This is a genomic window from Streptomyces sp. H27-C3, assembly GCF_030063415.1.
In the GTDB taxonomy this organism is placed as follows: Bacteria; Actinomycetota; Actinomycetes; order Streptomycetales; family Streptomycetaceae; genus Streptomyces.
In genome coordinates this window covers 1-57671 of the sequence record NZ_JASITA010000017.1, presented here as the reverse complement: position 1 = coordinate 57671, position 57671 = coordinate 1, and the positions used below count along the sequence as shown (strand labels likewise).

Genomic DNA, 57671 nt, shown 5'->3' with positions numbered 1-57671 from the left:
GTGGTGGACTTGCCGCAGCCGGACGGCCCGAGGAGGCCCAGGAGTTCCCCGGAGCGCAGCTCCAGATCGATGCCGCGTACGGCGTGCACCTGGTCCCGCGTCCGCGAGCCGTAGGTCTTGCGCAGCTCACGCAGTGCCAGTTCGGTCATCGCCGGGGCCTCCGCTTCCGCACACCTCGTAGGGGACCTTGTGTTCGTCGAGATCGCGCAGCATCTCCACGGACGCCCCGTCGTCGACCAGCACCAGGTCGAAACGGGAGAGCGGGGCGAGGCGGTGCAGGGCGACGCGGCCGAGCTTGGAGTGGTCGAGCAGCAGCACGTTCTTGGCGGCGGAGTCGAGCATCGCCCGCTTCACGGACACGATGTGCTGCTCCTGGTGGTAGGCGAAGCCGCCCGAGGCCGCGGACGTCGAGGTGAAGCAGATGTCGACCTGGAGGAGCTGCACGGCCTCCATGCAGGAGACACCCAGGAAGGAGGAGTGCAAGGGGTCGTAGTCGCCGCCCAGCGCCATCAGGTGGATGCCGCGCTCGGTGGACAGCAGGGTCATCGCTTCGAGGAAGTTGGTGACGACGGTGAGCGGGGTGATGGAGCCGAGCCTGCGGGCGATCTCCAGGGTGGAGGTGGAGTCGTCGAGCATCACGGCCATGCCGGGCTCGATGAGCTTCAGCGCGTGCTCGGCGACGGCGGCCTTCTGCGCCCGCATGGTCTTCAGCCGGTATACGACGTTGGACTCAAAGACCCCGGACGGCTGCGCGGTGACACCGCCCCTGAACTTCCTTACGATGCCCTGCCGTTCGAGCTCGTCGAGGTCCCGGTGGATGGTCATCAGGCTGACGTCGAAGCGTTCGGCCAGCTCGGCGGCGCTCGCTGAGCCCGCCGCGAGCACCCGCTCGGCGATCGCCGCCTGCCGGGGCGCGGGCCCGCGCTGCTGGTCGCCGCTCACCGGAAGATCCTCCGCCCCGGCCGCTCGGGCCCGCCTTCGGGTCCGTCGGCCTCGAAGAACAGCAGGCTCTCCGGGTGCACGGACACCCGCACCGGTGCGTCGGGCCGCAGCCCCGCGGCGTCCGCGCGCGGTACGACGCACGACAGGTGCTGCTCGCCGAGCCGGACGGTGACCTCGGTGGCCCGGCCGAGTACCTCGGTGATGTAGACGCTGCCCGCCAGTTCGAGGCAGCCGGAGCCGAGGTGGCCGGAGCCGAGGGACAGGTCGCGCGGCCTGACCCCGAGCTGGACGGCGGTGCCGGGCGGTGCGGGGACCGGGTTCGCCAGCTCGAAGAAGCCGTCCACCGACCGGTAGTGCCCGTCGCGCGTGACGGTGCCGGGCAGCAGGTTGATGCGCGGCCTGCCGAAGGAGCGGGCGACGAAGGTGTCGTACGGCCGGTGCCAGATGTCCTCGCGGGCGCCGGTCTGCACGATGCGGCCCTCGCGGATGACGCCGATGCGGTCGCCGAGCGCCAGGGCCTCCACCGAGTCGTGGGTGACATAGAGGGTGGTGGTGCGCCGGACCGCGCCGATGGCCTTGAGCTCCGCGCGCATCGCCTGGCGTAGCTTGGCGTCGAGGTGGGAAAGCGGCTCGTCGAGGAGGAAGGCGCGGGCCGGGCGCACCAGGACCCGGCCGAGCGCGACGCGCTGGCGCTGCCCGTTGGACAGCTGGCCGACCCGGCGCTCCAGCAGGGCGCCGATGCCGAGCAGGTCGGCGATGGCCCCGATCCGCTCACGGGCCTCGGCGGCCGGCAGCCTGTACTTGGGGGAGCGCAGCGGCGACGCGAGGTTGTCGTAGGCGCTGCGGTGCGGGTAGAGGGCGTACGACTCGAAGCACATGGCGACGCCCCGGTCATACGGTTCGACGCCCGTCATGTCGGTGCCGTCGAGCAGGACCGTCCCCGACTGGGGTTCCTCCAGGCCCGCGACGGTCTTGAGCGTGGTGGTCTTCCCGGCGCCCGAGGGTCCGAGGAGGCAGAAGAACTCCCCCTGCTCGACGTCGAGTTCGAGCCCGTCGAGCGCCTTGTTCCTCCCGTACGCCTTGTGGACGGCGCGCAGCGAGATGGCGGCGGTCATCAGGATTTCACCGCCCCGAAGGAGAGACCGCGCACCAAGTAGCGCTGGATGGTGAGGGCGAGGAGCAGCGGCGGGATCACCGAGACCAGGGCCGCGGCGGCGGTCAGGTTGTACTTGGGCCGGTCGCCGCCGAGGAAGGACAGCGCGCCGACCGTCACCGTCTGCGCCTCGGAGGAGGTCAGGATCAGCGGGAAGACGAAGTTGTTCCAGGCGAAGATGAAGGCGAGCAGCGACACCGCGGCGATGCCCGGCTTGACCAGCGGCAGGGCGACCTTGAAGAACGCCTGTTTGCGGGTGTAGCCGTCGAGCAGCGCGGCCTGTTCCAGCTCGGGGGAGAGGTCGGAGAAGTACGAGCGCATGATCCACACGATCAGCGGCAGCGTGACCAGCTGGAGCACCCAGATCATGCCGACGTACGTGTCGAAGAGTCCGAGCTTCTGGTAGAGCACGAACAGCGGGATGATCACGGTGAGTTCGGGTGCGAACCGGAACGACAGCAGGGTGAACATCAGGTTCTCCGAGCCCCGGAAGCGCCACCTGGCCGCCGCGTAGGCGGCGGGCAGACCGATCACCAGGGACAGGCCGACGGCCCCCAGTGACACCACCAGGCTGTTGACGAAGAACCGCGGGAACGGCACGCCCGCGTCGTCGCCCGCGCCCAGGACCGTCTTGTACGAGTCGAGGGTCGGCGCGAAGGAGAAGTACGTACTGAACAGCTCGTTCGCGGGCTTCAGCGACAGGATGATCATCCAGGCGATCGGGAAGAGCGCGAACAGGAAGTACAGGATGAGAGCGCCGTCGGCGGCGATCGAGAGCAGCCTGCGTTTAAGACCGCCCGGCGCCCGGGGGGTGGCGTCGCGGCGGTTGGCACGCACATCTGCCGCGTTGTCGTCGGTCACCATGGCTCCGCCATGCCTCTCTCCTCCGCCTTGCGGCTGCACGCACCGACCGCCGCTCCTTGACCCGCCCCCCGGGCGCCGGGCAGTCTCACTTCTGAGGCACCTCCGCCGCCCGGTTCTGGATCTTCCCGAGGTAGCGGACCAGCACCATCGTGACCAGGTAGACCACCGCCCACAGCACGATCATGTAGCTGATCCCGAACGAGTACCGCTGGAAGCGGATCGCCTCCAGGTACGCGCGGATCTGGAGCACCACGGTCGAGTCGCCAGGGCCGCCCTCGGTGAGTGCGTAGATGATGTCGAAGACCTTCAGCGAGTCCATGAACCGGAAGATCACCGCGACCAGGACGTACGGCCAGAGCATCGGCAGGGTCAACTTACGGAAGGTGAACCACCAGTTGGCCCCGTCCACCGCCGCCGCCTCGAAAGGGGAGGCCGGTAGGGAGCGCAGTCCGGCCAGCGCCAGGATCGCCACGAACGGCGTATAGACCCACACATCGACGGCGATCGAGGAGAGCAGCGCGCCGGTCGGCGTGTCCGTCCACTGGACGCCCCCCAACCCGAAGGGTTCAAGCAGGTAGTTGATGACGCCGACGCTCGGCTGGAGCATCAGCTTCCACATGATCGCGGCGATCACCGGCGCGATCATCAACGGCAGAATGAGGATCTTCTCCAGCACCCGCCCGATGAGCGTCGAGCGGTGCAGCAGCAGCGCCACCGCCACCCCGAGCACCGTCTCGACGGCCGCCGCCCCCACCGCGTACAGCACCGTCACCCACGCCGAGTCCCAGAACGACGACTGGGTGAAGATCCGCCGATAGTTGTCCAGGCCGACGAAGTCGGGCTGCGGCTTGCTCGCCGCGAAGTCGAAGACCGTGTAGTACAGCCCGAGTCCGAAGGGATACAGGATCCCACCGGTCAGCAGCAGGGCCGGCACGATCAGCAGATAGGGCCGCAGCGAACGTCGCCAGCGCGGCACCGCCCGCGCCGGCGGCCCACCCCCCTCGCGTGAGACCGCCCCGTGGTCGGTCTCGGTGAGGGACGACATGCGGCGTCACCCGACCTTCGACGCCAGGTCGCTCGCCAGCCCGTTCAGCACGGACTTGGCGTTCTTGCCGCCGTAGATCTCCTGGAGCGAGGCCGCCCAGCTCGTCGTCGCGTCGAAGAACTGCTCCTGCGGCGTGAACTGGATCTTCGTCTGGTCCACGACCGTCTCGAAGGTCTCGATGAAGCCGGGAATGTCCTTCATCTTGTCCTTGTACGCGCCGTCCTGGCTGACGGACTTGCGCACCGGGTCGATGTGGTTGCCCTCGATCGCCGCCTTGCGCAGATGCTCCTTGCCGGTCGCCCACTGGAGGAACAGCCACGCCGCGTGCTTGTTCTTGCTCTTGGCGTTCATGCCGAGCGACCAGATCCACATGTTCGTGGCGAGCGACCCGTCGGGACCCTTGGGCCCCGGGTGGAAGGCGATCTTCCCGGAGGCGGGCGACGCGCCCGCCACCGCCTGGAAGTACGCGGCGGTATCGGCGTCGAAGAGCATCCCGGCCTTCTTCGCGCCGAGGTCGCTGGAACACTGGTACCAGGTGTACGACGTCCAGGACGGCGGGCCGCCCTTCTTGATCATCTCGGCCCAGTCCTGAGTGAAGGCGACGGCCTTGGGGGAGTTCATGGCGGGCTTGACCTTGCCTCCGTCGACGGTGAAGTCCTTGAGCCCGTACCGCGAGTACATCGTCATGAAGCCGGGGTGGATCGTCGCCCAGCTGCGCGACCCGCGCACCGCGACCCCGTACATCCCGTCGAAGCCGGCGCCCGGCGCCCGGCGCTTGATGGCGCCGGAGATCTCCCGCAGCTCGTCGAAGGTCTCGGCGGGCTTGAGCCCGAGCTTCTTGAACACCTCGGTGTTGTACGCGACAACATTGGTCTCCCAGCCCCACGGCAGCGCGTACTGCCCGCCCTGCCCCAACGGGGCGCCCGCCTTCAGGGACCACTGGTCGGCCTGCAGGAGGTTGGGGAAGAAGTCGGCCTGGTCCCATTCGGAGCCGGTCGCCGAGGAATTGCGCATCCACGGGCCCAGATCCTCCAGCCAGCCCGGCGGCCCGTACTGCCAGACCATGTAGGCGCCGAGCATGAAGACGTCGTAGGACGCCCGGCCGCTGGACAGGTCGACGGTGAGCTTGTCGAAGTAGTTGTCCTCGGGGAAGACGTCGTACTCGACCTTGATGCCCGTCTTCGAGGTGAACGCCTTCAGATCGGCGATCAGGGCGTCGGTGTACGGGTGCTTGTTGAGCAGCGCCTTGACCGTCTTGCCCTTGGCCTTCTTCCAGTCGAAGGACCCGGTGACGTCGTCGGCCGCCGAGCCGTCGCTCTTCTTCTCGTCGCCGCCGAACCCCGCACCGCAGGCGGTGAGCAGCGGTGTGGCGGAAGCGGCCGCCGTCAGGGCGAGGAACCGCCGCCTGTCCTGTCCGCGCATGTCCATCCCGACCTCCGCTGCTCGTGTCCGTCCCGGGCCCCCGGGGCCCCCTAACAAGTGCAGTCGACTAGTTAACAGAGCTTGGAACAGGGGCAGTTGGGCGTCAATCCCTCGCGCAACGGGAAATCTCGGTGCACAGTGAGAAGTTCACACATGGCGCCGATACGCGCGGGAGGATCGTGTGCGGTCCGACGACACGGCATGGCTGGGCATCGATCTCGGGACACAGGGCGTGCGCGCGGTCCTCGCCACCACCCGGGGGCACCTCATCGGCAGCGGCTCGGCCCCGCTGACCGGCCAACGCGACGGGGTGCGCCACGAGCAGGACCCGGCCGACTGGTGGGCCGCCGTCCGCACGGCAACACGGGCCGCACTCAACGGCGTTGCCGCCCGCCGGGTCCGCGCGCTCGCCGTCTGCTCCACCTCGGGCACCGTGCTGCTCACCGACGCGCACGGCCACCCCCTCACCCCCGGCCTGATGTACGACGACGGGCGCGCCGGGCCGGAGGCCGCCGAGGCGGGGCTGCCGCCGAGCTGGGGCCTGCCCAAGGTGCTGTGGCTGGCCAGGCGGCGCAACGGGCAGGCCGGGGCGGTGCGCCTCGCCCACCAGGCCGACACCGTCAACGCCCGGCTCACCGGCGGGCCGGTCGCCACCGACTCCAGCCACGCCCTGAAGACCGGCTACGACCTGGAACACGACGCCTGGCCCGGCGGCGCCCTGGACCGGATCGGCCTGCCCGCGAGCCTGTTCCCCGAGGTCGTACGCCCCGGAGCCACCCTCGGCAAGGTCGGCGACGCGGCTTCGGCCGAGACCGGCATCCCGGCCGGCACCCTGGTCGTCGCCGGCATGACCGACGGGTGCGCGGCGCAGATCGCGTCCGGCGCCCTGCGCATCGGCTCATGGAACTCGGTCCTCGGCACCACCCTCGTCCTCAAGGGCGTCACCGCGGCCCCCGTCCACGACAGCACCGGAATCGTCTACAACCACCGTTCCCCGGACGGCAATTGGCTGCCCGGCGGCGCGTCCAGTGTCGGGGCCGGCGCACTGAACGCGGCCTTCCCCGGCGCCGACCCGGCCCGCCTCGACCGCCTCGCCGCCCACCACGAACCGGCCGTCGCCCTCGCCTACCCGCTCGCCTCGCGCGGCGAGCGTTTCCCGTTCAGTGCCCCGGACGCCACCGCGTTCGTACTCGGCGGCGGTACCTCGGAGGGCGACCACTGGGCCGCGCTGCTCCAGGGCATCGGCTACGCGGAGCGCCTGTGCCTGGACTATCTGCACTTCCTGGGAGCCCCGGTCGACGGCCCGCTGACCTTCACCGGCGGCGCGGCGCGCAGCGCGTACTTCAACGGGCTGCGCGCCGACATCCTGGGCCGCCCGGCCCGCATCCCCGAACAGACGGAGCCTGCCCTGGGCATGGCGGTACTGGCCGCGCACGGTGCGGGGGAGGCGGGGGACCTGGCGGAGGCGGCGGAGGCGATGGTGCGCGTCCGGGAGGTGGTCCACCCGCGCCCCGGACGCACGGAGGCCTTCGCGGAGCCGTACGCCCGGCTGGTGGGGGAGCTGGAGGCGCGGGGGTGGCTGCCGCCGGAGGTGGCGGCGCACGCGGTGACGCGCACGCGGTGACGCGCACGCGGTGACGCGCACGCGGTTGCGCTGAGCGGCAGCCGTTTTAGGCGGCGTTCGTGCGCGTACCCGCCTTCTCGCGGGACTTCTGCGTCCCGAAGCCGATCCCCGCCAGCACCAGCGTGAGCGCCCCCGTCGCGAGCAGCTGGTCGCGGGTGCCGGGCTGGCGCAGCATCAGGACGAAGATGCCGACCATGCCGATCAGCGCGACCCAGGTCAGCACCGGGTACGCCCACATCTTCACGACCAGCGTATGCGGAGCCTCCCGCTCCGTGCGCCGACGCAGCAGCAACTGCGAGACGGCGATGAAGATCCAGACGACCAGGATGACCGCGCCGATCATGTTGAGCAGCCACGGGAAGACGTCGTCCGGGCGCCAGTAGCTGAGCAGCACGCACAGAAAACCGAAGACGGAGGAGGCCAGCACCGAGATCCGCGGGACACCGCCGGAGATCTTTCCCAGCGCCTTGGGGCCCTGGCCGCGCGCGACCAGCGAGTAGCCCATGCGCGAGGCGCCGTAGATGTTGGCGTTCATCGCCGAGAGCAGCGCCACCAGTACCACGATCTGCATGACCGTGCCCGCACCCGGGATGTCGAGCTGGTCGAGGGTGGTGACGTACGGGCCCTTGTCGGGGTTGGCGACATCCGGGTTGTCCCACGGGACCAGCGTGACGATGACCGCCATCGAGCCGATGTAGAAGATCGCGATGCGCCACATCGCCGTCCTCACGGCCTTGGCGACACCCTCGACGGGCTTCTCCGACTCGGCCGCGGCGATGGTGACCGTCTCCAGGCCGCCGTACGCGAAGACCGAGGCGAGCAGGCCGATCACCAGGCCCTCGGAGCCCTGGGGCATGAACCCGCCGTCGCCGGTGAGATTGCTGGTGCCCGGGGCGTCCGTGCCAGGCAGCACGCCGAAGATCGCCAGCAGGCCGATGATCAGGAAGAGCGCGATCGCGCCGACCTTGAGCGCGGCGAACCAGAACTCGAACTCGCCGAAGTTCTTCACGGATGCCAGGTTCGTGCCGAGGAAGACCAGCATGAACAGCGCCACCCACGCCCACTCGGGCGTCCCGGGCAGCCAGCCGCTCATGATCTTCGCGGCGCCGATGCCCTCAAGACCGACTGCCACGCACAGCAGCACCCAGAACGCCCAGCCCGCGGTGAAGCCCGCCCACGGGCCGATCGCCCGTTCCGCGTGCACCGAGAAGGAGCCGGAGGCCGGGTTCGCCGCGGACATCTCGCCGAGCATGCGCATCACGAGCATGACGAGGAGGCCGGATATCGCGTACGCGACGACGATCGAGGGGCCCGCGGCGGCGATGCCCGCGCCGGATCCGACGAAGAGGCCCGCGCCGATGACACCGCCGAGGGCGATCATCGACAGATGACGCTGCTTGAGTCCGTGCGTGAGCGGCGAATCCACCGTGGGGCCGGCGCTGGCGCCGGCCTGGGTGTCGGCCGGCGGGGGCGCGGAGGTCCGAGACATGGGCGAGCCCTGTTCAGTAGCTGAGACGGGGAAACTGAGCCCACAGTCTGGGCAGCGCCCCGCTCACAGGGAACAGTTGACCGCTATACGGACACCACGCTCACGCTTCGTGAACGCTCATGCACGTGGCGCCCGCAACTCCCTCACGGCCGCCACCAGTAGCACTCCCGCGGTCGCCGCTCCCGACCACAGCAGCTGCGGTCGCGCCGTGTCGTCGGTCAGCATCAGCAGCAGTACGGCGGCAAGGCCGGCCAGTGTGGCCCAGGTAAGCCAGGGGAAGCACCACATCCGCAGTGTCAGCAGCTCGGGCGCCTCGCGCTCGATGCGGCGGCGCAGCCGCAGCTGGGACGCGGCGATCAGACCCCAGACGAACAGGAGCACGGCGCCGACCGCGTTGAGCATGTAGAGGAAGACGGTGTCGGGCCACTGGAGATTGAGCAGTACGGAGACGAAGCCGAAGGCCACCGAGGCGAGGACGGCCCGGCGCGGGACGCCACCGCCGGAGACGTTGAGCAGGCCGCGCGGCGCCTCACCCCGCTCGGCGAGCGAGAAGATCATGCGGGACGAGCCGTAGAGGTTGGCGTTGAGCGCGGACAGCAGCGCCACGAACACCACGATGTTCATGATCGTCCCGGCGGACGGCACCCCGATCGAGTCGAGCACGGTGACATACGGGCTGAGCCCCGCCTGCTGCGCGGTCCACGGCAGCACGGTCACGATGACCAGCATCGACCCGACGTAGAAGAAAAGGATGCGCCACAGCGCGCTGCGCACCGCGCGGCCGACCGCGCGCGCCGGGTCGTCGGTCTCGGCGGCGGCGATCGTGACGACCTCCAGGCCGCCGAAGGCGAAGACCACGGTCAGTACGCCGGAGACCACGCCCTCCCAGCCGTGCGGGAGGAACCCGCCCCGGCCGGTCAGATTGCTCATGCCGACCGGGTCGGTGTCGGGCAGCACGCCGAAGATCGCCAGCAGTCCGAGACCCAGGAAGAGCACGATCGCGCCGACCTTGAGCGCGGCGAACCAGAACTCGAACTCCCCGAAGTTCTTCACGGCGGCGAGGTTGGCGCAGGTGAACACGACCATGAAGATCAGCACCCAGGCCCACTGCGGCACCGATGACACCCAGCCGTTCGCGATCTGCGCCGCGGCCGTCGCCTCCACCGCCAGCACCACGACCAGCAGGAACCAGTACAGCCAGCCCACGCTGAAGCCCGCCCAGCGCCCGAGCGCCCGCTCCGCGTGCACCGAGAAGGACCCGGAGGCGGGGATCGCCGCGGACATCTCGCCGAGCATCCGCATCACCATCATCGCGAGCGTGCCCGCGAGGAGATACGAGATCACGATGCCGGGGCCCGCGACCGCGATCCCGGCGCCCGAGCCGACGAACAGCCCGGCGCCGATCACCCCGCCGAGACCGAGCATGGTCAGATGCCGCTGTTTGAGTCCGTGCGCGAGGGGCTCGGCCTCGGTGGCCAAGGGGGCGGCAGTGGAGGACGGGGAGCCGGGCGGGGCGTCGTGCATGGCGCTCGTCACTCTCATGATTCTCGGAATGTTCCGCGACGTTTATGGGGAACCTACAGTCTCGCCGAGCACTGCCCTTCTCCGCAAAAGAGCCACTGTGCACTTGTCGCTCCGTGACGCGTGTCACGCATGCGCGGAGATTGTCGACCGCTCTTTGTGTGAATCCCACCAAGAGGCCAACCCCCGCTTTGTCGGCGGCTGATGGTGATCGCCCGTTAACCCCTGGGCTAACGTCACGGTGTCCCTTCCTGCCTTCCCCTTTCCTGCCCTAGCCCGCGGAGCCCCGATGAGCACTGCTGCCGTCCCCACCCGCCCCGGAGCGGTCCTCGCGGACCTGCTGCCGTCCGCCACCAACGCGTCGCGCGCCTTCGCCCGCGACGCGGTCCTGGTGCTCGGCGGCGCCGCCCTCACAGGCGCCGCGGCCCAGATATTCCTCCCGGTGCCCGGCTCGCCCGTCCCGGTCTCGGGCCAGACGTTCGCCGCGCTCCTGGTCGGCACGGCGCTCGGCGCCCGCCGCGGCTTCCTCTCCCTCGCGCTGTACGCGCTCGTCGGGATGGCGGGAGTGCCGTGGTTCGCGGAAGGCGCGTCGGGCATGGCCATGCCGACCTTCGGCTACATCCTCGGCATGCTGCTCGCGGCCACGGTCGTCGGCGCACTCGCGCGCCGCGGCGGCGACCGCTCGGTGCTGCGCACCGCGGGCACGATGGTGCTCGGCTCGGCGCTCATCTACGCGATCGGCGTGCCGTACCTGGCCCTGTCCACCGGCATGTCACTGAGCGCCGCGATCGCCGCGGGCCTGGTGCCGTTCCTCATCGGTGACGCGCTCAAGGCGGCCCTGGCGATGGGCGCGCTGCCCGCGACCTGGAAGCTGATGGGACGCCGCGACTGAGTCCGCGCGTACGAAGTCGGTGAGGGCCCGCACCAGTTGGTGCGGGCCCTCACCCGTTTCTGTGCCCTTGCGTCACCGGGCCCGGCGGGTCGTCCACCGGAACCCGGCGCCACCCGCCGCGATCAGCAGCGCACCGGCCAGGCCGAGTGCCAGGGTGCGGTCCCCGATGCCCGTGGACGGCAGGTCCGCGGGCCTGCCGGGCTTCGCGCTCTTGCCGGGCTTCGACGGCTCGGCGGGCTTGTCGCCCTGCGCCGCAGGGGTGTTGTCGGTGCCGAGCGGCAACGGGGTGTCGGGCGCGTTCGGCGTCGGCTTCGGCGTACCGAAGGCGACCGGACCCTGCTGCCACAGCAGCTTCTTGCCGGTGCCCTCCGTCACCGGCAGACAGATCTTGCCGGTCTTCTGGAGGTCGTACGTCGCGGTGACGGCGTACGAACGGTCCTCGCCCGCCGCCACGTTGTCGATGACACAGGCGAAGCCGCTGTTGGACCCGTCGGGCAGCTGGCCCCCGCCGGCGACCCGGGCGGCGATACCGGGGGCGGTCCCTCGTCCAGTCCGACCGTCGCCGGCACCTCCCGCCCGCCGAGTGACGCCGGCAGCACCGGGCCCACCGCCACGCCGCCCCCCGGCAGCCGCAACGAGACCGGGTTCGCCTGGGCGCCGCCCAAGGGCTGGACGCGCAGCGCCAAGAGCCCGTCCAACGTCCACTACCACTCGCCCGACGGACAGCAAGAAATCGCCGCCTCGTACGCACTCGCACGCGGCGGCGATCTTCTCGCCCGGTGGCAACAGGCCGAGCAGGGGTCCCAGGACGTTCCCGGCTACCGGAAGGAGCGCCTGGAGCGCACCGCCTTCCAGGACAGGCCCGCCATCATCTGGGAGTACTTCTTCACGCAGGACGGCCGGCCCTGGCGCGCCCGCCAGCTCGGCTTCAACGTCGGCGCCAAGTCGTACCAGGTCAATATCTGGTACGCGGCCGACACCAGGACCGAAGCCCCGCGCACCTACGAGCGGGTGACGGACTCCTTCACACCGCTCTGATCCGCCGGACCGGCCGAGTCGCCGGAGGCGTTCTTCCGCCGCTTCTCGCGGATCAGCGCGATACCGACCACCAGCGCCGCGACCAGCAGCGACAGCAGCACCTGCTTGCGCGGCTCACCGTCGTCGTAGATCATGTAGCCGATCACGAACACGATCATCGCGGCGGTCGCGTACGTCAGGTACGGGAAGAGCCACATCTTCACGACGAGCTTCTCCGGCGCCTCGCGCAGGATGATCCCGCGCATCTTGAGCTGCGTGAGGCAGATGACCAGCCACACGAACAGCGCCACCGCGCCCGACGAGTTCAACAGGAACGCGAAGACCGTGTCCGGCCACATGTAGTTGAAGAAGACGGCGATGAAGCCGAAGGCGACCGACGCGAGGATCGCCGTGCGAGGAACGCCGCGGCCGACCGTCTTGGCGAAGGACCTCGGCGCGTCCCCGCGCTTGCCCAGCGAGAACGCCATGCGCGAGGCCGTGTAGAGCCCGGAGTTCAGGCAGGAGAGCACCGCGGTGAGCACGATGACGTTCATGATCTGACCCGCGTGCGGGATACCGATCGAGTTCAGCGCGGCGACGTACGAACCGTCCTTGAGGATCGACTTGTCGTTCCACGGCAGCAGCGTGAGCACGACGAAGATCGAGCCGAGGTAGAAGATGCCGATACGCCAGATCACGCTGTTGGTGGCCTTGGTGACGGCGCGCTGCGGGTCCTCCGACTCACCGGCGGCCAGCGTGACGATCTCGCTGCCCATGAAGGAGAAGACGACCATCAGGACGCCGGTCAGGATCGCGCCGGGCCCGTTGGGGAAGAATCCGCCGCTGTCCGTGAGGTGGGCGAAGCCCGCCCCCGGGTTGTCCGATCCCGGCAGTACGCCGAAGACCGCGAGCAGGCCGATGATCACGAAGCCGCCGATCGCGACGACCTTGATCCCCGCGAACCAGAACTCGAATTCGCCGTACGACGCCACCGAGGCCAGGTTCGTGGCGGTCAGCACGACCATCACGATCAGCGCCCAGCCCCACTGCGGGATGGCCGGTATCCAGCCTTCGAGGATCAACGCGCCCGCGGTCGCCTCGACGGCGAGCACCACGACCCAGAAGAACCAGTAGAGCCAGCCGATCGAGAAGCCCGCCCAGCGCCCGAGGGCGCGGTCCGCGTAGGCCGAGAACGACCCGGAGGTCGGGTTCGCCGCGGCCATCTCACCGAGCATCCGCATCACGAAGACGACGAGCGTGCCCACGAGTGCGTACGACAGGAGGATCGCCGGACCCGCCGCGGCGATGCCGCCGCTCGACCCGACGAAGAGGCCGGCGCCGATGACGCCGCCGATGGCGATCATGGACAGATGGCGGTTCTTCAGACCGGCCTGGAGACCATCGGTAGGCTGCGAATTCCCGGGTTCCTCCGGGTTTTCGCCTGCCTTCGTAAGGGTCGGCTGCGTGCTCATGCACAATCCTTAACTTCTCGGTTCACTCGGGTGACGAGCCCCCGCATTGAAACCCGATGTTCATCCAGGACGGAAGAGCCGAATCCGGATCGTTGTACGGGGAGCGGGGTCCCGACCCCGGCGACTGCTACCCGGCTCGGCTCGTGCCACACTCGACCCATGCGCGTGTACCTCGGTTCCGACCATGCCGGATACGAACTCAAGAACCACCTCGTCGAGTGGCTCAAGGCCCACGGCCACGAGCCCGTGGACTGCGGTCCCCACATCTACGACGCCCTGGACGACTACCCGCCGTTCTGCCTGCGCGCCGCCGAAAAGGCCGCCGCGGACCCCGACGGGCTCGGCATCGTGATCGGTGGCTCGGGCAACGGCGAGCAGATCGCCGCGAACAAGGTCAAGGGTGTACGGGCCGTACTGGCCTGGAGCGAGCAGACCGCTGCCCTCGGCCGCGAGCACAACAACGCCAATGTGATCTCGGTCGGCGGCCGGATGCACACCCAGGAAGAGGCGACGAAGTTCGTCGAGATCTTCCTGTCCACGCCCTATACGGGTGAGGAGCGCCACCAGCGCCGCATCGACATGCTCGCCGCGTACGAGACGACCGGTGTCCTTCCCCCGGTCCCGGCGCACCACCCGCGGCAGGACTGACCGAGCCGACCGTTCTCCCTGTGCCGCCGGGGCATCGCCCCCCGGCGGCACGGCCATGTCCCCGAGGAGCGACGCCGTGCCCGAAGGGCATACGATCCACCGCCTCGCCGATGACCACCGCGGCCGTTTCGCGGGCCGGCCGGTCCGGGTCACCAGCCCGCAGGGCAGGTTCTCCGACAGCGCGGCGCTCCTCGACGGCCATGTCCTCGACGACACGGACGCCCACGGCAAGCACCTCTTCCTCGGCTTCGGCGGCCCCGGCTGGGTCCACATCCACCTCGGCCTCTTCGGCAAGCTCGGCTTCGGCGCGGCCCCGGCCCCGCCCCCGACCGACACGGTCAGGCTGCGACTCGTCAACGCCGACGCGTACGCCGACCTGCGCGGCCCCACCACCTGCGCCCTGATCACGGACGCCGAGAAGCAGGCGATACACGAGCGGCTCGGTCCCGACCCGCTGCGCGGCGGCCAGGACGCGGAGAAGGCCTGGCGGCGGATCTCGCGCAGCCGGGTCACCGTCGCGGCCCTGCTCATGGACCAGAAGGTGGTCGCGGGCGTCGGCAACGTCTACCGCGCCGAGGTCCTCTTCCGGCACGGCATCGACCCGTACCGCGCGGGCAAGGACCTCACCCGGCGCGAGTGGGACGCGATCTGGGCGGACCTCGCCGCCCTCATGCGTGAGGGCGTACGCAACAACCGCATCGACACCGTCCGCCCCGAGCACACGCCGGACGAGATGGGCCGCCCGCCGCGCGTCGACGACCACGGTGGCGAGGTCTACGTCTACCGCAGGGCCCACCTGCCCTGCCACATCTGCGGCGCGGAGATCCGTATCGCCCCACTCGCCGCCCGCAATCTCTTCTGGTGCCCCGGCTGTCAGCAGCGCTGAGGGACCAGGGCTAGTGGCAATACCAGTGACTTAAGTGGGGTGGATTCGAGTTTCGGCCGCACCACGTCAGGCGCGTGCAGTATCAACCGCCTGGTCAGCCGGGGCGCCGATCTTGAAATCGGCGATGCCGGATCTCGAAACCAGGACACTAGAAGCCGTGCGGCAGCCACGGTGTGACGTCCGAGCCGAACGCCACCGAGGCCTCCGTGAGCGCCCCGTGCCGCCACTCCAGCACCCGGCCCGCGCCCGCCAGTGAGGTCAGGCTCGTGCCGCCGAGATACGCGGCGCCCAACTCCCTTACGGACAGGGCCAGATCGGCGGGCTCGTCGGTCCGCTTGCAGGACGCGCCGCCCTTGGCGTCACCCGTCAGCCGCCAACGCCCCTCGTTCCATGGGCAGAAGGCGTCGGTGACCTCGAACACCACGTCCACGGGCGCCTGGTAGGTCCGGGCCTCCAGGGCCGCGCCGACATGCACCAGCCGCACATGGAGCGAGTCGCGCACCCGTACTTCGCACCGGCGGATGTCGGACACCAGCTGCTGCCAGGCGTCGTCCACCGGCCTGTTGCGCGTCCGGAGCCTCGACGTCAGGTCGATGTCGAAGAGGAAACGCCACAGCGCCGCGTACGCCGCCGGGTCGAGCGCCTCGCAGTCCCGCAGCAGGACGATCCCTTCGGGCCCCGACCACTCCCAGTCCGGCTTCACCTGGTAGCGGGCGTACCCCACGATCTCCCCGTCCCGCTCCGCCAGTACGCACTGCAGCGGTGAGGCGCCCTCGCGGTCGCTCTCCGGGTCGACCAGGGGCAGGCCGTCCCAGCCGGGCGCGCGCGCCACCATGCCGGGCCGACCCGTCACCAGCTGCGCGTACACCGCCTCGCACGCGTCCCGGGCGTCGGCGGGCTTCGCGAACCGCACCCGCACCTCGTCCGTCCCGGCCGGCACCGCAAGCTGCACCCGCGAGGTGTTGATCTCTGCGGACAGCTGCTGGGTGGCGCAGCCGTACCCGAACCGGCCGTAGATCGCGGGCTCGGACGCGGTCAGCACGGCGAGCGGCTCACCGGCCGCCCGTACATCGTCCAACTGGCGCCGCATCATCGACCTGAGGATCCCGCGCCGCCGATGTGTCGCCGCCACGCTCACCATGGTCACGCCCGCCGAAGGCACGAGCGCGCCGCCCGGCACCGACAGGCGGAAGCTGAACGCTCCGGCCGTGCCCACGCACTCCTCGCCGTCCCAGACGCCGATCGACCGGTCGAGTTCCGTCAGCTCGCGCCAGAGCTTCCGCTCCTCCGGGGCTTCCGCGACACCACCGAAGGCGAGCTCCAACTTGCCGTACCACTCGTCCCACTCGTCCGGCCGCAGGACCCGAAGTTCTGTAGTCATATGCCATGAGTACCAGCGCTCCGGCATTCGAGCGATCCGATTTCGAACACAATGTCACGGGGGTCCCCCTGCGGAGGAGTGCCCGAGATGGATAGGGTCCACCGCAATGGCACGTGGAGTAGGAGCAGAATCGTTCTCGGCCCGGACGCGCAAGTCGGCGCACCGGGTCCGGATAGCGCTGCGCAAGTCCGGCGTCGACTATTTCCGCGGCGACGGCTCCGACTGGATCGCGCTGGCCGGTCTCCTGCTGACCGTCCCCGCCATCGCGCTGGGCACGATGGCCATGCCGATCTGGTGCGCGCCTTCCGCGCTGGTCCTGCCGATCGTCGCCGGCGGCCTGCTGCTCCGGCCCGCGAGCCTGCTCAGCCTGTACGCGGCGGCCGCCGCCGCGCTCATCGTCGAGTCGATCGTGCTGGGCCCGTACACGCAGGGGCCGGCACGCGTCACCCCGGGCACTGTCTTGACCGTGGCCGCGTGCGGCTTCTTCGGGCTGGTCATCGCGCAGTTCAGGGCCAGGGTCGGCGTCCCGTGGCGGCGCGGCGGCACCATGCTCTTCGACCTGCGTGAGCGCATCCGTGTGCAGAGCGCGCTGCCGCGCCTCCCGCAGAAGTGGCACCGCGAGATGGCGCTGCGGCCGGCCGGCGGGCAGTCGTTCTCCGGTGACTTCGTGGTCGCGGCCCGCACGAACGGGGGGCGCACGCTGGAAGTCGTCCTCACCGATGTGTCGGGCAAGGGCATGGACGCGGCGTCCAGGGCGCTGCTGCTGTCGGGCGCGTTCGGCGGGCTCCTCGGGCAGCTCCCGCCGCACGGCTTCCTCCCTGCCGCGAACGCGTATCTGCTCCGCCAGGACTGGGACGAGGGCTTCGCCACCTCCATTCATTTGGTGCTCGATCTGGACTCCGGCGAATACGAGCTGTTGTCGGCGGGCCACCTGCCGGCCCTCCAGCTCCACGCGGGCAGCGGGCGTTGGGAGGAGAAGACCGGCGTCGGGCCGTTGCTCGGGGTCTACGACGGTGCCCAGTTCGATCCGGTGAAGGGCTCGCTGTGCCCCGGCGATGTCTTGATGATGTTCACGGATGGTTTGGTCGAGGCGTCGGGGCGGGACATCACGGAAGGCATCGACCGGCTTACGGGGGAGGCCGACCGTTACGTCGCCTCTGGTTTTGAGGGCGCGGCCTGGCATCTCATCGAGGCTGTTGCCAAGGACGTCAATGATGATCGGGCCCTGCTTCTCATTTGCCATGAGGCGTGAGGTGGGTGCGGTGGGGTGGTGCCGGGGGGCGCGGCCTCCGGGAGCGGCGTCCGGGACTGCATGATTCAGGCGTACTGCGGGGCGTTGGGTCGTGGGCCGGGGAAGAGGCCAACACCTCGCGCTTGACGTCCCGAACACCACTCCCTGCGGCCCCGACCCCCTCCCGCCGGTGTCGCGTGCGGGCGGGTGTGGACCCCGGCTTGTTGGAAGCGCTGACAGTGGTTCCTCACGTCAGGTGGCGGCCGGCGTCCAGGTCGATTGCCGACTTTGCCCGGTCTACTGTTTCTTGGGTCGCGGGGCCGCCCGGATTTTCCAGGGCGATGAACGGCCGCATGCGGTCCTCTGTGCGGGCGTACGCGGTGTGATGGGCGTCCGGATTCCGGCCGAGCTCTTCGGCCAGTACGTACGCGCCCACCAGGGCCAGGCTTGTGCCCTGGCCGGACAGGGGCGAGGCGCAGTAACCGGCGTCGCCCAGCAGCGTGACGCGGCCCTTCGACCAGCTGTCCATGCGGATCTGCGCCATCGAGTCGAAGTAGAAGTCGGGGGCTGCGTGCATGGCCTCGAGCAGCCGGGGGGTTTCCCAGCCCAGGTCGTCGAGCGCGTCGGCGACCAGTGCCTTCTGCCGGTCGGTGTCGCGGTAGTCGTAGCCGTCGGCGAGCGGCGGTGCCTCGAAGCCCGCCGCGATCCTGAGCTCGGTGTTGTCGCGCACCGGGTAGATGCCGTAGCCCGCGCTGCCCTCGCGCAGCCACATCTGCCAGTTGTCCAGGCCCAGGAAGTTCTCGGCGCTGAAGATCGCCAGGTGGGTGCCCAGGTGGTGGATGAAATCGTCTTCCGGGCCGAAGGTCAGGGCGCGGGTGTGGGAGTGCAGGCCGTCCGCGCCGACGACCAGGTCGAAGGTGCGGGGTGGGGCGTGCTCGAAGTCCGTTCGTATGCCGCTCTCGCTCTCCGTGAGCGCGGTGATGGAGTCGTTGAAGACGTATTCCGTGTCGGTGCGCGTTCGTTCGTACAGCAGGTGTGTGAGGTCCTCGCGCAGCAACTCCACGTCCTCATTGTCCAGTTGGCCGCTGCTGAAGGTCGAATCCGTGGAGCGGTGGATCTCGTTGCCTTCGCCGTCGAGCATCGACATACCCCGCATCCTGGTGCGGGCCGCGCGCAGTTGCGTCCCGATGCCCATGCGGTCGACCACGTCCAGCGCCACGCCGCGCACGTCGATCGCCTGGCCGCCCGCGCGCAGATCGGGGGAGCGCTCGACGATGGTCGGGGCGAACCCGTGGTGGTGCAGCCAGTAGGCGAGCGCGGGACCGGCGATGCTCGCGCCGGAGATCAGGACGGTCTTCATGGTGCCTCCTCGGTACGGTGTACGCCGCTGAATGTACGTCGTACGCGCAGGGTCGGCAACGGCGATAAATAGGGCGCTGAGCTAGGACAGTTGACGGTATTCCGGATGTCTCCGCTGGTAATGTCTGTCCTAGTACAGGTGCGAGGAGGCGGCCATGGCCGTGAAAAATGATCCGCCCTATCTCCGGATCGTTGCCGAGATCCGGCGGCGTGTCGCGGAGGGCGAGCTGGCGCCCGGTGACCGGGTGCCTTCGACCCGGCAGATCGCCAGGGATTGGGAGGTCGCGCTCGCTACCGCCACCAAGGCGCTGGCTACCCTGCGCCAGGAGGGGCTGGTCGAGGCCGAGCCCCGGGTGGGTACCGTGGTGGCCGCCGCCCGCACGGCTCGGCGCCGGGTGGCGGCCGAGCCCGACCACGAGCTGACCCGCGACCGAATCGTGCGCGCCGCCGTCGCTCTCGCCGACACCGAGGGGCTGGCCGCGCTGTCGATGCGCGGGGTCGCCGCGCGGCTCGGGGTCGCCGCGATGTCGCCGTACCGCTATGTGACCAGCAAGGACGACCTGGTGCTGCTCATGGCCGATGCCGTGTACGGGGAGTCGGCCTACCCGTCGGCCGTTGACGCGCCCGAGGGCTGGCGGGCCCGGCTTGAGTTGGGTGCGCACACCCTGTGGGTGCTGCACCGACGGCACCCGTGGCTCGCGCACATCGGCTCGCTCGGCCGCCCGCTGATGCTGCCCAACCTGATGGTGCACGCCGAGTGGGCGCTGAGCGCGCTCGACGGCCACGGGCTCGGCGCGGAGACTCTGATGAATCTGCATGTGCTGGTGTACGCGCATGTCCAGGGCCTCGCGGTCCATCTGGAGCGCGAGGCGCAGGCCGAGGCGGCGACCGGGCTTTCGGAGGACGACTGGATGGAGCGGCAGACGCCTGCGCTGGAGGCGCTTGCCTCCTCCGGCGCCTTCCCGACCTTCGCGAAGGTCCACGGGTCCCTCGGGGACGGGTACGACCTCAAGCTGGACGCGCTGTTCGAGCTGGGGCTCACCGCGATGCTCGACGGTCTCGCCCGCGTTGTCGAGGACCCTGCTCGGGGCTGAGGGCGGGGTCCTCGCGGGGTCAGCTCACCAACTCGCCTTCGTGTGCGGCCCGTTTGTCCGGAAGGATCCGGGCGAGCCAGTGCGACTGACCGGCCGCCAGCGGGCCCAGTACCGCCAGGAGCAGCGCGTATCCCGCGATGAACGGCGACAGCCGCTCGTCGAGGCCCGCGCCCGCCGCCATCGTGGCGAGGACCAGCGCGAACTCGCCGCGGGCCAGCAGGGTGGTGGAGATGTTCGCCGCGGGGCCCGCGCCGAAGTAGTAGACGCGGGCGGCGGACAGCCCCGCCAGCACGTTCATCACCAGCGTCAGCGCGACGGCGATCAGCACCGGCCACAGCAGGCTCGCCGAAGTCCTCGGCCTGCTGCGGGACGCGGTGGACCGGCTCGGCGCGACCGTCGTGATGGTCACCCACGACCCGGCCGCCGCGACCTACGCCGACCGCGTCCTCTTCCTCGCCGACGGCGAGATCGCTGACAGCCTGCCGCGCGCCTCTGCCGAGCAGATCGTCGCCCGCATGACCGCGCTGACCACCCCGGCCTACGCGGGTGCGGCAGCCTGATGTTCATCCCGAACGGCCTTGCCAGGGCCGCCGTCCGCTTCCGCCCCGCCGCCTTCGTGGGCACGTTCGTCGCGCTCGCCGGGATCGCCGCGACCAATACGGGTGACCACGCGGCCCAGGCCTCCCTCGGTGTCGTCATGCTCTTCATGCTCGCGGTGGGTCTGCTGGGTCCGCTGATCGCCCGGGCCTGCGCGGCCCTCTTCGGCCTGCCGCTGCGCGCGGCGGGTGCGGCCGGCTCCCTCGCCGCCGCCAACTCCCGTACCGAGGCCCGCCGACTGGCCTCCGCGATCCCCCCCATCGTGCTCGCGATCGCGTTCTCCTCCACGCTTGTTTTCATGCACGCGAGCGAGAACCAGGTGAGCGAGCAGCGCCGTGAGGCGGGCATCACCGCCGACCACATCGTCACCGATCCGGTGGGTCTGCCCTCCGACGCCGCCGCCCGCGCCGCCGATATCCCCGGCGTCACCTCGGCCGTCGGCATCAGCCACACCGCGGTCCTGGTCGAGGTCGGCCCGCTCGGGGACAGCTGGTACCAGTCGATGACCACCCAGGGCATCACGGGCAGCGGCCGGGACCTCGCCGCTGTGCAGGACCTCGACGTCACCCCCGGCTCGCTCGCCGGGCTCGGCAAGGGCACCGTCGCCATCGACGATTCGCTCGCCGAGCCGAAGAAGGTGAAGACCGGCGACCGTCTCGAACTGCGCCTGCCCGACGGCACGAAGGCGGCGCCCCGGATGATCGCCACGTACAGCCGCGGCCTGGGTCTGTCGCAGGTCACCCTGGATCAGGGCGCGTTGGCGACCCACACTTCGTCCCCGTTCGCCACGGACCTCTTCGTCCGGGGCGCCCCAGGGGCGGCGACCGCGCCGGGGCGGCTGGGCGCGGTGACCGACAAGGACGGCTACACCACCGCGGTCGGCCTCGACCGTGAAATCAACGTCTGGGCCAACACCCTGGTGATGACGGTCCTCGCCCGCCGCCACGAAATGGGCGCCCTCAGGCTGATCGGCTCCACCCGCCGTCAGGTGATGGGCATGGTGCGCTGGGAGGCGCTGCTGGTCACGCTGGCGGGCATCACACTGGGCTCGGGCATCGCCCTGGCCACGCTCATTCCGATGATGAACGCCCTGACGGGTGAGGCCCCGTACATCCCGCCGGTCGTCTACGGCTCGTTCGTGGCCGCGACACTCCTGCTGGGTTGGGCGTCCACCTCACTGCCGGCCCGCGCGGCCATGCGGTAAGTGTGGGGGCATGACCTATCTGACGCTGGCCGAGGTGGAGGCCGTCGCGCGTGACGCGCACGCCACACAGACCGACAAGGCGGGACGCCCGTACGTGGAGCACCTTCAGGCCGTCGCCGAGGGGGTTCGCACCGGGGGCGGCACCCAGCAACAGATCGCGGCGGCCTGGCTGCACGACGCGGTGGAGGACGACGCGCTGTCCCGCGAATGGCTGGAGAACGCCGAACTGCCGCGCTCCGTCAAGGACATGGTGCTGGCCGTCACCAAGCGCCCGGGGGAGGACAGGGCGGCGTACACCGCCCGCATCCTGGCGACGCCGGGCGCACTGCTGGTCAAGGAGGCGGACCTCGCACACAACGCGGACCCCGGTCGCCTCGCCGAACTCGACGAGGTGACCAGGGCCCGGCTCACGCTCAAATACACGGAGGTACGCCGCCTCCTCGGCCTCTCCCAGGCTGTTTCCGGACCTAGGAGGAGCTGCTGACGAGCTGCCACTCCCGCTCGGGCTGCTGCTCGCTCTCCCGCTTGCGCGCGGCCTCGGCCGCGTCGCGGCGGAACGCCCAGTCCATCGTGGGCTCCAGCGCGAACCGGAAGAACCGCCGCACCGGCGGGGTGCAGAACAGGGTGACCGCGACGGCGAACACCACCGTCACGAAGATCTCGCCGAGCGGCGTCGACAGCCAGGTGTACGTCTCGAACCAGCCCGCGTAACCGGCGCCCTTCACCAGGAAGCCGTGCAGCAGATAGCCGCCGAGGGTGCCGGCGCCCAGCACCGTGAACCACATCGTGCGGCCGGGCACCCACGCCAGGAAGCAGACGGTGAGGACCAGCGAGCAGCCGAAGAGCGCGAAGGTCATGACGACCCCGGCCCACCACGGAGCGCCCGCCTCCTGGGCGGAACTGCTGTGGTAGAACCACCCGAGCTGCAGGCGCGGGGCGACCCAGTACGCGAAGTGCAGGGCGCCGAGGACGACCGGCAGGGCCAGCAGCCTGACCTCGCGGCACCGCACCATCTGCCAGTGCTCGGGCTTCAGCATCAGCCCCAGCACGAAGAACGGCAGGAACTGCAGTACGCGCTGGAGGTTGAGGGCGTCGCCGATGTTGGGGGTGACGGAGGCGAGGACGGCCAGGCCGAGGGCGACCGGCATCGGGTGGCGCAGCGCCTGCCACAGCGGGGTGGTCAGCCGCCAGATGAACAGCGCGACCAGGAACCAGGTCAGATACCAGGGGTCGAGCAGGCTGATCGGGTGACCGGGGTCGTTGTCGGCCCACCGCTTGAAGAACGCGTAGGCGGTCTCGAAGAGCACATAGGGGACGGCGACGCCCGTGACGAGTCTCTGGAGTTTCTTGCGGCTCATGTCGAAGCTGCGCGAGAAGTAGCCGGAGATGATGATGAAGGCCGGCATGTGGAAGCTGTAGACCACCAAGTAGACCGCCCTGGTGGCGCGGCTGCCGTCCATCACCGGCTCCCAGGCGTGCGCCACCGCGACGAACACGATGGCCAGGTACTTGGCGTTGTCGAAGAACGCGTCGCGGTGCTTCGCGGCGGGGGCACCCTTGGGGGAGGGCGTGGGTACTGCTTCGGCCCCGGACCGCGAGGTGGACATGGCGGTCCGTGCAAGGGGGGCTTCGGGCTCCAACTCCCGGGCCGGGGGGAGCGGGGCCCTCTGATATCCGTGCGGAGCGTGAAACATCTGAGGCACCCTAGCCTTGGCGGATCGATTTCGTAAAACCCCGTTCTCACCCTTCTGGTATTTGTGCGCGTACCCCATTGGGGAAGAAGTCGACATGCCCATGCCGGATGATGGTGCAGGTCACATTTTCGCCCTGTTATGACCTAACTCATCCCACTTAAATGGTGCATACCGCCGACGGGTGACTCGGGTGAAATGTCCGGCTCATTACGCCTTTGTCGACCACCCCGGTCGCGCGCGTCCATTATTCGAATTTCCTGCGAACGTCATGTGTGGGTAATGAAACGATCAAGCTCAATAAACTTCCGCGCAGGACCGTTCAATTCGACGGTGTGCGCGTACGACGCCCGCGCCGGGGTACCCGCGGGGCGCGCCGGTGGCGCCAAGCGGTTTCCCACGTTCCGTCACCCGGCAGCCATCAGTGCTGAGTTGGTGGCACGATGGAGGCTTGCGGGTGTGTGCTGGGTCGTGCGCTCCCGGGCCGGCAAGGCGGACCGACCAAGGGTGTGATCAGTTGTGGCCATCTCACTGTCTGTGGTGCTTCTGTTGGCGATCGTGCTGGTGGTGCTGATCCGCGGGGGCTCGCTCAAGGCGGGGCCGGCGGTGGTGGCCGTGCTCTTCGGCTTCTTCCTCGCGTCCACCGGCATGGCGCCGTCCATCAATCGATTTCTCGACTCGATAGCGGACACCATCAACCAGATCAGCTTCTGAGTGCGGACCTGGCAAATCACGTAGCCCAAACTCCGGCCGGAACGGGCACGCAGGGGGCGCGGGCGGCTGATCTCGCCCGGGGGACGACAAAGGCCCAGGAAGCGGATTTACGCCGCTGACCTGGGCCTTCGTCATGTGGAGCGGGCGACGGGAATCGAACCCGCGTAGCTAGTTTGGAAGACTAGGGCTCTACCATTGAGCTACGCCCGCACATGTCGCGCCGCAGGTCGGTGACTGCGGCACGGAGAGCATCGTAGCGGGTTCCGGCCGTTCGGCGCACACCCGCTAATGCGGTGGGCGGGGCGGCGGGCCGGGTCGCGAACAATGCGGCGGACGCGCCGTCCGCGGGCATGTACCCTACGTGTCGCACCGACGGGGTGTGGCGCAGCTTGGTAGCGCGTCCGCTTTGGGAGCGGAAGGTCGTCGGTTCGAATCCGGCCACCCCGACCATCACCACCTTTACCGGCAGGGTTGCCGGCAGGGTCCCCGTGCGATCACGCTTCAAGATCGCATTGTGGGACTCCTCCTGCTTGCCGTTACTATGCAAGCTGCGTGCCCGTGTGTCTGATGTACCGGGCCCGATCGGCGAAGCCGCCACCGTGCGGCCCAGCAGAACCCCAGAAGTCAGCCCCAAGGAGACCGAACCGTGAAGAGCGCCGTGGAGACCCTGAACCCGACCCGGGTTCGGCTCAGCATTGAGGTGCCCTTCGAGGAGCTCAAGGACAGCCTCGACGCGGCGTACAAGAAGATCAACCAGCAGGTCACGGTGAAGGGCTTCCGCAAGGGAAAGATCCCTAACCGAGTCATCGACCAGCGGTTCGGCCGTGGAGCTGTGCTGGAGGAGGCCGTCAACGACGCTCTCCCGAAGTTCTACACCGAGGCTGTCAACGAGGGTGAGCTGAACGTTCTCGGCCAGCCCGACGTCGACATCACCGAGCTGAAGGACGGCGAGCTGCTGTCCTTCACCGCCGAGGTCGACATCCGCCCGACGATCGAGATTCCGGACTACTCCGGCATCGAGGTCGAGGTGGATGCCATCGAGGTCAAGGACGAGGACGTCGACAAGGCCGTGGAGGAGCTGCGCGAGCGCTTCGCCTCCACCAACCCGGTCGAGCGCGCCGCCGCCGAAGGCGACGTCGTGACGCTCGACCTGGAGGCCAAGGTCGACGGCGAGGTCCTTGAGGACGGCGTCGCCGAGGGTGTCTCGTACACCATCGGTTCCGGCGAACTCCTCGAAGGCATTGACAAGGCCGTGACCGGCCTGGAGGCGGGTGGCGAGGCCACCTTCACCTCCGAGCTCAAGGGCGGCACCGCCGAGGGCAAGGAGGCCGAGGTCGCCGTAAAGGTCACCGCGGTCGCCGCTCGCGAGCTGCCCGAGCTGGATGACGACTTTGCGCAGATGGCGAGCGAGTTCGACACACTGGACGAGCTCAAGGCCGACAGCCGCAAGCGCCTCGAGAGCACCAAGCAGTACGACCAGGCCACGCAGGCCCAGGAGCGCGTCCTCGACGAGCTGCTGAAGCTGGCGGAGGTCCCGATCCCCGAGAAGCTTCTCGCGGACGAGGTCAACACCCGTAAGCACAACCTGGAGAACCACCAGCTCGGCCAGATGGGCCTGGACCTCGAGAAGTACCTCGAGATTCAGGGCAAGACGGCCGAGGAGTTCGAAGCCGAGCTCTCCGAGCAGGCCGTCAAGGGCATCAAGACCCAGTTCATCCTTGACGAGCTCGTCAACAAGGAGAAGCTGAACGTCAACCAGGAGGAGCTCACCGAGCACCTCATGCGGCGTGCGGCCACCTCCGGCATGAGCCCCGACCAGTTCGCCCAGGCCGTCGTCGAAGGCGGCCAGGTTCCGATGCTCGTCGGCGAGGTCGCCCGCGGCAAGGCGCTGGCCGTGGTGGTCGAGGCCGCCAAGGTCACCGACACCAACGGTGAGCTCGTCGAGCTCGACGACGAAGACGAGGACGACGAGACCGCGGAAGCGGTCGAGGCGGCCTCCGACGCCGACCAGGCCGACGCGTCGGCCGAGGCCGGCGACGCCGAGCCCAAGGACAAGACCGAGGCCTGAGCCTCTGCCTGATTCCTGTCGATGGGCCCGGACGCTTCACGCGTCCGGGCCCATCGTCGTACACCGGTACGGGCCCGGACCTTGCGCTCCGAGCGAACAGTTCGGGAAGCGGGATGGCGTTGTCCCACCTGCGCGTTAGGGTCCATGAAGAGGAGCGTGGGGAGTCCCCGCCTTCCGGTACGAAGACGCTGAGACGGCTGGAGCCGTCAGAGACGAGCAGGTGGATACGTGACGAATCTGATGCCCCAGGCCGCCGGTGAGCCGTCCTTCAGTGGTGGCCTCGGCGACCAGGTCTACAGCCGACTGCTCGGTGAGCGCATCATCTTCCTCGGACAGCAGGTCGACGATGACATCGCCAACAAGATCACGGCGCAGCTGCTCCTCCTTGCCGCGGAACCGGACAAGGACATCTACCTCTACATCAACAGCCCCGGTGGCTCGGTGACCGCTGGCATGGCCGTCTACGACACCATGCAGTACATCCCGAACGACGTGGTCACGATCGGTATGGGCATGGCGGCCTCGATGGGCCAGTTCCTGCTCACCGGTGGCGCCGCCGGTAAGCGTTTCGCGCTTCCCAACACCGACATCCTCATGCACCAGGGCTCCGCGGGTCTCGGCGGCACCGCCTCCGACATCAAGATCCAGGCCGAGCAGCTTCTCCGTACGAAGAAGCGCATGGCCGAGATCACCGCGCGGCACTCCGGCCAGAGCATCGAGACGATCATCCGCGACGGTGATCGCGACCGCTGGTTCTCGGCCGAAGAGGCCAAGGCGTACGGCATCATCGACGACATCATGGCCTCCGCCTCGGGCGTTCCGGGTGGCGGCGGCACCGGGGCCTGAGCCCCCGGCAGCCGAACCTCCCCAGCCCACCGAACGCCACCAGGATGGTGAACACCCACATGAACGACTACTCCGCGAGCGGCCTCTACACGGGCCCCCAGGTAGACAACCGCTACATCGTCCCGCGCTTCGTCGAGCGCACCTCGCAGGGCACGCGTGAGTACGACCCGTACGCGAAGCTCTTCGAGGAGCGCGTGATCTTCCTCGGTGTGCAGATCGACGACGCCTCCGCCAACGACGTCATGGCGCAGCTGCTGTGCCTGGAGTCGATGGACCCGGACCGCGACATCTCGATCTACATCAACAGCCCCGGCGGCTCGTTCACGGCCCTCACGGCCATCTACGACACGATGCAGTTCGTGAAGCCGGACATCCAGACGGTCTGCATGGGCCAGGCGGCCTCCGCCGCCGCGGTCCTGCTCGCCGCCGGTACCCCCGGCAAGCGCATGGCCCTGCCGCACGCGCGTATCCTCATCCACCAGCCGTCCTCGCAGACCGGCCGCGAGCAGCTCTCCGACCTGGAGATCGCGGCCAATGAGATCCTGCGGATGCGCGCTCAGCTGGAGGAGATGCTCGCGAGGCACTCCACCACCCCGCTGGAGAAGATCAGCGAGGACATCGAGCGCGACAAGATCCTCACGGCCGACGGCGCTCTCGCCTACGGCCTGATTGACCAGATCGTGTCCACCCGTAAGACGACGGCCCAAGCGGCCGCCTGATACGTATCCCGCCCCTTGGCACCGTCCACGACAATGTGAACCGTGCCAAGGGGGGCCCGTACGGGGGCCCGGGCAAGGTACCGTCGGATATGAGGCACCAGGAGTCGCTGAACCAGGCGTCTCCCAGGCGAAGGGGAAGCACCTCGTGGCACGCATCGGTGATGGCGGCGACCTGCTCAAGTGCTCGTTCTGCGGCAAGAGCCAGAAGCAGGTGAAGAAGCTCATCGCAGGGCCCGGTGTGTACATCTGCGACGAGTGCATCGACCTCTGCAACGAGATCATCGAGGAGGAGCTCGCCGAGACCTCGGAAGTGCGCTGGGAAGAACTTCCCAAGCCGCGCGAGATCTATGAGTTCCTCGAGGGATACGTCGTCGGGCAGGAGCCCGCGAAGAAGGCCCTCTCGGTGGCGGTCTACAACCACTACAAGCGCGTCCAGGCCGGCGAGAACGGCGGCGCGGCCGGGCGTGAAGACGCGATCGAACTCGCCAAGTCCAACATCCTGTTGCTGGGCCCCACGGGCTCCGGCAAGACGCTGTTGGCGCAGACGCTGGCCCGGATGCTCAACGTCCCGTTCGCCATCGCGGACGCGACGGCGCTGACGGAGGCCGGCTATGTCGGCGAGGACGTCGAGAACATCCTGCTGAAGCTGATCCAGGCCGCCGACTACGACGTCAAGAAGGCCGAGACCGGGATCATCTACATCGACGAGATCGACAAGGTCGCCCGCAAGAGCGAGAACCCGTCGATCACGCGCGACGTCTCGGGCGAAGGCGTCCAGCAGGCGCTGCTCAAGATCCTGGAAGGCACGACCGCATCGGTCCCGCCGCAGGGCGGACGCAAGCACCCGCACCAGGAGTTCATCCAGATCGACACGACGAACGTGCTGTTCATCGTGGGCGGCGCGTTCAGCGGCCTGGAGAAGATCATCGAGTCGCGGGCGGGCGCCAAGGGCATCGGTTTCGGCGCGACGATCCGCTCCAAGCGGGAGATCGAGGCGAGCGACCAGTTCCAGGCGGTCATGCCGGAGGACCTGGTGAAGTTCGGGATGATCCCCGAGTTCATCGGCCGCCTCCCGGTCCTGACCTCGGTCCACAACCTGGACCGCGAAGCGCTCCTTCAGATCCTTATCGAGCCGCGCAACGCACTGGTCAAGCAGTACGAGCGGCTCTTCGAACTCGACGGCGTGGAGCTGGAGTTCGAGCACGAGGCGCTGGAAGCGATCGCGGACCAGGCAATCCTCCGCCAGACGGGCGCACGCGGTCTGCGCGCCATCATGGAGGAAGTCCTGATGTCGGTGATGTACGAGGTCCCGTCCCGCAAGGACGTGGCCCGCGTGGTCATCACGGCCGAAGTGGTCCGCTCCAACGTGTACCCGACGCTGGTCCCGCGGATCGTGGGCAAGGGCGAGCGCCACGAGAAGTCCGCGTAGCGGTTACCCGCAGCATGTACGACGCAGGGGCGCCCGGCCAGTCAACTGGCCGGGCGCCCCTGCGTGTTGAGTGCGCGCGCTGTTACTGTTTGACGCGGATCTCCGTGCGGAGCTTGGCGGTGATGCCGGCCGCCTCCTCCGCGCTGGTGGGCTTCGCCGCACTGTTGGGGGCGACGACGCCCATCGTGCTGTAGTCCGACCAGGCGCAGAAGGAGCTGGTCTGGGCCTGTCCCGTGGTGGGGTTCTTGGACTCCATGGCCTGGCACTTCATGATGCCGCCGTCGAAGCCGTCCGGAGAGACCTCCTTGGGCTCGCCGACCAGCGTGACCTTGTTCTTCTCGGACTCCTTCTCGGCCTCGCGCTTCGTGTTGGCGAAGTACGCGTCGACGGCCTTCTCTGGGTCGCTGATCTTGCCCCAGGCGCCGAAGAAATTCAGGCTCTTCGAGTTCTTGGCGTCCTCGAGCGAGCTGGGGTTCTTGGGATCGATCTTGGTGAGATCCGTCGTCGAATAGATGCCGGTGGCGGGGTGGCCGTCCTCGACACCCATGTCGGTGAACTTCTGCTTGGTCTCCGCGTTCGGCGTCTTACCGACGGAGTCCCCGCTGAGGCGCTTGTACTCGCCGAGCACCGTCGCCGGGGTCGTCAGCTTGTGGGGGCCGTCGTCCGCGAGGTCGGCGGAGCCACCGGAACCGACCAGGAAATAGGCACCGCCGCCGATCACCGCCAGCGCCACGACCACCACGCCCACGATCAGACCCGTCTTCTTCTTCGGGGCGGCCGGCGGGGGCGGCGGGAACTGGCCGCCGCCGTACTGGGGCTGCTGCCCGTACGGCCCCGGCTGCTGGGGCTGCCCGTACGGGGGCTGCTGCTGGCCCTGCTGCGGGTAGCCGTAGCCCTGGGGCGGCGGGGCCTGCTGCGGGTAGCCGTAGCCGGGCTGGCCCTGCGGGGGCTGTTGGCCGTACGGGTTGGGCTGGCCCTGCGGGGGCTGCTGCTGGCCGTACGGGCCGGGCTGCTGGCCGTAGGGGCCCGGCTGCTGTGGCTGCCCGCCGTACGGGCCCGGCTGGTTGTAGCTCATTACTGGGTTCCCCTCCAGATGTTTACGCGTTCCGAACATCCTGACGGAACCTGCGACATCATGCGGCGGCGGGGCCCATGCCGGGTACCAGGAATCCGGTTTCGGTACGGGGTCGTGACGCCCGTAAACTGAGCCTGTGACCGAGAACTCTCAGCAACAGCCCGCAGCCCCCGCCCCCGAACTGCCGACCCAGTACGCGCCGGCCGAGGTAGAGGGGAAGCTGTACGAGCGCTGGGTGGAGCGCGGTTACTTCGAAGCCGACGCGGAGAGCGGCAAGCCGCCGTTCACCGTCGTCATCCCGCCGCCGAACGTCACCGGCTCGCTCCACCTGGGGCACGCCTTCGAGCACACGCTCATCGACGCCCTCACCCGCCGCAAGCGCATGCAGGGCTACGAGACCCTCTGGCAGCCCGGCATGGACCACGCCGGCATCGCCACCCAGAACGTCGTCGAGCGCGAGCTCGCCAAGGAGGGCAAGTCCCGCCACGACCTGGGTCGCGAGGCGTTCGTCGAGCGTGTCTGGAAGTGGAAGGAAGAGTCCGGCGGCCAGATCTCCGGGCAGATGAAGCGCCTCGGTGACGGTGTCGCATGGTCGCGCGAGCGCTTCACCATGGACGAGGGTCTGTCCAAGGCCGTCCAGACGATCTTCAAGAAGCTGTACGACGACGAGCTGATCTACCGCGCCGAGCGCATCATCAACTGGTGCCCGCGCTGTCTGACGGCCATCTCCGACATCGAGGTCGAGTACCAGGAGGACGACGGCGAGCTGGTCTCCGTCCGGTACGGCTCCGGGGACGCCGAGATCGTCGTCGCGACGACCCGCGCCGAAACGATGCTCGGTGACACCGCTGTCGCCGTTCACCCCGACGACGAGCGGTACAAGCACCTTGTCGGTACCGAGATCGAGCTGCCGCTCACCGGCCGTCGTATCCCGGTCGTGGCCGACGAGCACGTCGACCCGGAGTTCGGCACCGGCGCCGTCAAGGTCACGCCCGCCCACGACCCGAACGACTTCGAGATCGGCCAGCGCCACGGTCTGCCCAATCTGGCCGTGATGGACGAGCGCGCGGTCATCACCGCGCACGGGCCCTTCCAGGGGCTCGACCGCCTTGAGGCACGGAGCGCCATCGTCGCCGCGCTGCGCGCCGAAGGCCGGATCGTCGCCGAGAAGCGTCCGTACGTCCACTCCGTCGGGCACTGCTCCCGCTGCAAGACGACCATCGAGCCGCGGCTGTCCCTGCAGTGGTGGGTCAAGGTCGCCCCGCTGGCGAAGGAAGCCGGCGACGCGGTCCGCGACGGGCGGGTCAAGATCCACCCGAAGGAGATGGAGCCCCGCTACTTCGGCTGGGTCGACAACCTGCACGACTGGTGCATCTCGCGTCAGCTCTGGTGGGGTCACCGGATCCCGGTCTGGTACGGGCCGGGCGGCGAGGTCGTCTGCGTCGGTCCCGACGACGAGGCGCCGACCGGCGAAGGCTGGCACCAGGACACGGACGTCCTGGACACCTGGTTCTCCTCCGGGCTGTGGCCGTTCTCCACGCTGGGCTGGCCCGAACAGACCCCGAGCGTCGAGAAGTTCTACCCGAACTCGGTCCTGGTCACCGGGTACGACATCCTCTTCTTCTGGGTCGCCCGGATGATGATGTTCGGCCTGTACGCCATGGACGGCACCCCGCCGTTCCACACCATCGCCCTGCACGGCATGGTCCGCGACCAGTTCGGCAAGAAGATGTCGAAGTCCTTCGGCAACGCGGTCAACCCGCTGGACTGGATGGACAAGTACGGCTCCGACGCGGTCCGTTTCACCCTGGCCCGCGGTGCCAACCCGGGCGTCGACGTCCCGATCGGCGAGGACTGGGTCCAGGGATCCCGCAACTTCGCCAACAAGATCTGGAACGCCACGCGCTTCGCGCTGATGAACGGCGCGACCGTCGAGGGTGAACTGCCGCCGGTCGAGCAGCTGTCGGCGACCGACCGGTGGATTCTGTCGCGGCTCAACGCGACGGTGGCCGAGGTCGACGCGTACTACGAGGACTACCAGTTCGCGAAGCTCTCGGACTCGCTCTTCCACTTCGCGTGGGACGAGGTCTTCGACTGGTACGTCGAGCTGTCCAAGACGACGTTCTTCGCGGGCGGCGAGGAGGCCAAGGTCTCCGCGCGCGTCCTGGGCGAGGTCCTCGACGTCACGCTGCGCCTCCTGCACCCCGTCGTCCCCTTCGTCACGGAGACGCTGTGGACCACGATGACCGGCCGCGAGTCGCTCGTCGTCGCCGACTGGCCCAAGGCTGTGCTCGTTCCTGGGGCTGACGCCCCGGGCGGCTTCCGCGACGACGCGGCCGAGCAGGAGATCGAGCTGGTCCAGCAGGTCGTCACCGAGGTCCGGCGCTTCCGCTCCGACCAGGGCCTGCAGCCCGGCCAGAAGGTCCCGGCCGAGCTCACCCTGACCGGCACGGCGCTGGCCCCGCACGAGGCGGCCATCCGCCAACTGCTGCGCCTCCAGCCCGCCGGTGAGGACTTCCACGCCACCGCTTCGCTGCCGGTCGCCGGAGCCAGGGTCGCGCTCGACCTGTCCGGCACGATCGACGTCGAGGCGGAGCGCAAGCGCCTGGCGAAGGACCTCGCGGCGGCCGAGAAGGAGAAGGCCCAGGCCCACGGGAAGCTCGGCAACGAGGCCTTCCTCGGCAAGGCCCCCGACAACGTGGTCGACAAGATCCGCGCGCGGCTCGCCAAGGCCGAGGCGGACATCGAGCGCATCACCGAGCAGCTGGCGGCGCTGCCGGAGAAGTAGGGCGGTACGTACGAAACCGAGGGCCCCGGCGCAGCTTCGCCGGGGCCCTCGGCGTACCCGCGCCAGTGCGTCTTATCACTCACTTCGTGCCCGAAGTCCCGCGGAAGGGGTCCGGCGACCTTGGATGATGGATGGCATGCACGCACCGCCCGCCACCTCGCCGGTACGCCGTGCGGTGGCAGTGGGCCGTCGCTGGCTGGAGCACCGACCGGTCTCGCCGCGCACCTTCGACGTCCTCACCGCGCTGAGCTGTTTCGCGCTGATGGGCCTCGACATCCCGGGGCTCGCCAAGGCCGACAACTCGCTGTCCGGCGTGGACGCGGCCGCCGTCCTCGCGATCGGCGCGGCCACGCTGCTGGTGCGGCGCCGGGCGCCTTGGGTGCCGTATCTCGCGGCGCTGCTGTTCCTGGGGTGGCTGCACGAGCTGACCCTGGTCCAGTTCGCGCTCTACTCCGTCGGCCGCTATCGGGGGCGTACGGCCGGGATCCTGGCCACCGTCGGATACGTCGTCGTGGCGTACGCGCTGTTCAATCTGCCGGGCTGGCCCGAGTACCGGGGGGATTCGCTGAGCGACTTCCTCAGCCTGGTGGTGCCGATCGGGGTGCTGGCCTCGGGCGTCGGCATCGCCGCGTACCGGCAGGATCTCGTGCGGGAACTGGCCGCCCAGCGGGCCACCACCACCGCGCTGCAGGCCGTCCAGCGGGAGCGCACCTCGGTCGCGCGCGATGTGCACGACTTCGTGGGCCGTGAGCTGACCCTCCTGACCGTACGGGCCGAGGTGCTCTCGGTGCGGGCCCGCGGTGAGGCGCACCAGAAGGACTTCGACGAGCTGTCCGAGACCGCCCGCAAGGCGCACCGCATCCTCAACGAGATCATCGTGCGGCGGGCCCGCGAGCGCGGCGCCACCCCGGGGCTCGACGGGCTCACGGCCCTCGCCGCGGAGAGCGAGCAGGCCGGCGGCCCGGTCGAGCTGGAGATCGCCGAGGCGGCGTACGGCCTGTCACCGCTGCGCCAGGCCGCGGTCCACCGGGTGGTCCAGGAGTGCCTGACGAACGCGGCCAAGCACGCACCGGGCGAAACCGTGCGGGTACGCATCACCTTCGACGACTGCCTGCTGCGCATCGAGGCCCGCAACCCGCTGCCGGACTCCGCGCCGGCCAGGGCGCCCGTCTCGGCGGGCACCGGCACGTTCTCGATGGAGGAGCGGGTACGGACCATGGGCGGCACGCTGGAGGCCGGCCGCAGGGACGGCACGTACGAGGTGGTGGCCGTCCTGCCGACGGGGATCGCCTGAGCAGCGCCACGCCCTGCCCGGACCGGCCACCGCGTGCGTCGGCACCGCGCCTGTCTCCGGGTCTGCGCCGAGCCCCGGGGCGCCGCACGGGCCGCACGGGACCCGGGCACGCGCCCCTCAGGCCGCGAGCAGCTTCTGGAGGGAGTCGAAGTCCTCCACGCACTTGCCGGAGCCGAGCGCCACACAGTCCAGCGGGTTTTCCGCGACGTACACCGCGATCCCGCTCGCCGCGGCGATCCGCAGATCGAGACCCGGCAGCAGCGCGCCGCCACCCGTCAGCACGATCCCGTGCTCCATGACATCGCCGGCCAACTCGGGCGGGCATGCCTCCAGGGTGGCCCGTACGGCCGCGACGATGGCGTCCAGCGGCTCGTCGAGCGCCTCGCGCACCTCGGAGGTCGTCAGCTCCAGGAGCTGCGGCAGCCCGGAGACCTTCTCCCGGCCCCGCACGGTGAAGGTCATCTCCTCCCGCGCCGCCTGGCCCGGCACCGGCCAGGCGGACCCGATGGAGATCTTGGTGTGCTCGGCCGTCCGCTCACCGATGTACAGGCCGTGCTTCTTGCGTACGTAGTCCGAGATCGCGGTGTCGAGACGGTCGCCGCCGACCCGCAGGGACTGGGCCGTGACGATTCCGCCGAGCGAGATCACGGCGACCTCCGTGGTGCCGCCGCCTATGTCGACGACCATGGAACCGCGCGGCTCGGACACCGGAAGCCCGGCCCCGATCGCCGCGGCCATCGGCTCCTCGATGAGGTGCACCGCGCGGGCACCCGCCCGATCGGCGGCGTGCACGATCGCACGGCGCTCGACGGGCGTGATGCCGCTCGGTACGCAGATGACCATGCGGGTACGGGGCCTGCGGCCGGGGACGGCCTTGCGCACGAAGTGCCGGATCATCTCCTCGGCGGCCTCGTAGTCGCTGATCACACCGTCCTTGAGTGGACGTATCGCCGTGATCGAACCGGGCGTGCGCCCGATCGTCTCCTTGGCCTCGGTGCCGACGGCCAGCGCGACGGCCGAGCCCGCCTTCATCGCCACCACGGACGGCTCATTGAGGACTATGCCCTTTCCGCGGGCGTACACGAGCGTGTTCGCCGTCCCCAGGTCTATGCCGATGTCCTTGGCCGTGTCGCCCACTTGAGACCCTCCCGATCGTGATCTCTCAGACTTACACCCACCTCTACGGACACACCACGCCAAAGGTCCCCGAAGAGTGGGTCCAAGGTCCTGTCACCGGCGTTGTCGGCGGGGCTCCGTAGACTGGCCCCGTGAGTCAGCTCCCCCCGCACGATGACAGCGATGCCCCCGACGACGCCCACGACGCCTTCGAGGCGATCGCGCAGGCCGAGACCAGCCGCGATCCCGACCTGGCGGTGATCGAGGCCGGCAGCCGCACCCTGCGCACGCAGGGCAGCGTGCCGCTGGGCGAGGACGTGCCAGGACGCCCCCAGGACCCGGAGGTGGACAAGGCGCTGCGGGCGATCGAGCAGGAGCTCCTCAGCCGCTGGCCGGAGACCAAGCTCGACCCGTCGTTGGTCCGGATGGCCGCACTGATGGACGTCCTGGGCGAGCCCCAGCGCGCCTATCCGTCGGTCCACATCACCGGCACCAACGGCAAGACCAGCACGGCCCGCATGATCGAGGCCCTGTTCAGCGCCTTCGAGCTGCGCACCGGGCGCTACACCAGCCCGCACGTGCAGTCGATCACCGAGCGCATCAGCCTGGACGGCGCCCCCATCGACGCCGAGCGCTTCATCGAGACGTACCAGGACATCGCTCCGTATATCGAGATGACCGACGGCTCGCAGGAGCACCGGCTGTCGTTCTTCGAGGCGCTGACGGGCATGGCGTACGCCGCCTTCGCCGACGCCCCGGTGGATGTGGCGGTCGTCGAGGTCGGCATGGGCGGCAGCTGGGACGCCACCAACGTGATCGACGCGTCCGTCGCCGTCGTCACGCCCATTGACCTGGACCACACGGACCGGCTGGGCTCCACGCCCGGCGAGATCGCCGTCGAGAAGTCCGGGATCATCAAGCAGGGCGCCACGGTCATCCTGGCGCAGCAGCCGGTGGACGCGGCGCAGGTCATGCTCAAGAAGGCCGTCGAGGTGGACGCCACGGTGGCCCGCGAGGGCATGGAGTTCGGCGTCGTCGCCCGCGAGGTGGCGGTCGGCGGCCAGCTGATCACCCTGCGCGGCCTCGGCGGCGAGTACGAAGAGGTCTTCCTGCCGCTGCACGGCGCGCACCAGGCGCACAACGCGGCGGTGGCGCTGGCCGCGGTCGAGGCGTTCTTCGGCATCGGCGCCGAGAAGGCCCGCACGCTCGACATCGAGACCATCCGCAAGGCCTTCGCCTCGGTGACGTCACCGGGCCGCCTGGAGGTCGTGCGGCGCGGCCCGACGGTCGTCCTGGACGCCGCGCACAATCCGGCGGGGGCCAGGGCCGCTGCCCAGGCGGTCGGCGAGGCGTTCAGCTTCAGCCGGCTGATCGGGGTGGTCGGCGCCACCGCGGGCAAGGACGTGCGGGGCGTGCTTGAGGCCTTCGAGCCGATCTTCGCGGAGATCGTCGTCACCCGGAACTCCGCGCACCGCGCGATGGACGTGGACGAGCTGGCGGCGCTGGCCGTGGAGGTCTTCGGCGACGAGCGCGTGCAGGTCGAGCCGCGCCTCGACGACGCCCTGGAGGCCGCCTTCACTCTGGTGGAGGAAGACGGCGAGTTCGCCGGCGGCGGCGTCCTGGTGACCGGTTCGGTGATGACGGTCGGCGAAGCCCGGCTGCTCCTGGGGAGGGGCTGATTTCCTGTGCGTATGCTCTGCGCTTCCACATTGATCAGCGAGTTCTTCGTGGTGGCCTTCGCGGGCCTGGTCGCGATGAAGTCGGACGACCTGTCGACGACCGCGGTCTGGACGGTGTGCGGCATCGCGATGCTGCTGTCCGTGCTGCTCTGCGGAGTGATCTCGCGGCCCGGCGGGCTCCAGCTGGGCTGGGCGCTCCAGATCGGGCTGATCGTCAGCGGCTTCGTGGTCCCGACGATGTTCTTCCTCGGCGCGGTCTTCGCGGGCCTGTGGTGGGCGTCGATCCACTACGGCCGCCAGATCGACGAGGCGAAGGCCCGCTGGGCGGCGCAGGCCGAGCAGGCCGAAGGCCAGGCACAGCCTCAGTAGCGGTGGCCGTCCGGGCCGGGCGGGTCCGGGCGCGGCTCCACGCCAGGCACAGCCTCGGTGGCGGCGGCCCTCAGTGGCGGTGGGCATCCGGGCCGGGCAGGTCCGGGTGCCGCCTCTCCGGCGTGTCCTTGTAGCCTCAGGGCATTGCATCCGCTATGCCCTGCAAGGAGCCGCACATGACCCAGCGCACCCTCGTCCTCCTCAAGCCGGACGCGGTTCGCCGCGGCCTGATCGGCGAGATCGTCGGCCGTATCGAGCGCAAGGCCGGCTGGTCGATCACCGCGCTGGAGATGCGCAGCCTCGACCAGGACACCCTGGAGTCGCACTACGGCGAGCACAAGGGCAAGGTTTTCTACGAGCCGCTCGTCGAGTTCATGGCCTCGGGGCCGATCGTCGCGATCGTCGTCCAGGGTGAGCGCGTCATCGAGGGTGTGCGCCAGTTGGCGGGTCCCACCGACCCCATTCAGGCGCAGGGTGGATCCATCCGTGGCGACTTCGGGACCATCGTTCGGGAGAATCTCATCCACGCCTCGGACTCCGAGGAGTCCGCGGAGCGGGAGCTGAAGCTTTTCTTCCCCGGCATTTCCTGACATAGCGTCAGCCATTCAGAGCTGTGGCCTGGGGCGACCGAAGTAATTCGGTCGCCCTTCGGTATATGCAGGAGGATGGAGGGAACGCATCCCTCCGACACGACGTCACCATTACTGGGGCGGGTACGTGTTCCGCTCACAATGGCGAAGGACCCTCGCGCTGCGTTCGTGCAGGCGGCACTACGATGGAAGCCTCCACGCCCACAGCACTTCTTTCGCCTACCAAATGCCATCATCGCTCCACTTGGGAAGGCCCGACGCATCCTCATGGGGAACAAGGGGAACTCAATGTCGTTCATCGGCCGTGACATGGCTATCGACCTCGGGACTGCCAACACGCTGGTGTACGTCAGGGGTCGCGGGATCGTGCTCAACGAACCCTCCGTCGTCGCCATCAACACCAACACCGGTGGCATCCTCGCCGTAGGTTCCGAGGCGAAGAAGATGATCGGCCGGACACCGGGCAACATCGTTGCCGTCCGGCCACTGAAGGACGGCGTGATCGCCGACTTCGAGATCACCGAGCGGATGCTCCGCTACTTCATCCTGAAGATCCACAAGCGCCGCTATCTGGCCCGCCCCCGGGTCGTCGTCTGTGTGCCCTCCGGCATCACGGGTGTCGAGCGGCGCGCGGTCATCGAGGCCTCCACGCAGGCCGGTGCCCGTCAGGTGCACATCATCGAGGAGCCCATGGCCGCGGCCATCGGCTCCGGCCTGCCCGTCCACGAGGCCACCGGCAACATGGTCGTGGACATCGGGGGCGGCACCACCGAGGTCGCCGTCATCTCGCTCGGCGGAATCGTCACGGCCCAGTCCATCCGGGTCGCAGGCGACGAGCTGGACAGCTCGATCATCCAGCACATCAAGAAGGAGTACTCGCTCCTCCTCGGTGAGCGCACCGCCGAACAGATCAAGATCACCATCGGTTCCGCGTTCGACCTGGACAAGGACGAGCACACCGAGATCCGGGGCCGCGACCTCGTCTCCGGTCTGCCCAAGACCGTGGTCATCTCGGCCGCCGAGGTCCGCAAGGCCATCGAGGAGCCGGTCAACGCCATCGTCGACGCGGTCAAGACGACGCTCGACAAGTGCCCGCCGGAGCTGTCCGGCGACGTCATGGACCGCGGCATCGTCCTCACCGGCGGCGGCGCCCTGCTGCGCGGCCTCGACGAGCGGCTGCGCCGCGAGACCGGCATGCCCATCCACATCGCCGAGGACCCGCTCGACTCCGTCGCGCTCGGGGCCGGCAAGTGCGTCGAGGAGTTCGAGGCGCTCCAGCAGGTGCTGGACGCTCAGCCCCGTAGATGAATCGCTTGAAGAATCCGCCGTACGAGGCCTGCCGCCTCGTGCGGCGGATCGTTGATATACAGGCATGGGAATTCCGACGAGGAAGGCACGGCCGCCGCACGTGAGGGACACACGAGAGAGCCGGCTGCTCCTGGTGCTGCTGATCGCCATCGCATTCGCACTGATTACGGTGGATATCCGCGGTGGCGAACAGTCGCCGGTCGACGGTGCCAGGCAGGCCGCCGCCACGGTCTTCGGACCTGTGGAGAACGGGGTCGCCACGGCGGTCGACCCGATCGGCAATGCCATAGGAGCCGTTCGGGACTCCGGAGAACGGCACGACCGCATCAGCGCCCTGGAGCGCGAAAACGCATCACTCAAGCAGAAACTCGGCAGCGACGACCGTAACCGCAGCCGCGTCCGCGAGCTGGACGGCATGCTCAAGAAGGCGGGCGCCGGGCAGTACGGCATCAAAGGCGCCGAGGTCATCGCGATAGGAGCGGCCCAGGGCTTCTCCTGGACCGTCACCATCGACGCGGGCAGCAACGACGGCATCAAGCGGGACATGACCGTACTCAACGGCGACGGACTCGTCGGCCGCGTCACCACCGTCGGCCCGGGCACCGCGACCGTGCTCCTGGCCAACGACCCGGACTTCACCGTCGGCACCCGCATGGAGAAGACCAACGAGATCGGCTTCGCCACCGGCCAGGGCGACCGCTCGCTCAGCGTCCAGCTGCTCAACGGCAAGGCCAAGATCAAGAAGGGTGACCGGCTGGTCACCTTCGGCTCCCGCAAGGCCAAGCCGTTCGTGCCCGGAGTCCCGGTCGGCGAGGTCATTCGCGTCGACCCCTCCGGCGGCGACCTCACCCGCACCCTCTACGTCCGCCCGTACGTCGGCTTCACCAAGCTCGACATCGTCGGCGTCGTCGTGGAGGCCCCGCGGGAGAACCCGCGTGACACCGTGCTGCCGCCCAAGCCCGCAGGTCCCAAGCCCACCCCCACGGTCACCGTCACGGTCACCCCGGGGGCGGCGCCCCCCGTCAACGGCACCCAGTAGGAGCTGAACCTCGTGCGCTTCAACCGGATGCTGCTCTCCACCACCCTGGTGATCGTCGCCCTGGTCGTCCAGGTCACCGTGCTCGCCAGGCTTCAACTCCCCGGCGCCGTACCCGACTTGATGCTCCTCGTCGTGCTCGGCCTGGCCTTCGTCTACGGCCATGTCAGCGGCGCCTTCATCGGCTTCGGCGCGGGACTCCTCGCCGACCTGGCGCCGCCGGCCGACCACGCAGCGGGCCGCTACGCGCTCGTTCTGTGCCTCATCGGTTACCTCGCGGGCCTCGCCAAGCCGGAGAACGGCCAGCTCAGGTCCGCCACCGGACCGATGGTCGTGGTCGTCGCCGCCGCCCTCGGCTCCACCATGCTGTACGCCGGAGTGGGCGCCCTCGTCGGCGACACCTCGGCCCGCCATGTGGGTATCGGCGGCCTGCTGTTCACCTCCGCGCTGTACGACCTGCTGCTCGCCCCGTTCGTCGTCCCGCTGATCATGGCGCTGGCGAGACGCGCGGAGAACGACCCGCTCGCCGACTCCCAGAGCGGCGGCGCCGACGTCGCCACCGGCTGGATGTCGTCGGGCACCGGGCTGCGCATCGGCAACCAGCGCGGCGGACTGCGGCTGAAGGCCGCGCGCAGCCGGGCCGCGAAGGCCGGACGTATCAAGGGGGTCAAGCGACTGTGACGACGCGTCACCCCGGGGCGCGGCCCCGGACCATCCCGAGGGGGGACCGTATGAGGCCGAATCTCCCGGGGGAGCAGCACGGCGCCCCCGACCGGACGACCGGTGGGCGGACCGCATGAGCAACATCCCCGAGACCGGGCGCACCCCCAGGGTCCAGATCCGGCTCATCATCATCCAGGTGCTCGTCTTCTCGCTCCTGCTGACCCTCGGCGGGCGCCTCTGGTACCTCCAGATCCGCAACGGCGACGAGTACACCGCCGAAGCCGCCAGCAACCACGTCCAGCAGGTCGTCCAGCCCGCCGTGCGCGGCTCGATCCTCGACTCGCGCGGCGTGCCCATCGCCGACAACCAGACCCGCCTCGTCGTCTCCGCCAGCCGCACCGAGCTGATGAAGATGAAGGACGACGGCGATGCCGTGCTGACCCGTCTCGCCGAAGTCCTGGACATGGCGCCCAAAGACGTGCACGACAAGGTCAGGCTCTGCGACTCCAAGACCCCGCAGCCCTGCTGGAACGGCTCGCCCTATCAGCCGATCCCCGTCACCGACGAGGCCAACACCCAGCAGGCCCTGCAGATCCGCGAGCGCGCCGAGGACTTCCCCGGCATCACCGCCGAGCCCACCGCCGTACGCCGCTACGCCGCGCCCGGCAAGGCCGGCACCTCGCAGGTCCTCGGCTATCTCTCTCCTGTCACCGACGTGGAGATCGAGAAGGCCCAGGACAGCGACTCCCCGTACCTGCGCTCCGACCAGGTCGGCCGCTCCGGCCTTGAGCGCACCTACGACAAGGAACTGCGAGGCAAGGCCGGCGTCACCCGTTACGAGGTCGACAACCTCGGCCGCGTCATCGGCGAGGCCGACAGCGACAAGGCCCAGCCCGGCGCCAACGTCGTCACCTCCATTGACGCTCGTGTGCAGGGCGTAGCCGAGTACGAGCTCAACGAGGCGATGAAGGCGGCCCGCAAGGAGAACGACAGGAACACCAACGAGAACTACAAGGCGGACGCCGGCGCCGTCGTCGTCATGGAGTCCAAGACCGGCCGGGTCGTCTCGATGGCCTCCCAGCCGACGTACGACCCCAACTCCTGGGTCGGCGGCATCTCCGGCAAGGACTACGCCAAGCTCACCGGCAAGGGCTCCAACTACCCGCTGCTGAACCGCGCGATCCAGGGGCAGGCCGCACCCGGCTCGATCTTCAAGGTCATCTCGTCGGCCGCCGCGGTCAACGCCGGATACGACTTCCATGGCAACTACCCGTGCCCCGCCTCGTACTCCATCGGCAACCAGGTCTTCAAGAACTTCGAGTCCAAGGGCTACGGAAGCATCGACCTGGGCCGGGCCCTGGAAGTCTCGTGCGACACCGTCTTCTACGGCATCGCGCACAAGGAGTGGCAGAAGGACGGTGGCACCAAGCCGTCGAAGAACACCGGCGACTGGTTCTACAAGACCGCCCGCCAGTTCGGCCTCGGCAAGGAGACCGGCGTCGACCTCCCCAACGAGGTCCCCGGCCGCGTCCCCGACCGCCAGTGGAAGCAGAGCTTCTGGGAGGCCAACAAGGACTCCTGGTGCAAGCAGGGCAAGAAGAACGGCGACTACGTCGAGCAGATCGCCTTCGAGAACTGCCTCGAAGGCAACAAGATGCGCGCCGGTGACTCCGTGAACTACTCGATCGGCCAGGGCGACACCCTCGTCACCCCGATCCAGATGGCCAAGATCTACAGCGCCATCTCCAACGGCGGCACCATGTACGAGCCCAGCATCGGCAAGGCCGTCATCAGCGCCGACGGCAAGCGCACCGACGAGATCAAGCCCAAGGCGCAGGGCAGGCTCCCGATGAACGCCAGCACGCAGGCGTCGATAAACGATGCCCTCGCAGGCGTCGCCAGCCGCGGCTCGGCCGCCTGGCGCTTCCAGGGATGGCCGCAGAAGAAGATCCCGATGCACGCCAAGACGGGTACGGCCGAGGTCTACGGCAAGCAGACGACCTCATGGTTCGCCTCGTACACCGAGGACTACACCATCATCATGACGATCTCTCAGGGCGGCACCGGCTCCGGCGCATCGGGCCCCGCCGTGCGCAAGATCTACGAAGCGATGTACGGGCTGACGCCCGACGGCAAGCAGGACATCAAGAAGGCGCTGCTGCCCAAGCCGCAGCAGGCCCTCCCCAAGATCGAGACGGACGGTTCCATCGACGCCCCGAAGATCAAGCCGTACGTGCCCGAGAAGCCTGAGATCCCCGTCGACGGCGAGCAGATCGCGATCGGCGGGCGCGACTGATGACCGGCTCCACCCAGCGCTTCTCGGTTCAGCGCTACGCCCCCGAACGCGGTACCTGGTCCAAGCTCGCCGCCCGCGACTCCGTGCTGCGCAGGCTCGACTGGCCGCTGCTCCTCGCGGCCCTCGCGCTCTCCTTCGTCGGCTCCCTGCTGGTCTGGTCGGCGACCCGCGGCCGTGACGCGCTCACCGACGGCGACCCGTACTACTTCTTCTTTCGGCACGCCCTCAACACCGGCATCGGCCTCGCCCTGATGATCGGCACCATCTGGCTGGGACACCGCACCCTGCGCGGCGCGGTCCCCGTCCTCTACGGGCTGTCCGTGGTGCTCGTCCTCGCGGTGCTCACCCCGCTCGGCGCGACCGTCAACGGCGCGCACGCGTGGATCGTGCTCGGCGGCGGCTTCTCGCTCCAGCCCTCCGAGTTCACCAAGATCACGATCATTCTCGGTATGGCGATGGTGCTCGCGGCCCGCGTCGACGCGGGCGACCAGTCGCACCCCGACCAGCGCACCGTCATCAAGGCGCTGAGCCTGGCCGTCGTCCCGATCGCGGTCATCATGATGATGCCCGACCTCGGTTCGGTCATGGTCATCGCGGTGATCATCCTCGGCGTGCTGCTGGCCTCCGGCGCGTCCAATCGCTGGGTCATCGGCCTGCTCGGCACCGGCGCGCTCGGCGCCGTCCTGGTCTGGCAGATCGGCCTGCTCGACGAGTACCAGATCAACCGCTTCGCCGCCTTCGCCAACCCCGAACTCGACCCGGCGGGCGTCGGCTACAACACCAACCAGGCACGCATCGCGATCGGCTCCGGCGGCCTGCACGGCACAGGCCTCTTCAAGGGCAGCCAGACCACCGGCCAGTTCGTGCCAGAGCAGCAGACCGACTTCGTCTTCACCGTCGCGGGCGAGGAACTGGGCTTCCTCGGCGCCGGACTGATCCTGGTGCTCCTCGGCGTGGTGCTCTGGCGAGCCTGCACCATCGCCCGCGAGACGACCGAGCTCTACGGCACGATCGTCGCAGCCGGGATCATCGCCTGGTTCGCCTTCCAGTCCTTCGAGAACATCGGCATGACGCTCGGCATCATGCCGGTCGCCGGCCTGCCCCTGCCGTTCGTCTCCTACGGCGGGTCCTCGATGTTCGCGGTGTGGGTCGCGATCGGGCTGTTGCAGTCCATCCGGGTACAGCGGCCCATAACGGCATAAAACGCGCCGGGCCATCTGTCTGGACAGCGCCTTCGCGTCTAGATTCGACTCATGGCGGACACAAAGCGCGAGATCGAGCGGAAGTACGAAGCCACCGACGAGACCCGGCTGCCGGACCTGACCAAGGTGGCCGGGGTCTCGTCAGTCGTCGACCAGGGCGTCGCGGAACTCGACGCCGTCTACTACGACACCTCCGACCTGCGGCTGGCCGCGAACTCGATCACGCTGCGCCGCCGCACTGGCGGCAGCGACGAGGGCTGGCACCTCAAGCTGCCCGTCTCCCCGGACGTCCGCGACGAGATCCACGCACCGCTCGGCCCCGATCTGCCGCGCGCCCTGACCGATCTCGTACGCTCCCGGGTCCGCGACGCCCCACTGGTCCCGGCCGTCCGGCTGCTCTCCTCGCGCGAGCTGCGCCACCTCGTCGACGCGGCCGGGAAACCGCTGGCCGAGGTCAGTATCGACGCGGTCAGCGCGCAACGCCTGGACGCCGGGGCGGCGACCGCCAACTGGACCGAGATCGAGGTCGAGCTCGTCGACGGCGTCGACCCGGCCTTCCTCGACATCGTGGAGAAGCGGCTGCGCAAGGCCGGGGTCAGGCCCGCGTCCTCGGCCTCGAAGCTGGCCAGGGCGCTGGAGGAAACGGCCCCGCCGCAGGAGGCCCCGGAAGCCGTCGGGAAGCAGGCGCCGCGGGCCCCGAAGGAGCAGGGCAGGGGCAAGAGGGCGGCCGAGGCTCCCGGACCGCATACCGCGGGCGACCACGTCCTGGCGTACCTGCGCGCACAGGCCGAGGCGATCGTCGCGTACGACCCGGCGGTCCGCCGCGACCTGCCCGACTCCGTGCACCAGCTGCGGGTCGCCACCCGCCGTCTGCGCAGCGCCTTCCGCACCTACCGCAAGGTCGTCGACCGGACCGTCACCGACCCGATCGCCGAGGAACTCAAGTGGCTCGCGGGGGAGCTGGGCGTCGACCGTGACCACGAGGTGCTCAACGACCGCCTCCAGTCCCGCATCACCGACCTGCCCAGGACCCTCCTCCTCGGGCCGGTGCGCGGCCGGTTGCGGATCTGGTCCGTCGCCCGGCGCACCGGATCGCGCCGTAAGACCATCGCCGTACTCGACAGCAGGCGCTACCTCGACCTGCTCAACGCACTGGATGCCCTGCTGGCGGACCCACCTCTGCTGCGGGCCGCGGCGCAGCCGGCCGCAGCGGTCGTTCCCCAGGCCATCACCAGGGACTACGACCGCTTGTCCACCCGCACAGAGCACGCGCTCACCCTCCCGCCGGGCACCGAGGAACGCGACGCCGCGATGCACGACGCCCGCAAGGCAGCCAAGCGCGCCCGCTACGCCGCGGAGGCGGCCGAGCCCGCGCTGGGCAAGCCCGCGAGGCGCTTCGCCAAACGCATGAAGGCGGTCCAGAGCGTGCTCGGCGACCACCAGGACAGCGTGGTCGCCCGCGAGGCCCTGCGCACCCTGGCGATCCAGGCCCACGCGGCGGGCGAGACGGCGTTCACCTGGGGCCTGCTGTACGGCCAGGAGGAGGCACAGGCGGCGATCAGGGAACGGGAGTTGCCCGAGGTGTGGGCGCTGGCTTCCCAGGCGAAACTGCGGGGGGATCTGGGCGCCTGACGGCCGGGGTACGCTGAATGGTCACCCTGCCAGCTCACAAAGGTTCGCCTGATGTCTGCCGAGTCGGTCTTCCCGCAGCTCGAAGCTCTGCTCCCGCATGTGCAGAAGCCCATTCAGTACGTCGGCGGTGAGCTGAACTCCACGGTCAAGGACTGGGAGAGCTGCGATGTCCGCTGGGCACTGATGTACCCCGACGCCTACGAGGTCGGACTGCCCAACCAGGGCGTCATGATCCTCTACGAGGTACTCAACGAGCGCGCGGGCGTCCTCGCCGAGCGGACGTACAGCGTGTGGCCCGACCTCGAAGCGCTGATGCGCGAGCACAAGGTCCCGCAGTTCACGGTGGACGCGCACCGGCCCGTGAAGGCCTTCGACGTCTTCGGCCTGAGCTTCTCCACCGAGCTCGGCTACACCAACTTCCTCACCGCCCTGGACCTCGCGGGCATCCCGCTGGAGTCCAAGGACCGCACGCTCGACGACCCGATCGTCGTCTCCGGCGGCCACGCCGCGTTCAACCCCGAGCCGATCGCGGACTTCGTCGACTGCGCGGTCCTCGGCGACGGCGAGCAGGCCGTCCTGGAGATCACCGAGATCGTCCGCGCCTGGAAGGCGGAGGGGCGCCCCGGCGGCCGTGAAGAGGTGCTGTTCCGGCTCAGCAGGACCGGTGGGGTCTACGTCCCGCGCTTCTACGACGTCGAGTACCTGCCCGACGGGCGGATCGGACGTGTCGTACCGAACAAGTCCGGTGTGCCGTGGCGGGTGTCCAAGCACACCGTCATGGACCTCGATGAGTGGCCCTACCCCAAGCAGCCGCTGGTCCCGCTCGCCGAGACCGTCCACGAGCGGATGTCCGTCGAGATCTTCCGCGGCTGCACCCGCGGCTGCCGCTTCTGCCAGGCCGGCATGATCACGCGCCCCGTGCGGGAGCGAAGCATCACCGGCATCGGCGAAATGGTCGAGAAGGGCCTCAAGGCGACCGGCTTCGAGGAGGTCGGGTTGCTCTCGCTGTCCTCCGCCGACCACTCCGAGATCGCGGACATCGCGAAGGGCCTCGCCGACCGGTACGCCGAGGACAAGGTCGGTCTGTCGCTGCCGTCGACCCGCGTCGACGCGTTCAACGTCGACCTGGCCAACGAGCTGACCCGCAACGGCCGCCGGTCCGGCCTCACCTTCGCGCCCGAGGGCGGCTCCGAGCGGCTGCGCAAGGTCATCAACAAGATGGTCTCCGAAGAGGACCTGATCAGGACGGTCTCGACGGCGTACGGCAACGGCTGGCGTCAGGTGAAGCTGTACTTCATGTGCGGCCTGCCGACCGAGACCGACGAGGACGTCCTGCAGATCGGTGACATGGCCGTCAAGGTCATCGCCGAGGGCCGCAAGATCTCCGGGCAGAACGACATCCGCTGCACCGTCTCCATCGGCGGCTTCGTACCCAAGCCGCACACCCCGTTCCAGTGGGCCCCGCAGCTGTCCGCGGCGGAGACGGACGCGCGGCTGGGGAAGCTGCGTGACAAGATCCGCGCCGACAAGAAGTACGGCCGCTCGATCGGTTTCCGCTACCACGACGGCAAGCCCGGCATCGTCGAGGGCCTGCTCTCGCGCGGTGACCGCCGCATCGGTCATGTCATCCGCGCCGTCTACGAAGACGGTGGCCGCTTCGACGGCTGGCGCGAGTACTTCAGCTACGACCGCTGGATGGCCTGCGCCGAGAAGACGCTGCCGGAATTCGGCGTGGACGTCGACTGGTACACGACCCGTGAGCGTACGTACGAGGAGGTCCTGCCCTGGGACCACCTGGACTCCGGTCTCGACAAGGACTGGCTCTGGGAGGACTGGCAGGACTCGCTCGACGAGACCGAGGTCGAGGACTGCCGCTGGACCCCGTGCTTCGACTGCGGCGTCTGCCCGCAGATGGACACGCAGATTCAGGTCGGCCCGACGGGCAAGAAGCTGCTGCCGCTGACGGTCAAGTAGCACCCGCGCGCCACGGAGGCCCGGTCACGAGCCGAAACTGTGACCGGGCCTCGGCATGTACCGGTATGCGGGAGCCGGAACGTGCGCGGGTGCGTCCTTGAGGGTGCGTCGACAACAGGGGAGAGCGCGACATGGATTTCGAGAAGAACCACCTGCCCGCACAGCCGGTGCCCCGCAGGCAGGAGCCCGAGCGCGCGGAGGGCTGCCTGACCGCCGCCATCAGGATTCCGGTGCGCATCGTCGTGCTGGTCCTGTTCGTGCCGGTGCGGATGGTGTGGGACCTGCTGACCTTCTGCGCGAAGGCGACCGGCCGCGCGCTGGCCTCGGTCGGCCAAGTGCTGCTGGTGATACCGGCGTTGTGGCTGTACGAGTGGGGCATCGTGCCCGTCGCGAAGGGTCTCGGTTACCTCGTGTACGGCGTGCTGATCCTGCCGTGGGTCGTGTTGTGGAAGTACGTCCTGGTGCCGGTGGTCAGATACGGGATCGTGATGCCCGCGGTGTGGCTGTACCGCCGGGTGCTTATGCCGCTGGGCCATGGCGCGGCCTGGCTGGCGCGCGGTTTCGCCTCCGGCATCGCGGCTGCGGCGCGGGCAGTGGGCGCGGCGGTGGCGTGGTTGGTGATGACGTTGCTGGTGGCGCCGGTGGTGTGGGTGTACGCGCGTGTGCTCACCCCGGTCGGTCACGGCATCGCGTGGCTGGCGCGCGGTTTCGGGTACGGGGTCGGCGTGGCCGCACGGGCCGTGGCCACGGCAGTGGTGTGGGTGGTGGCGACGCTGCTGGTGAAGCCCGTGGTGTGGGTGGTGGTGAACGTACTCGTGAAGCCGGCTGCTTGGCTGTTCGTGACCCTGGTCGTGAAGCCGGTGGTCTGGTTCTGGCGTGCGGTCCTGACGCCCGTCGGGCGCGAGATCGCCGCAGCCGCCGGGCACGGGTGGCGTATCGCCGGATACATTTCCCGGGCCGTGGGGCGCGTGCTGAAGTGGCTCGGCCGGAATCTGCTCGGGCGGCCGGTGCGCTGGGTGTGGCTGAGTGTGTGCACCCCGGTCGGGCACTGGTTGCGGGACGCGGTCTGGGCCCCGGCGAAGCGGGCCGCGGTCGAGGCGGGCCGCAGCGCGCGGGCTGCCGTGCGGGCGGCGCGGGAGACCGTGCGCCAGGCCAGGCAGGACGCGTGGCGCGCGCTGGTGGGCGGCGCCCGCGGCGAGGTGCGGGCCGCCCCGGAACCGGCCGTGGCAGAGGCCCGGGAACCTCTGGTGAGTCCTGCGCGTACTCTGGGTAGTAGGACGATTGCCCCCAGCGCGGCACCCGCGCCCGAGATCTCCTTGCTTGGCGAAAGCACAGCCAAGCAGGGGTGAGCCCGGCGCAGGGACGCGCGGGGTCACCCCCACGCCGAAGGGCGCGCGGACCACGCGCGGCCCCGCACCGAGGAGAAGAACCACTGGGCAAGCGACAGCCCGAAGGCCCGCCGCCCGCTCCGGCGGTGCAGCGCATCCGCCTGCGCTACACCAAGCGTGGCCGCCTCCGGTTCACCAGTCATCGTGACTTCCAGCGCGCGTTCGAGCGGGCGCTGCGCCGTGCCGAGGTGCCCATGGCGTACTCGGCCGGATTCACACCGCACCCCAAGGTGTCGTACGCCAATGCCGCGCCCACCGGCACGGGCAGCGAGGCCGAGTACCTGGAAATCGCGCTGACCGACCGGCGCGACCCCGACGAGCTGCGCGAGCTGCTGAACGAATCGCTGCCGGACGGCCTCGACATCACCGACGCCGTGGAGGCCCACACCTCGGGACTCGCCGACCGGCTGACGGGGTCCATCTGGGAGCTTCGGCTCGACGGTGTCACCCTCGAAGAGGCGGAGAAGGCCGTGTCCGCGTTCCTCGCGGCCGAGACTGTGGAGGTCGAGCGCCGTACGAAGAACGGCATGCGGACCTTCGACGCACGGGAGGCCGTAGCCGATCTGAGGGCCGCGCGTCCACCGGCCGATAGGTCACAGGACGGCCCCTGTGCGATACTGCGGCTGGTTGTTCGGCACTTCACACCTGCCGTACGACCCGACGACGTTCTGTCTGGTCTCCGAGCTGTGGCCGACCTGGCACCGCCGGTCCCCGTAGCGGTGACCAGGCTGGCGCAGGGGCTCTTCGACGAGGAGACCGGCACGGTGACCGACCCGCTCGCGCCCGACCGCGAGGCAGTCACGGCCGCTCCATCCAAGGCCGCCGGACTGACCGCCGCGAAGACGCCGACCGGTGCAGGTTCCGCGTAGGGCGGTCGTTGCAGCGCAGCCCTGGGACTCGGGAGCCACCTGGGTCGGGCCGCGCACCACCTGACCTGAAGACTTTCGCCAGGCCGTACGCACAACGCGTAGGGAACCGGCGAGCTAGACAACAGCTCCCGTGAGGCGCCCGCGCCCCGGACGGCGGTACCGCGTTCATCCGCGGACCGGACCGGACCGGAATCAGGCGCGGCGCCCGGGAGCGTGACGGGAGAACCGCCCGCATGCTTGAGCCGAACGATTCCATCGAGCCGTCGACAGGTACCTCGCGCAACGCCGCAGGAAACCCGGACGACAACAACAGCCCCAGCGACACGCTGCCGCCGCGCCGTCGGCGCCGTGCGGCCTCGCGCCCGGCCGGACCGCCGTCCGGCGACGTGAAGCCTGCCGTGACCGCCGACACCGTAGAGGCCGCGGCTCCGGCCATACCGGCCGGAGAGGGTGCCGTGAGCGACACCAACGACACCGCAGCCGCAGCCACCGAAACGAACGAGACGGCGCCGCCGGCCCGTACGCGCCGCCGCGCCACCCGTAAGGCCACCGCGCCCGCCGGTGCGCCGCAGCCGCAGGCCGAGGAGACCACCGAGCCCCCCGCGGCCGCTGCGACTCCCGCGCCCGCCGACACCACCACCGAGGCCGACGAGGCACCGCGTGGCCGCCCGCGCCGCCGGGCCACCCGCAAGGCGACGGCGCCCTCCGGCGCCCCGCAGGCCACCGAGGTCACGGACGCGCCGCAGGCCGTCGCGGCCGCCGCGGCCGCCGAGGCACCGCAGGCCGTCGAGGACCCGGTCGTGGAGGCCACGGCCGAGCCGGTGGACGCCACGCCGCCGGCCCGTACCCGCCGCCGCGCCACTCGTAAGGCCACCGCGCCCGCCGGAGCGCCGAAGGGCGAGGCCACCGACGCCGTGCGGCCCGAGGCCGCGGAGGCACCGCAGGCCGTCGAGGACCCGGTCGTGGAGGCCACGGCCGAGCCGGTGGACGCCACGCCGCCGACCCGTACCCGCCGCCGCGCCACTCGTAAGGCCACCGCGCCCGCCGGAGCACCGCGGAGCGAGCAGAACGAAGCACCTGCCGTCGCCGAGGAGGCCGCCCCGGCCGAGCCGGTCGCCGCCGAGGTCCAGGAAGAGGCGCCGCGCGGTCGTGCGACGCGCCGCCGCGCCGGCCGCAAGGGAGCCGAAGAGGTCCCGGCCGCCGCCCCTGAGGTCGCCGAGCCCGCGCAGGATGAGCCCAAGGCCGCCGAGCCCGCGCAGGATGAGCCCAAGGCCGCCGAGCCCGTCGCGGAGGGGCCGCCGCGTTCGCGCCGCCGCGCTTCGCGCCCCGCCGTCGCCGTGTTCCAGGCCCCGGTCTTCACGGAGCCGATGTTCCAGACCCCCGAGTCGGCCGCGGCTGCCGCCGCAGGGAAGCCGGAGCCGGAGGCCGAGTACGTAGAAGAAGAGGTCGAAGAGGCCGAGGAGACGGCCGCCGAGGCCGCCCGCGAGCCGCAGGCCGGGTCGCGCCGCCGTCGCCGCCGTCGCGGTGAGAGTGCGGAGCCCGAGCGCTCCGAGCGCCGTCCGGAGCGCGTCGCGGACGGCGCGCCCGAGCCGGAGGAGGCGGAGGAGCCGGAAGCCTCCGACGAGCCCGCCGCGCAGGACGACGTCGACGAGGCGGAGGACCGCAGGGCCCGCCGCCGTCGCCGCGGTGGCCGTCGCCGCCGTCGTGGCGAGTCCGCCGACCCGGAGGAGACCGAGGACTCGGACACCTCCGACGAGCCCGCGGCCGAGCGTTTCGCGCCCAAGGCCGCGCAGTCGGACCAGCCCGACCAGTCGGCCGACGCGGAGGACGACGACCAGGACCAGGACCAGGACGACGAGGACGCCGACGGCGCCTCGGGTTCCAGCTCCAGCCGCCGTCGTCGCCGCCGTCGCCGTCGCAGTGGCGACTCGGGCACCGACGCCGAGAACGGCGTGGACGACCCGGAGCGCACCGTCGTCAAGGTCCGCGAGCCGCGCAAGAAGGAAGAGCGCGAGCCCGGCACCGGCTTCGACGAGGTCCAGTCCATCAAGGGCTCGACCCGCATGGAGGCGAAGAAGCAGCGCCGCCGCGAGGGCCGCGAGCAGGGTCGCCGTCGCGTCCCGATCATCACCGAGGCCGAGTTCCTGGCCCGCCGCGAGGCCGTCGAGCGGGTGATGGTCGTCCGCCAGAGCGGCGAGCGCACCCAGATCGGCGTGCTCGAGGACGACGTCCTCGTCGAGCACTACGTCAACAAGGAGCAGGCCACCAGCTACGTCGGCAACGTCTACCTGGGCAAGGTGCAGAACGTACTGCCGTCCATGGAGGCCGCGTTCGTCGACATCGGCAAGGGCCGCAACGCCGTCCTGTACGCCGGTGAGGTCAACTTCGAGGCGCTGGGCATGGGCCACGGCCCGCGCCGCATCGAGTCCGCCCTCAAGTCCGGCCAGTCGGTCCTCGTACAGGTCACGAAGGACCCGATCGGCCACAAGGGCGCCCGCCTCACCAGCCAGGTCTCGCTGCCCGGCCGCTACCTGGTCTACGTGCCCGAGGGCTCGATGACCGGCATCAGCCGCAAGCTGCCCGACACCGAGCGCGCACGTCTGAAGACGATCCTCAAGAAGATCGTTCCCGAGGACGCTGGCGTCATCGTGCGCACCGCCGCCGAGGGCGCGAGCGAGGACGAGCTGCGCCGCGACGTCGAGCGTCTGCAGGGCCAGTGGGAAGAGATCGAGAAGAAGGCGAAGAACGGCAGCAGCTCGAACGCGCCGACGCTTCTCTACGGTGAGCCGGACATGACCGTCCGGGTCGTCCGCGACATCTTCAACGAGGATTTCTCGAAGGTCATCGTCAGCGGCGACGACGCGTGGGAGACCATCCACGGGTACGTGTCGCACGTCGCGCCCGACCTGACGGACCGGCTGTCGCGCTGGACCTCCGAGGTCGACGTCTTCGCGACGTACCGGATCGACGAGCAGCTGATGAAGGCGCTGGACCGCAAGGTCTACCTGCCGAGCGGCGGTTCGCTGGTCATCGACAAGACCGAGGCGATGATCGTCGTCGACGTCAACACCGGCAAGTTCACCGGTCAGGGCGGCAACCTCGAAGAGACCGTCACCAGGAACAACCTGGAGGCGGCCGAGGAGATCGTGCGCCAGCTGCGGCTGCGCGACCTGGGCGGCATCGTCGTCATCGACTTCATCGACATGGTCCTGGAGCAGAACAGGGACCTGGTGCTGCGGCGCCTCCTCGAGTGCCTGGGACGCGACCGTACGAAGCACCAGGTCGCCGAGGTCACCTCGCTGGGCCTGGTGCAGATGACCCGCAAGCGGGTGGGCCAGGGTCTCCTTGAGTCCTTCTCCGAGACGTGCGTCCACTGCAACGGGCGCGGCGTCATCGTGCACATGGAGCAGCCGACCGCCCCCGGCGGCGGTGGCAACGGCAAGCGCGCCAAGAAGCGCGGCCGGGGCGGCTCCACGGGTACGGAGCAGGGCCACGAGCACGACCACGAGCACGAGGACTCCGCCGAGAACGAGACGGTGGAGGAGCTCGAGGCCGAGGCCGCCGCTCCGCCGGCGCTGCCCGAGCCGCAGTTCGTGCCGGACGAGGACCTGTACAGCAGCCCCGGCGAGGCCGAGCAGGCCGCGAGCCGCGGTGGGCGTTCGCGCCGCCGGGCCTCACGCAAGGCGTCGGCTCCGGCCGGTGCGCCCAGGGAGACGGCACCGGAGCCCGTACGGGCCCCCGAGCCGCAGCCCGAGGCGGCACCGGAGCCCGAGCCGCAGCCCGAGCCCGAGCCCGCGGCGGTCGTCTCCGAGGTGGTTGCCCCGGAGCCGTTCGCCGAGCCGCTGCCGGACGCGGCTCCGGCCCGTCCGCGTCGGCGTGCGACCCGTAAGGCATCAGCTCCGGCCGGAGCGCCCAAGGCCGCCGAGGTCACCGCGGTGCCGGTCGTCGAGGAGACCCCGGTCCCCGCTCCGGCTCCGGTGACCGAGGAGCCGAAGGCCGCGGCTCCGGCCGACGAGCCGGCGGCAGAGGCGCCCGCGGCGGCGGCTCCGCCGCGTGCGCGTCGGCGTGCGACCCGTAAGGCGACCGCACCCGCGGGCTCGCCCAAGGGTGCGGACGAGCCGGCCGTCCTGGTGGTCGAGGCGCTGTCCGAGGCCCCGGCTCCGGTGACGGACACCGTGGCCGACGTCGACGTCGACGCGGCTCCGGCCAAGAAGGCGGTGCGCAAGGCCGCCAAGAAGGCCCCCGCGAAGAAGGCGGCGACCGCCACGAAGAAGGTGGCCGCGAAGAAGACGACGGCGAAGAAGGCTCCGGCCAAGAAGGCCCCGGCGAAGAAGACCGTGGCGGCCGAGCAGCCGTCGGTGTCGTCCTCCACGGAGGACTGACCGGCCAGAGGTCAGAGGTAGCGCAGGAAGAGTGAGGGCCGCCCCCCCCGGTGAGTTGGGAGGCGGCCCTCACTCGTGCGCGGGGCCTGGAGACCGGGTTTGCCCCAGCAAGCCGTGTCCCGTAACGTGGCCCATCGGCGTGTTTATGTGTGCGCCTACTCCTGAGCACTCCCCTCCCGGCGCACCTTCGGTGTCGCTGGAAGAGGCCGCTCGTCCTTTCGGATTCGTCGCGGGCTCCGGCCCGTGCGTGCGGCTGGCTTCAGGAGTCCCGTTCCGAGCGAAAGAGAGATCAGCGTGTACGCCATCGTGCGCAGCGGTGGTCGACAGCACAAGGTTGCTGTGGACGACATCGTTGAGGTTGACAAGATTCCCACGGCCAAGGTCGGCGACACGGTCGAGCTCTCGACTCTGCTCGTTGTGGACGGCGACTCCGTCACCAGCGACCCGTGGGTCCTGGCCGGCATCAAGGTCACTGCCGAAGTCGTGGACCACCACAAGGGCGTCAAGATCGACATCCTTCGCTACAAGAACAAGACCGGTTACCGCCGTCGCCAGGGTCACCGCCAGCAGTACACGGCGATCAAGGTCACCGGCATTCCCGCGGCTGCGAAGTAAGGGACTGAGAACACATGGCACATAAGAAGGGCGCATCGTCCACTCGGAACGGGCGCGACTCCAATTCTCAGCGGCTCGGCGTCAAGCGCTTCGGCGGTCAGACCGTCAACGCCGGTGAGATCCTGGTCCGCCAGCGCGGCACCCACTTCCACCCGGGCACGAGCGTCGGCCGTGGTGGCGACGACACGCTGTTCGCACTCGCCGCCGGTGCGGTCGAGTTCGGCACGCACCGTGGCCGCAAGGTTGTGAACATCGTTCCGATCGCCGAGTAATTCCGGCTTTCGTCGAGCGGTAACGCACAGCACTTTCCGAGGGCGGACGCTCTTTCCCGGGTAACGGGGAAGCGCGGCCGCCCTTGGCGTGTTACGTATGTAGACATTTCCGTATGTACTGGAGGACCCACCCATGACCACCTTCGTGGACCGCGTCGAACTGCATGTCGCCGCGGGTAACGGAGGCCACGGCTGCGCCTCCGTACACCGTGAGAAGTTCAAGCCGCTGGGCGGCCCGGACGGCGGAAACGGCGGGCGTGGCGGCGACGTCACCCTCGTCGTCGACCAGTCCGTGACCACGCTGCTCGACTATCACCACAGTCCCCACCGCAAGGCCACCAACGGCCAGCCCGGCGCCGGTGACAACCGTTCCGGCAAGGACGGCATGGACCTGGTCCTGCCGGTCCCCGACGGCACCGTCGTCCTGGACACCAAGGGCGATGTGCTGGCCGACATGGTCGGCGAGGGCACCACGTACGTCGTCGGTGAGGGCGGCCGCGGCGGCCTCGGCAATGCCGCGCTGGCCTCCGCCCGCCGCAAGGCCCCCGGCTTCGCCCTGTACGGCGAGCCGGGCAAGGGCGGCGACATCGTCCTGGAGCTCAAGACCGTCGCCGATGTGGCGCTGGTGGGCTACCCGAGCGCCGGCAAGTCCTCGCTGATCTCCGTGCTGAGCGCGGCCAAGCCGAAGATCGCGGACTACCCGTTCACCACGCTCGTCCCGAACCTGGGCGTCGTCACCGCGGGCGCGACCGTCTACACGATCGCCGATGTCCCCGGCCTCATCCCGGGCGCCAGCCAGGGCCGCGGTCTGGGCCTGGAGTTCCTGCGTCACGTGGAGCGCTGCTCGGTGCTCGTGCACGTACTGGACACGGCGACCCTGGAGTCCGACCGGGACCCGATCTCCGACCTCGACACCATCGAGGAGGAACTCAAGCTGTACGGCGGCCTTGAGGACCGGCCCCGCGTCGTCGTCCTCAACAAGATCGACATCCCGGACGGCCAGGACCTCGCGGACATGATCCGCCCGGACCTGGAGGCGCGCGGCTATCGCGTCTTCGAGGCCTCCGCGGTCGCCCACACCGGCCTCAAGGAGCTCTCCTTCGGGCTTGCGGAGATCGTTTCCAAGGCGCGCGCCGCAAAGCCCAAGCAGGAGACCACCCGCGTCGTCATCCGTCCGAAGGCCGTCAACGACGCGGGCTTCACCATCACGGAGGAGGAGGGCGTCTACCGCGTGCGCGGCGAGAAGCCGGAGCGCTGGGTGCGTCAGACCGACTTCAGCAACGACGAGGCCGTCGGCTACCTCGCGGACCGCCTCAGCCGCCTCGGTGTCGAGACCGCGCTGACGAAGGCCGGTGCCCACGCCGGCGACGCCGTCGCGATCGGCGACGACGAGGACGCGGTCGTCTTCGACTGGGAGCCGATGACGATGGCCGGTGCGGAAATGCTCGGCCGCCGTGGCGAGGACCACCGTCTGGAAGCCCCGCGGCCCGCCGAGCAGCGCCGCAGGGACCGCAGCGCCGAGCGCGACGATCCGGAGCGCGAGTACGACGAGTTCAAGCCCTTCTAGGAGGGCAGGGCCGCAGGAGAGGGGCGAAGCGGGCCTGGATCTCGACGAGTTCGAGCCACCGGGGCCCCGAGGTCGTTACCCTTCAGCGGCCGACCGCGTGACCGACTGGGCCCCCGGAGTGCTTGGGTTCCAGTGGTCGTTGCAACACCGCCTGGTTTTCAGGTGGTGAGTAGATCACGTAGACGCTCGGCTGGAGTACTCCAGCCGAGCGTCTTGCGTGGGCGGCCGTTGAGTTCCTGGGCGACGTG

The 57671-nt window shown here is 69.7% G+C and carries 48 protein-coding genes, 2 tRNA genes and 1 pseudogene (1 of these 51 running past the window's edge); 34 read left to right on the top strand and 17 right to left on the bottom strand.

Annotation, left to right across the window (positions count from 1 at the left end):
• The 6 genes from QMK30_RS18765 to QMK30_RS18740 all read right to left on the bottom strand — a co-directional run.
• Window positions 1–149, bottom strand: partial view of an ABC transporter ATP-binding protein gene (locus QMK30_RS18765; protein ID WP_283519436.1) — the beginning only. The gene continues 943 nt to the left of window position 1, outside the view; only the first 149 of its 1092 coding nucleotides appear in the window; it begins with the start codon at window positions 147–149; its stop codon lies off the left edge, out of view.
• Complete coding sequence (locus QMK30_RS18760) at window positions 127–942, bottom strand: DeoR/GlpR family DNA-binding transcription regulator (protein ID WP_283519435.1); 816 nt, start codon at window positions 940–942, stop codon at window positions 127–129. Before QMK30_RS18760 ends, QMK30_RS18765 begins: the two co-directional genes overlap by 23 nt.
• The gene (locus QMK30_RS18755; protein ID WP_283519434.1) at window positions 939–2057 is read right to left on the bottom strand and encodes an ABC transporter ATP-binding protein; all 1119 of its coding nucleotides are present in this window, start codon (window positions 2055–2057) and stop codon (window positions 939–941) included. Before QMK30_RS18755 ends, QMK30_RS18760 begins: the two co-directional genes overlap by 4 nt.
• Window positions 2057–2959 carry a carbohydrate ABC transporter permease gene (locus tag QMK30_RS18750; protein ID WP_283519433.1) on the bottom strand — a complete coding sequence of 301 codons (903 nt, stop codon included), beginning with the start codon at window positions 2957–2959 and terminating at the stop codon, window positions 2057–2059. Before QMK30_RS18750 ends, QMK30_RS18755 begins: the two co-directional genes overlap by 1 nt.
• Before the next feature lie 85 nt (window positions 2960–3044).
• Window positions 3045–4004 carry a carbohydrate ABC transporter permease gene (locus tag QMK30_RS18745; RefSeq protein WP_283519432.1) on the bottom strand — a complete coding sequence of 320 codons (960 nt, stop codon included), beginning with the start codon at window positions 4002–4004 and terminating at the stop codon, window positions 3045–3047.
• Window positions 4005–4010: 6 nt separating this feature from the next.
• Complete coding sequence (locus tag QMK30_RS18740) at window positions 4011–5432, bottom strand: ABC transporter substrate-binding protein (protein WP_283519431.1); 1422 nt, start codon at window positions 5430–5432, stop codon at window positions 4011–4013.
• A 175-nt stretch (window positions 5433–5607) separates the two neighbouring features.
• Between QMK30_RS18740 and QMK30_RS18735 the strand changes: the two genes are divergently transcribed.
• Window positions 5608–7050 carry an FGGY-family carbohydrate kinase gene (locus tag QMK30_RS18735; protein WP_283519430.1) on the top strand — a complete coding sequence of 481 codons (1443 nt, stop codon included), beginning with the start codon at window positions 5608–5610 and terminating at the stop codon, window positions 7048–7050.
• A 46-nt stretch (window positions 7051–7096) separates the two neighbouring features.
• Here QMK30_RS18735 and QMK30_RS18730 read toward each other — a convergent pair whose 3' ends face one another.
• Both QMK30_RS18730 and QMK30_RS18725 read right to left on the bottom strand, forming a co-directional pair.
• Window positions 7097–8539 carry an amino acid permease gene (locus tag QMK30_RS18730; RefSeq protein ID WP_283519429.1) on the bottom strand — a complete coding sequence of 481 codons (1443 nt, stop codon included), beginning with the start codon at window positions 8537–8539 and terminating at the stop codon, window positions 7097–7099.
• 117 nt (window positions 8540–8656) lie between these two features.
• Entirely contained in the window at window positions 8657–10063 is a 1407-nt protein-coding gene (locus QMK30_RS18725; protein WP_283519522.1) for an amino acid permease, read from the bottom strand.
• Window positions 10064–10349: 286 nt separating this feature from the next.
• On the opposite strand from QMK30_RS18725, the gene QMK30_RS18720 reads away from it, so the two are divergent.
• Window positions 10350–10952: a biotin transporter BioY gene (locus QMK30_RS18720; RefSeq protein ID WP_283519428.1), complete on the top strand. Its 603-nt coding sequence runs from the start codon at window positions 10350–10352 to the stop codon at window positions 10950–10952.
• A gap of 72 nt (window positions 10953–11024) precedes the next feature.
• Here QMK30_RS18720 and QMK30_RS18715 read toward each other — a convergent pair whose 3' ends face one another.
• Entirely contained in the window at window positions 11025–11405 is a 381-nt protein-coding gene (locus QMK30_RS18715; protein ID WP_349362081.1) for an LPXTG cell wall anchor domain-containing protein, read from the bottom strand.
• Here QMK30_RS18715 and QMK30_RS38805 point away from each other — a divergent pair.
• Complete coding sequence (locus QMK30_RS38805; RefSeq protein WP_502963166.1) at window positions 11289–11990, top strand: serine/threonine kinase C-terminal domain-containing protein; 702 nt, start codon at window positions 11289–11291, stop codon at window positions 11988–11990. The genes QMK30_RS18715 and QMK30_RS38805 overlap by 117 nt on opposite strands.
• Here QMK30_RS38805 and QMK30_RS18705 read toward each other — a convergent pair.
• Window positions 11954–13441 carry an amino acid permease gene (locus QMK30_RS18705; RefSeq protein ID WP_283519426.1) on the bottom strand — a complete coding sequence of 496 codons (1488 nt, stop codon included), beginning with the start codon at window positions 13439–13441 and terminating at the stop codon, window positions 11954–11956. The genes QMK30_RS38805 and QMK30_RS18705 overlap by 37 nt on opposite strands.
• A gap of 159 nt (window positions 13442–13600) precedes the next feature.
• Here QMK30_RS18705 and QMK30_RS18700 point away from each other — a divergent pair, with 159 nt between their 5' ends.
• Window positions 13601–14089, top strand: coding sequence for a ribose-5-phosphate isomerase (locus tag QMK30_RS18700; protein ID WP_283519425.1), 489 nt, complete (start codon window positions 13601–13603; stop codon window positions 14087–14089).
• Between the two features lie 76 nt (window positions 14090–14165).
• Window positions 14166–14975, top strand: a complete 810-nt coding sequence (locus QMK30_RS18695) for an Fpg/Nei family DNA glycosylase (RefSeq protein WP_283519424.1) — start codon at window positions 14166–14168, stop codon at window positions 14973–14975.
• 148 nt (window positions 14976–15123) lie between these two features.
• Here the strand turns inward: QMK30_RS18695 and QMK30_RS18690 are convergent, their stop codons facing one another.
• Window positions 15124–16356 (bottom strand): GNAT family N-acetyltransferase, encoded by a 1233-nt coding sequence (locus tag QMK30_RS18690; protein ID WP_283519423.1) that lies wholly within the window; start codon window positions 16354–16356, stop codon window positions 15124–15126.
• Window positions 16357–16462: 106 nt separating this feature from the next.
• On the opposite strand from QMK30_RS18690, the gene QMK30_RS18685 reads away from it, so the two are divergent.
• A complete protein-coding gene (locus tag QMK30_RS18685) occupies window positions 16463–17608 on the top strand; it encodes a PP2C family protein-serine/threonine phosphatase (RefSeq protein WP_283519422.1) in 1146 nt (381 codons plus the stop codon).
• 226 nt (window positions 17609–17834) lie between these two features.
• Here QMK30_RS18685 and QMK30_RS18680 read toward each other — a convergent pair whose 3' ends face one another.
• Complete coding sequence (locus QMK30_RS18680) at window positions 17835–18947, bottom strand: FAD-dependent monooxygenase (protein WP_283519421.1); 1113 nt, start codon at window positions 18945–18947, stop codon at window positions 17835–17837.
• Window positions 18948–19101: 154 nt separating this feature from the next.
• On the opposite strand from QMK30_RS18680, the gene QMK30_RS18675 reads away from it, so the two are divergent.
• A complete protein-coding gene (locus QMK30_RS18675; protein WP_283519420.1) occupies window positions 19102–20040 on the top strand; it encodes a TetR/AcrR family transcriptional regulator in 939 nt (312 codons plus the stop codon).
• Window positions 20041–20059: 19 nt separating this feature from the next.
• On the opposite strand, the pseudogene QMK30_RS18670 reads toward QMK30_RS18675, so the two are convergent.
• Window positions 20060–20383: pseudogene (locus QMK30_RS18670) on the bottom strand (cation:proton antiporter domain-containing protein); the annotation flags it as partial.
• 58 nt (window positions 20384–20441) lie between these two features.
• On the opposite strand from QMK30_RS18670, the gene QMK30_RS18665 reads away from it, so the two are divergent.
• The 3 genes from QMK30_RS18665 to QMK30_RS18655 are packed head-to-tail and all read left to right on the top strand — an operon-like array spanning window position 20442 to window position 22325.
• Window positions 20442–20600, top strand: coding sequence for a hypothetical protein (locus tag QMK30_RS18665; RefSeq protein ID WP_502963163.1), 159 nt, complete (start codon window positions 20442–20444; stop codon window positions 20598–20600).
• Window positions 20600–21841 carry an ABC transporter permease gene (locus QMK30_RS18660; RefSeq protein ID WP_349362080.1) on the top strand — a complete coding sequence of 414 codons (1242 nt, stop codon included), beginning with the start codon at window positions 20600–20602 and terminating at the stop codon, window positions 21839–21841. Before QMK30_RS18665 ends, QMK30_RS18660 begins: the two co-directional genes overlap by 1 nt.
• Window positions 21842–21851: 10 nt before the next feature.
• The gene (locus tag QMK30_RS18655; RefSeq protein ID WP_283519419.1) at window positions 21852–22325 is read left to right on the top strand and encodes an HD domain-containing protein; all 474 of its coding nucleotides are present in this window, start codon (window positions 21852–21854) and stop codon (window positions 22323–22325) included.
• On the opposite strand, the gene QMK30_RS18650 is transcribed toward QMK30_RS18655, so the two are convergent.
• Window positions 22309–23535, bottom strand: coding sequence for an acyltransferase family protein (locus QMK30_RS18650; RefSeq protein WP_283519418.1), 1227 nt, complete (start codon window positions 23533–23535; stop codon window positions 22309–22311). The two genes, QMK30_RS18655 and QMK30_RS18650, sit on opposite strands and share 17 nt — an antisense overlap.
• Window positions 23536–24051: 516 nt before the next feature.
• On the opposite strand from QMK30_RS18650, the gene QMK30_RS18645 reads away from it, so the two are divergent.
• Window positions 24052–24246 (top strand): hypothetical protein, encoded by a 195-nt coding sequence (locus QMK30_RS18645; RefSeq protein ID WP_283519417.1) that lies wholly within the window; start codon window positions 24052–24054, stop codon window positions 24244–24246.
• 136 nt (window positions 24247–24382) lie between these two features.
• On the opposite strand, the gene QMK30_RS18640 is transcribed toward QMK30_RS18645, so the two are convergent.
• Window positions 24383–24456 (bottom strand) — tRNA-Gly (locus tag QMK30_RS18640).
• Between the two features lie 163 nt (window positions 24457–24619).
• On the opposite strand from QMK30_RS18640, the gene QMK30_RS18635 reads away from it, so the two are divergent.
• The 5 genes from QMK30_RS18635 to clpX all read left to right on the top strand — a co-directional run bounded on the left by QMK30_RS18635 (window position 24620) and on the right by clpX (window position 29308).
• Window positions 24620–24696: transfer RNA gene (locus QMK30_RS18635), tRNA-Pro, on the top strand.
• A gap of 196 nt (window positions 24697–24892) precedes the next feature.
• A complete protein-coding gene (tig, locus tag QMK30_RS18630) occupies window positions 24893–26314 on the top strand; it encodes a trigger factor (protein WP_283519416.1) in 1422 nt (473 codons plus the stop codon).
• A gap of 240 nt (window positions 26315–26554) precedes the next feature.
• A complete protein-coding gene (locus tag QMK30_RS18625; protein WP_283519521.1) occupies window positions 26555–27160 on the top strand; it encodes an ATP-dependent Clp protease proteolytic subunit in 606 nt (201 codons plus the stop codon).
• A gap of 44 nt (window positions 27161–27204) precedes the next feature.
• Complete coding sequence (locus QMK30_RS18620; protein ID WP_283519415.1) at window positions 27205–27879, top strand: ATP-dependent Clp protease proteolytic subunit; 675 nt, start codon at window positions 27205–27207, stop codon at window positions 27877–27879.
• Window positions 27880–28024: 145 nt separating this feature from the next.
• Window positions 28025–29308 (top strand): ATP-dependent Clp protease ATP-binding subunit ClpX, encoded by a 1284-nt coding sequence (gene clpX, locus QMK30_RS18615; protein ID WP_283519414.1) that lies wholly within the window; start codon window positions 28025–28027, stop codon window positions 29306–29308.
• An 82-nt stretch (window positions 29309–29390) separates the two neighbouring features.
• On the opposite strand, the gene QMK30_RS18610 is transcribed toward clpX, so the two are convergent.
• Window positions 29391–30383: a hypothetical protein gene (locus QMK30_RS18610; RefSeq protein WP_283519413.1), complete on the bottom strand. Its 993-nt coding sequence runs from the start codon at window positions 30381–30383 to the stop codon at window positions 29391–29393.
• Window positions 30384–30519: 136 nt separating this feature from the next.
• Here QMK30_RS18610 and QMK30_RS18605 point away from each other — a divergent pair, with 136 nt between their 5' ends.
• Together QMK30_RS18605 and QMK30_RS18600 are read left to right on the top strand one after the other, a co-directional pair.
• Window positions 30520–33171 carry a valine--tRNA ligase gene (locus QMK30_RS18605; RefSeq protein ID WP_283519412.1) on the top strand — a complete coding sequence of 884 codons (2652 nt, stop codon included), beginning with the start codon at window positions 30520–30522 and terminating at the stop codon, window positions 33169–33171.
• A 136-nt stretch (window positions 33172–33307) separates the two neighbouring features.
• Window positions 33308–34465 (top strand): sensor histidine kinase, encoded by a 1158-nt coding sequence (locus tag QMK30_RS18600; RefSeq protein WP_283519411.1) that lies wholly within the window; start codon window positions 33308–33310, stop codon window positions 34463–34465.
• Between the two features lie 117 nt (window positions 34466–34582).
• Here the strand turns inward: QMK30_RS18600 and QMK30_RS18595 are convergent, their stop codons facing one another.
• On the bottom strand, window positions 34583–35602 hold the full coding sequence (locus tag QMK30_RS18595; protein WP_283519410.1) for a rod shape-determining protein: 1020 nt from the start codon (window positions 35600–35602) through the stop codon (window positions 34583–34585).
• Between the two features lie 131 nt (window positions 35603–35733).
• On the opposite strand from QMK30_RS18595, the gene folC reads away from it, so the two are divergent.
• The 16 genes from folC to obgE all read left to right on the top strand — a co-directional run bounded on the left by folC (window position 35734) and on the right by obgE (window position 57423).
• The gene (folC, locus tag QMK30_RS18590; protein WP_283519409.1) at window positions 35734–37260 is read left to right on the top strand and encodes a bifunctional tetrahydrofolate synthase/dihydrofolate synthase; all 1527 of its coding nucleotides are present in this window, start codon (window positions 35734–35736) and stop codon (window positions 37258–37260) included.
• 6 nt (window positions 37261–37266) lie between these two features.
• The gene (locus QMK30_RS18585; RefSeq protein WP_283519408.1) at window positions 37267–37629 is read left to right on the top strand and encodes a DUF4233 domain-containing protein; all 363 of its coding nucleotides are present in this window, start codon (window positions 37267–37269) and stop codon (window positions 37627–37629) included.
• 176 nt (window positions 37630–37805) lie between these two features.
• Window positions 37806–38219, top strand: a complete 414-nt coding sequence (ndk, locus tag QMK30_RS18580; RefSeq protein ID WP_283519407.1) for a nucleoside-diphosphate kinase — start codon at window positions 37806–37808, stop codon at window positions 38217–38219.
• 288 nt (window positions 38220–38507) lie between these two features.
• Window positions 38508–39527: a rod shape-determining protein gene (locus QMK30_RS18575; protein WP_283519406.1), complete on the top strand. Its 1020-nt coding sequence runs from the start codon at window positions 38508–38510 to the stop codon at window positions 39525–39527.
• 100 nt (window positions 39528–39627) lie between these two features.
• Complete coding sequence (gene mreC, locus QMK30_RS18570) at window positions 39628–40566, top strand: rod shape-determining protein MreC (protein ID WP_283519405.1); 939 nt, start codon at window positions 39628–39630, stop codon at window positions 40564–40566.
• Window positions 40567–40578: 12 nt separating this feature from the next.
• Window positions 40579–41244 carry a rod shape-determining protein MreD gene (gene mreD, locus QMK30_RS18565; RefSeq protein ID WP_283519404.1) on the top strand — a complete coding sequence of 222 codons (666 nt, stop codon included), beginning with the start codon at window positions 40579–40581 and terminating at the stop codon, window positions 41242–41244.
• 115 nt (window positions 41245–41359) lie between these two features.
• Window positions 41360–43522 carry a penicillin-binding protein 2 gene (mrdA, locus tag QMK30_RS18560; RefSeq protein ID WP_283519403.1) on the top strand — a complete coding sequence of 721 codons (2163 nt, stop codon included), beginning with the start codon at window positions 41360–41362 and terminating at the stop codon, window positions 43520–43522.
• Complete coding sequence (rodA, locus tag QMK30_RS18555; protein WP_283519402.1) at window positions 43522–44724, top strand: rod shape-determining protein RodA; 1203 nt, start codon at window positions 43522–43524, stop codon at window positions 44722–44724. Before mrdA ends, rodA begins: the two co-directional genes overlap by 1 nt.
• 51 nt (window positions 44725–44775) lie before the next feature.
• A complete protein-coding gene (locus QMK30_RS18550; RefSeq protein WP_283519401.1) occupies window positions 44776–46356 on the top strand; it encodes a CYTH and CHAD domain-containing protein in 1581 nt (526 codons plus the stop codon).
• A 51-nt stretch (window positions 46357–46407) separates the two neighbouring features.
• Window positions 46408–48330, top strand: coding sequence for a TIGR03960 family B12-binding radical SAM protein (locus QMK30_RS18545; RefSeq protein WP_283519400.1), 1923 nt, complete (start codon window positions 46408–46410; stop codon window positions 48328–48330).
• Between the two features lie 131 nt (window positions 48331–48461).
• Window positions 48462–49679: a hypothetical protein gene (locus QMK30_RS18540; RefSeq protein ID WP_283519399.1), complete on the top strand. Its 1218-nt coding sequence runs from the start codon at window positions 48462–48464 to the stop codon at window positions 49677–49679.
• Between the two features lie 125 nt (window positions 49680–49804).
• Window positions 49805–50587, top strand: coding sequence for a TIGR03936 family radical SAM-associated protein (locus tag QMK30_RS18535; RefSeq protein ID WP_283519398.1), 783 nt, complete (start codon window positions 49805–49807; stop codon window positions 50585–50587).
• Window positions 50588–50820: 233 nt separating this feature from the next.
• The gene (locus QMK30_RS18530) at window positions 50821–54969 is read left to right on the top strand and encodes an Rne/Rng family ribonuclease (protein ID WP_283519397.1); all 4149 of its coding nucleotides are present in this window, start codon (window positions 50821–50823) and stop codon (window positions 54967–54969) included.
• Window positions 54970–55263: 294 nt separating this feature from the next.
• Window positions 55264–55584, top strand: a complete 321-nt coding sequence (rplU, locus tag QMK30_RS18525) for a 50S ribosomal protein L21 (protein ID WP_283519396.1) — start codon at window positions 55264–55266, stop codon at window positions 55582–55584.
• Window positions 55585–55598: 14 nt separating this feature from the next.
• Window positions 55599–55856: a 50S ribosomal protein L27 gene (rpmA, locus tag QMK30_RS18520; protein ID WP_283519395.1), complete on the top strand. Its 258-nt coding sequence runs from the start codon at window positions 55599–55601 to the stop codon at window positions 55854–55856.
• 133 nt (window positions 55857–55989) lie between these two features.
• Window positions 55990–57423 carry a GTPase ObgE gene (gene obgE / locus QMK30_RS18515; protein ID WP_283519394.1) on the top strand — a complete coding sequence of 478 codons (1434 nt, stop codon included), beginning with the start codon at window positions 55990–55992 and terminating at the stop codon, window positions 57421–57423.
• The last annotated feature ends 248 nt before the right edge of the window (window positions 57424–57671 follow it).

Bases quoted from the DNA above. Each gene is read 5' to 3' on its own strand.
- rpmA (WP_283519395.1), top strand. From the start codon at position 55,599: ATGGCACATAAGAAGGGCGCATCGTCCACTCGGAACGGGCGCGACTCC.
- obgE (WP_283519394.1), top strand. From the start codon at position 55,990: ATGACCACCTTCGTGGACCGCGTCGAACTGCATGTCGCCGCGGGTAAC.
- QMK30_RS18745 (WP_283519432.1), bottom strand. From the start codon at position 4,004: ATGTCGTCCCTCACCGAGACCGACCACGGGGCGGTCTCACGCGAGGGG.
- QMK30_RS18705 (WP_283519426.1), bottom strand. From the start codon at position 13,441: ATGAGCACGCAGCCGACCCTTACGAAGGCAGGCGAAAACCCGGAGGAA.
- QMK30_RS18750 (WP_283519433.1), bottom strand. From the start codon at position 2,959: ATGGTGACCGACGACAACGCGGCAGATGTGCGTGCCAACCGCCGCGAC.
- QMK30_RS18740 (WP_283519431.1), bottom strand. From the start codon at position 5,432: ATGGACATGCGCGGACAGGACAGGCGGCGGTTCCTCGCCCTGACGGCG.
- rodA (WP_283519402.1), top strand. From the start codon at position 43,522: ATGACCGGCTCCACCCAGCGCTTCTCGGTTCAGCGCTACGCCCCCGAA.
- mrdA (WP_283519403.1), top strand. From the start codon at position 41,360: ATGAGCAACATCCCCGAGACCGGGCGCACCCCCAGGGTCCAGATCCGG.
- QMK30_RS18725 (WP_283519522.1), bottom strand. From the start codon at position 10,063: ATGCACGACGCCCCGCCCGGCTCCCCGTCCTCCACTGCCGCCCCCTTG.
- QMK30_RS18755 (WP_283519434.1), bottom strand. From the start codon at position 2,057: ATGACCGCCGCCATCTCGCTGCGCGCCGTCCACAAGGCGTACGGGAGG.
- QMK30_RS18610 (WP_283519413.1), bottom strand. From the start codon at position 30,383: ATGAGCTACAACCAGCCGGGCCCGTACGGCGGGCAGCCACAGCAGCCG.
- QMK30_RS18685 (WP_283519422.1), top strand. From the start codon at position 16,463: ATGGCACGTGGAGTAGGAGCAGAATCGTTCTCGGCCCGGACGCGCAAG.
- QMK30_RS18600 (WP_283519411.1), top strand. From the start codon at position 33,308: ATGCACGCACCGCCCGCCACCTCGCCGGTACGCCGTGCGGTGGCAGTG.
- QMK30_RS18650 (WP_283519418.1), bottom strand. From the start codon at position 23,535: ATGTTTCACGCTCCGCACGGATATCAGAGGGCCCCGCTCCCCCCGGCC.
- QMK30_RS18625 (WP_283519521.1), top strand. From the start codon at position 26,555: ATGCCCCAGGCCGCCGGTGAGCCGTCCTTCAGTGGTGGCCTCGGCGAC.
- QMK30_RS18690 (WP_283519423.1), bottom strand. From the start codon at position 16,356: ATGACTACAGAACTTCGGGTCCTGCGGCCGGACGAGTGGGACGAGTGG.
- QMK30_RS18550 (WP_283519401.1), top strand. From the start codon at position 44,776: ATGGCGGACACAAAGCGCGAGATCGAGCGGAAGTACGAAGCCACCGAC.
- QMK30_RS18730 (WP_283519429.1), bottom strand. From the start codon at position 8,539: ATGTCTCGGACCTCCGCGCCCCCGCCGGCCGACACCCAGGCCGGCGCC.
- QMK30_RS18665 (WP_502963163.1), top strand. From the start codon at position 20,442: ATGGTCACCCACGACCCGGCCGCCGCGACCTACGCCGACCGCGTCCTC.
- QMK30_RS18575 (WP_283519406.1), top strand. From the start codon at position 38,508: ATGTCGTTCATCGGCCGTGACATGGCTATCGACCTCGGGACTGCCAAC.
- QMK30_RS18540 (WP_283519399.1), top strand. From the start codon at position 48,462: ATGGATTTCGAGAAGAACCACCTGCCCGCACAGCCGGTGCCCCGCAGG.
- QMK30_RS18655 (WP_283519419.1), top strand. From the start codon at position 21,852: ATGACCTATCTGACGCTGGCCGAGGTGGAGGCCGTCGCGCGTGACGCG.
- QMK30_RS18675 (WP_283519420.1), top strand. From the start codon at position 19,102: ATGGCCGTGAAAAATGATCCGCCCTATCTCCGGATCGTTGCCGAGATC.
- QMK30_RS18530 (WP_283519397.1), top strand. From the start codon at position 50,821: ATGCTTGAGCCGAACGATTCCATCGAGCCGTCGACAGGTACCTCGCGC.
- QMK30_RS18700 (WP_283519425.1), top strand. From the start codon at position 13,601: ATGCGCGTGTACCTCGGTTCCGACCATGCCGGATACGAACTCAAGAAC.
- QMK30_RS18660 (WP_349362080.1), top strand. From the start codon at position 20,600: ATGTTCATCCCGAACGGCCTTGCCAGGGCCGCCGTCCGCTTCCGCCCC.
- ndk (WP_283519407.1), top strand. From the start codon at position 37,806: ATGACCCAGCGCACCCTCGTCCTCCTCAAGCCGGACGCGGTTCGCCGC.
- QMK30_RS18720 (WP_283519428.1), top strand. From the start codon at position 10,350: ATGAGCACTGCTGCCGTCCCCACCCGCCCCGGAGCGGTCCTCGCGGAC.
- QMK30_RS18620 (WP_283519415.1), top strand. From the start codon at position 27,205: ATGGTGAACACCCACATGAACGACTACTCCGCGAGCGGCCTCTACACG.
- QMK30_RS18680 (WP_283519421.1), bottom strand. From the start codon at position 18,947: ATGAAGACCGTCCTGATCTCCGGCGCGAGCATCGCCGGTCCCGCGCTC.
- QMK30_RS18545 (WP_283519400.1), top strand. From the start codon at position 46,408: ATGTCTGCCGAGTCGGTCTTCCCGCAGCTCGAAGCTCTGCTCCCGCAT.